Source organism: Aeromonas sp. CU5 (genome assembly GCF_002586745.1).
In the GTDB taxonomy this organism is placed as follows: Bacteria; Pseudomonadota; Gammaproteobacteria; order Enterobacterales; family Aeromonadaceae; genus Aeromonas; species Aeromonas sobria.
Genome location: NZ_CP023817.1, coordinates 1,553,448 through 1,611,118, shown reverse-complemented (window position 1 = coordinate 1,611,118; position 57,671 = coordinate 1,553,448). Strand labels below are relative to the sequence as shown.

General features: G+C 58.0%; 49 protein-coding genes and 1 pseudogene (1 of these 50 only partly in view). 22 read left to right on the top strand and 28 right to left on the bottom strand.

The genetic code is table 11. The features are described from left to right. From nrdB to ubiG, 4 genes are all read right to left on the bottom strand, one after another. Positions 1-672 carry the 5' portion of a class Ia ribonucleoside-diphosphate reductase subunit beta gene (gene nrdB, locus CK911_RS07150; RefSeq protein WP_042023182.1) on the bottom strand. 462 nt of this gene lie to the left of the window's left edge, so 672 of the gene's 1,134 nt are visible here — the first part of the coding sequence; its start codon is at positions 670-672; its stop codon lies off the left edge, out of view. 82 nt (positions 673-754) lie between these two features. Continuing rightward, positions 755-3,022, bottom strand: coding sequence for a class 1a ribonucleoside-diphosphate reductase subunit alpha (gene nrdA, locus CK911_RS07145; protein WP_068978913.1), 2,268 nt, complete (start codon positions 3,020-3,022; stop codon positions 755-757). Positions 3,023-3,651: 629 nt separating this feature from the next. Next, complete coding sequence (locus CK911_RS07140; RefSeq protein ID WP_098969463.1) at positions 3,652-4,347, bottom strand: HAD family hydrolase; 696 nt, start codon at positions 4,345-4,347, stop codon at positions 3,652-3,654. Continuing rightward, positions 4,347-5,063 carry a bifunctional 2-polyprenyl-6-hydroxyphenol methylase/3-demethylubiquinol 3-O-methyltransferase UbiG gene (gene ubiG / locus CK911_RS07135; protein ID WP_098969462.1) on the bottom strand — a complete coding sequence of 239 codons (717 nt, stop codon included), beginning with the start codon at positions 5,061-5,063 and terminating at the stop codon, positions 4,347-4,349. Before ubiG ends, CK911_RS07140 begins: the two co-directional genes overlap by 1 nt. Before the next feature lie 200 nt (positions 5,064-5,263). Between ubiG and gyrA the strand changes: the two genes are divergently transcribed. After that, positions 5,264-8,032 (top strand): DNA topoisomerase (ATP-hydrolyzing) subunit A, encoded by a 2,769-nt coding sequence (gene gyrA / locus CK911_RS07130; protein ID WP_098969461.1) that lies wholly within the window; start codon positions 5,264-5,266, stop codon positions 8,030-8,032. A 118-nt stretch (positions 8,033-8,150) separates the two neighbouring features. Here gyrA and CK911_RS07125 read toward each other — a convergent pair whose 3' ends face one another. Continuing rightward, positions 8,151-9,548 carry an alpha-amylase family protein gene (locus CK911_RS07125; protein WP_172953975.1) on the bottom strand — a complete coding sequence of 466 codons (1,398 nt, stop codon included), beginning with the start codon at positions 9,546-9,548 and terminating at the stop codon, positions 8,151-8,153. 561 nt (positions 9,549-10,109) lie between these two features. Continuing rightward, on the bottom strand, positions 10,110-11,174 hold the full coding sequence (locus CK911_RS07120; protein ID WP_098969459.1) for a PA0069 family radical SAM protein: 1,065 nt from the start codon (positions 11,172-11,174) through the stop codon (positions 10,110-10,112). Between the two features lie 174 nt (positions 11,175-11,348). Between CK911_RS07120 and CK911_RS07115 the strand changes: the two genes are divergently transcribed. Next, positions 11,349-11,888, top strand: coding sequence for a tetratricopeptide repeat protein (locus tag CK911_RS07115; RefSeq protein WP_172953974.1), 540 nt, complete (start codon positions 11,349-11,351; stop codon positions 11,886-11,888). Positions 11,889-12,042: 154 nt separating this feature from the next. On the opposite strand, the gene CK911_RS07110 is transcribed toward CK911_RS07115, so the two are convergent. The 3 genes from CK911_RS07110 to selD are packed head-to-tail and all read right to left on the bottom strand — an operon-like array spanning position 12,043 to position 14,885. Next, positions 12,043-12,687, bottom strand: coding sequence for an MBL fold metallo-hydrolase (locus CK911_RS07110; RefSeq protein WP_098969457.1), 645 nt, complete (start codon positions 12,685-12,687; stop codon positions 12,043-12,045). Between the two features lie 31 nt (positions 12,688-12,718). Beyond that, positions 12,719-13,834, bottom strand: coding sequence for a tRNA 2-selenouridine(34) synthase MnmH (gene mnmH, locus CK911_RS07105; protein ID WP_098969456.1), 1,116 nt, complete (start codon positions 13,832-13,834; stop codon positions 12,719-12,721). Between the two features lie 13 nt (positions 13,835-13,847). Beyond that, the gene (gene selD / locus CK911_RS07100; RefSeq protein ID WP_042023206.1) at positions 13,848-14,885 is read right to left on the bottom strand and encodes a selenide, water dikinase SelD; all 1,038 of its coding nucleotides are present in this window, start codon (positions 14,883-14,885) and stop codon (positions 13,848-13,850) included. Between the two features lie 395 nt (positions 14,886-15,280). Here selD and CK911_RS07095 point away from each other — a divergent pair, with 395 nt between their 5' ends. Further along, positions 15,281-15,709 (top strand): GNAT family N-acetyltransferase, encoded by a 429-nt coding sequence (locus tag CK911_RS07095; RefSeq protein ID WP_098969455.1) that lies wholly within the window; start codon positions 15,281-15,283, stop codon positions 15,707-15,709. 34 nt (positions 15,710-15,743) lie between these two features. Here CK911_RS07095 and CK911_RS07090 read toward each other — a convergent pair whose 3' ends face one another. The 3 genes from CK911_RS07090 to CK911_RS07075 all read right to left on the bottom strand — a co-directional run bounded on the left by CK911_RS07090 (position 15,744) and on the right by CK911_RS07075 (position 20,034). Then, a complete protein-coding gene (locus tag CK911_RS07090) occupies positions 15,744-16,928 on the bottom strand; it encodes an acyltransferase (RefSeq protein ID WP_098969454.1) in 1,185 nt (394 codons plus the stop codon). Between the two features lie 368 nt (positions 16,929-17,296). Beyond that, a complete protein-coding gene (locus CK911_RS07080) occupies positions 17,297-18,490 on the bottom strand; it encodes a class I SAM-dependent methyltransferase (RefSeq protein ID WP_098969452.1) in 1,194 nt (397 codons plus the stop codon). Positions 18,491-18,603: 113 nt separating this feature from the next. Further along, positions 18,604-20,034, bottom strand: a complete 1,431-nt coding sequence (locus tag CK911_RS07075; protein ID WP_098969451.1) for a methyl-accepting chemotaxis protein — start codon at positions 20,032-20,034, stop codon at positions 18,604-18,606. Between the two features lie 82 nt (positions 20,035-20,116). Between CK911_RS07075 and CK911_RS07070 the strand changes: the two genes are divergently transcribed. Then, positions 20,117-20,389 carry an acylphosphatase gene (locus CK911_RS07070; protein WP_098969450.1) on the top strand — a complete coding sequence of 91 codons (273 nt, stop codon included), beginning with the start codon at positions 20,117-20,119 and terminating at the stop codon, positions 20,387-20,389. Positions 20,390-20,505: 116 nt separating this feature from the next. On the opposite strand, the gene metG is transcribed toward CK911_RS07070, so the two are convergent. Continuing rightward, the gene (metG, locus tag CK911_RS07065; protein ID WP_098969449.1) at positions 20,506-22,536 is read right to left on the bottom strand and encodes a methionine--tRNA ligase; all 2,031 of its coding nucleotides are present in this window, start codon (positions 22,534-22,536) and stop codon (positions 20,506-20,508) included. Between the two features lie 187 nt (positions 22,537-22,723). Between metG and apbC the strand changes: the two genes are divergently transcribed. From apbC to cobB, 15 genes are all read left to right on the top strand, one after another. After that, positions 22,724-23,806, top strand: a complete 1,083-nt coding sequence (gene apbC, locus CK911_RS07060) for an iron-sulfur cluster carrier protein ApbC (RefSeq protein WP_098969448.1) — start codon at positions 22,724-22,726, stop codon at positions 23,804-23,806. A 110-nt stretch (positions 23,807-23,916) separates the two neighbouring features. Beyond that, positions 23,917-24,561, top strand: coding sequence for a uridine kinase (gene udk, locus CK911_RS07055; protein ID WP_005352133.1), 645 nt, complete (start codon positions 23,917-23,919; stop codon positions 24,559-24,561). A gap of 63 nt (positions 24,562-24,624) precedes the next feature. After that, positions 24,625-25,206 (top strand): dCTP deaminase, encoded by a 582-nt coding sequence (gene dcd / locus CK911_RS07050; RefSeq protein WP_042023221.1) that lies wholly within the window; start codon positions 24,625-24,627, stop codon positions 25,204-25,206. A gap of 377 nt (positions 25,207-25,583) precedes the next feature. Further along, entirely contained in the window at positions 25,584-27,053 is a 1,470-nt protein-coding gene (locus CK911_RS07045) for an inorganic phosphate transporter (RefSeq protein WP_042023222.1), read from the top strand. Between the two features lie 590 nt (positions 27,054-27,643). Further along, complete coding sequence (gene thrS / locus CK911_RS07040; RefSeq protein ID WP_042023223.1) at positions 27,644-29,572, top strand: threonine--tRNA ligase; 1,929 nt, start codon at positions 27,644-27,646, stop codon at positions 29,570-29,572. A gap of 21 nt (positions 29,573-29,593) precedes the next feature. After that, positions 29,594-30,124: a translation initiation factor IF-3 gene (gene infC, locus CK911_RS07035; protein ID WP_244830660.1), complete on the top strand. Its 531-nt coding sequence runs from the start codon at positions 29,594-29,596 to the stop codon at positions 30,122-30,124. A gap of 84 nt (positions 30,125-30,208) precedes the next feature. Beyond that, complete coding sequence (gene rpmI / locus CK911_RS07030) at positions 30,209-30,406, top strand: 50S ribosomal protein L35 (protein WP_005315535.1); 198 nt, start codon at positions 30,209-30,211, stop codon at positions 30,404-30,406. Between the two features lie 15 nt (positions 30,407-30,421). Then, positions 30,422-30,778: a 50S ribosomal protein L20 gene (rplT, locus tag CK911_RS07025; RefSeq protein WP_005300683.1), complete on the top strand. Its 357-nt coding sequence runs from the start codon at positions 30,422-30,424 to the stop codon at positions 30,776-30,778. 321 nt (positions 30,779-31,099) lie between these two features. Beyond that, positions 31,100-32,083, top strand: a complete 984-nt coding sequence (gene pheS / locus CK911_RS07020) for a phenylalanine--tRNA ligase subunit alpha (protein WP_098969447.1) — start codon at positions 31,100-31,102, stop codon at positions 32,081-32,083. Positions 32,084-32,095: 12 nt separating this feature from the next. Beyond that, a complete protein-coding gene (gene pheT / locus CK911_RS07015) occupies positions 32,096-34,495 on the top strand; it encodes a phenylalanine--tRNA ligase subunit beta (protein ID WP_098969446.1) in 2,400 nt (799 codons plus the stop codon). Between the two features lie 3 nt (positions 34,496-34,498). Further along, positions 34,499-34,795, top strand: coding sequence for an integration host factor subunit alpha (ihfA, locus tag CK911_RS07010; RefSeq protein WP_005300715.1), 297 nt, complete (start codon positions 34,499-34,501; stop codon positions 34,793-34,795). 15 nt (positions 34,796-34,810) lie between these two features. Next, on the top strand, positions 34,811-38,782 hold the full coding sequence (locus tag CK911_RS07005) for a transporter substrate-binding domain-containing protein (protein ID WP_098969445.1): 3,972 nt from the start codon (positions 34,811-34,813) through the stop codon (positions 38,780-38,782). Beyond that, positions 38,769-40,013 carry a response regulator gene (locus tag CK911_RS07000; protein ID WP_098969444.1) on the top strand — a complete coding sequence of 415 codons (1,245 nt, stop codon included), beginning with the start codon at positions 38,769-38,771 and terminating at the stop codon, positions 40,011-40,013. The genes CK911_RS07005 and CK911_RS07000 overlap by 14 nt, the downstream gene beginning before the upstream one ends. A gap of 3 nt (positions 40,014-40,016) precedes the next feature. Next, a complete protein-coding gene (locus CK911_RS06995; protein WP_042023329.1) occupies positions 40,017-40,658 on the top strand; it encodes a hypothetical protein in 642 nt (213 codons plus the stop codon). Positions 40,659-40,718: 60 nt separating this feature from the next. Next, a complete protein-coding gene (cobB, locus tag CK911_RS06990; RefSeq protein WP_098969443.1) occupies positions 40,719-41,492 on the top strand; it encodes a Sir2 family NAD+-dependent deacetylase in 774 nt (257 codons plus the stop codon). A gap of 65 nt (positions 41,493-41,557) precedes the next feature. Here the strand turns inward: cobB and CK911_RS06985 are convergent, their stop codons facing one another. From CK911_RS06985 to CK911_RS06955, 7 genes are all read right to left on the bottom strand, one after another. Beyond that, on the bottom strand, positions 41,558-42,583 hold the full coding sequence (locus CK911_RS06985) for a substrate-binding domain-containing protein (RefSeq protein ID WP_068978891.1): 1,026 nt from the start codon (positions 42,581-42,583) through the stop codon (positions 41,558-41,560). Then, positions 42,583-43,515 carry a ribokinase gene (gene rbsK, locus CK911_RS06980; RefSeq protein WP_098969442.1) on the bottom strand — a complete coding sequence of 311 codons (933 nt, stop codon included), beginning with the start codon at positions 43,513-43,515 and terminating at the stop codon, positions 42,583-42,585. The genes CK911_RS06985 and rbsK overlap by 1 nt, the downstream gene beginning before the upstream one ends. 108 nt (positions 43,516-43,623) lie before the next feature. After that, positions 43,624-44,499, bottom strand: a complete 876-nt coding sequence (rbsB, locus tag CK911_RS06975; protein WP_042023335.1) for a ribose ABC transporter substrate-binding protein RbsB — start codon at positions 44,497-44,499, stop codon at positions 43,624-43,626. A gap of 35 nt (positions 44,500-44,534) precedes the next feature. Then, a complete protein-coding gene (gene rbsC, locus CK911_RS06970) occupies positions 44,535-45,503 on the bottom strand; it encodes a ribose ABC transporter permease (protein WP_042023338.1) in 969 nt (322 codons plus the stop codon). Then, positions 45,500-47,035 (bottom strand): ribose ABC transporter ATP-binding protein RbsA, encoded by a 1,536-nt coding sequence (gene rbsA / locus CK911_RS06965; RefSeq protein ID WP_098969441.1) that lies wholly within the window; start codon positions 47,033-47,035, stop codon positions 45,500-45,502. Before rbsA ends, rbsC begins: the two co-directional genes overlap by 4 nt. Positions 47,036-47,056: 21 nt before the next feature. Then, positions 47,057-47,476 (bottom strand): D-ribose pyranase, encoded by a 420-nt coding sequence (gene rbsD / locus CK911_RS06960; protein WP_098969440.1) that lies wholly within the window; start codon positions 47,474-47,476, stop codon positions 47,057-47,059. Positions 47,477-47,697: 221 nt separating this feature from the next. Further along, positions 47,698-48,315, bottom strand: coding sequence for a glutathione S-transferase family protein (locus CK911_RS06955; RefSeq protein WP_098969439.1), 618 nt, complete (start codon positions 48,313-48,315; stop codon positions 47,698-47,700). A 151-nt stretch (positions 48,316-48,466) separates the two neighbouring features. Between CK911_RS06955 and CK911_RS21645 the strand changes: the two are divergent. After that, positions 48,467-48,604 (top strand): annotated as a pseudogene (locus CK911_RS21645) (transcriptional regulator); the annotation flags it as partial. Between the two features lie 80 nt (positions 48,605-48,684). On the opposite strand, the gene CK911_RS06945 reads toward CK911_RS21645, so the two are convergent. Beyond that, positions 48,685-48,849, bottom strand: a complete 165-nt coding sequence (locus tag CK911_RS06945) for an RES family NAD+ phosphorylase (RefSeq protein ID WP_253860390.1) — start codon at positions 48,847-48,849, stop codon at positions 48,685-48,687. Between the two features lie 341 nt (positions 48,850-49,190). Between CK911_RS06945 and CK911_RS06935 the strand changes: the two genes are divergently transcribed. Together CK911_RS06935 and CK911_RS06930 are read left to right on the top strand one after the other, a co-directional pair. Further along, positions 49,191-49,931 carry a hypothetical protein gene (locus CK911_RS06935; protein WP_042023344.1) on the top strand — a complete coding sequence of 247 codons (741 nt, stop codon included), beginning with the start codon at positions 49,191-49,193 and terminating at the stop codon, positions 49,929-49,931. Positions 49,932-49,947: 16 nt separating this feature from the next. Further along, the gene (locus tag CK911_RS06930) at positions 49,948-50,631 is read left to right on the top strand and encodes a DUF2987 domain-containing protein (RefSeq protein WP_042023346.1); all 684 of its coding nucleotides are present in this window, start codon (positions 49,948-49,950) and stop codon (positions 50,629-50,631) included. Positions 50,632-50,734: 103 nt separating this feature from the next. On the opposite strand, the gene ttcA is transcribed toward CK911_RS06930, so the two are convergent. The 7 genes from ttcA to CK911_RS06895 form a co-directional block, all read right to left on the bottom strand. Further along, entirely contained in the window at positions 50,735-51,643 is a 909-nt protein-coding gene (gene ttcA, locus CK911_RS06925; protein ID WP_042023349.1) for a tRNA 2-thiocytidine(32) synthetase TtcA, read from the bottom strand. Positions 51,644-51,725: 82 nt separating this feature from the next. Next, on the bottom strand, positions 51,726-52,673 hold the full coding sequence (uspE, locus tag CK911_RS06920; RefSeq protein WP_098969437.1) for a universal stress protein UspE: 948 nt from the start codon (positions 52,671-52,673) through the stop codon (positions 51,726-51,728). Between the two features lie 147 nt (positions 52,674-52,820). Then, on the bottom strand, positions 52,821-53,576 hold the full coding sequence (locus CK911_RS06915) for an FNR family transcription factor (RefSeq protein ID WP_042023353.1): 756 nt from the start codon (positions 53,574-53,576) through the stop codon (positions 52,821-52,823). 68 nt (positions 53,577-53,644) lie between these two features. Beyond that, positions 53,645-54,331 carry a sulfite exporter TauE/SafE family protein gene (locus CK911_RS06910; protein WP_098969436.1) on the bottom strand — a complete coding sequence of 229 codons (687 nt, stop codon included), beginning with the start codon at positions 54,329-54,331 and terminating at the stop codon, positions 53,645-53,647. Beyond that, a complete protein-coding gene (gene ccoS, locus CK911_RS06905; RefSeq protein ID WP_042023359.1) occupies positions 54,315-54,503 on the bottom strand; it encodes a cbb3-type cytochrome oxidase assembly protein CcoS in 189 nt (62 codons plus the stop codon). The genes CK911_RS06910 and ccoS overlap by 17 nt, the downstream gene beginning before the upstream one ends. A 139-nt stretch (positions 54,504-54,642) precedes the next feature. Beyond that, complete coding sequence (locus CK911_RS06900; protein ID WP_098969435.1) at positions 54,643-57,039, bottom strand: heavy metal translocating P-type ATPase; 2,397 nt, start codon at positions 57,037-57,039, stop codon at positions 54,643-54,645. An 86-nt stretch (positions 57,040-57,125) separates the two neighbouring features. Next, entirely contained in the window at positions 57,126-57,626 is a 501-nt protein-coding gene (locus tag CK911_RS06895) for a FixH family protein (RefSeq protein ID WP_172953973.1), read from the bottom strand. Positions 57,627-57,671: the final 45 nt, after the last annotated feature.

Below are 57,671 nucleotides of genomic sequence, written 5' to 3'. Positions count from 1 at the left end.
CAGTTCACGTTCGGCGAAGGCAAAGGAGCAGGCGAAGCTGACGTAGAAGCGGATCGCCTCCAGTGCGTTGACGCTCATCAGGCACAGGTAGAGCTTCTTCTTGAGCTCACGCAGGGTGATGGTCACCTCGCGGCCTGCGACTGTATGGGTGCCGGCACCGTGCAGGTTATAGAGGGCGGTCGACTCGATTAGATCGTCGTAGAAGCAGCTGATAGAGCCAGCGCGCTTCAAAATCTGCTCGTTGGCCACGATATCGTCAAACACCTGACCCGGGTTATTGACGATATTGCGGATGATGTGGGTATAGGAGCGGGAGTGAATGGTCTCCGAGAAGGCCCAGGTTTCAATCCAGGTTTCCAGCTCCGGGATGGAGACCAGCGGCAGCAGTGCCACGTTCGGGCTGCGGCCCTGAATAGAATCCAGCAGAGTCTGGTATTTCAGGTTGGAGATGAAAATGTGCTGCTCGTGGGGCGGCAACGCCTGATAGTCGATACGGTCGTGGGAGACATCGACCTCTTCCGGACGCCAGAAGAAGGAGAGCTGCTTTTCGATCAGCCGTTCAAAGATTTCATGTTTTTGTTGATCATAACGGGCCACATTGACCGATTGGCCAAAAAACATCGGCTCTTTGAGCTGGTCGTTTTGGGTTTGGCAGAAAGTTGAATAGGCCATGATTACCAGAATCTATTGAAGTGATGAAACGGGAGAGCGGGAGCTTCATGCTCCCGCCCGGTTAATCAGATCTTGCCGTGACTTAGATTTTGCAAGCCCCGCCAGCGCAACCGTCATCTTGTATGTCGGCTTGTGCATCATCCGCACCATCACGGGTGTTGTGATAGTAAAGGGTCTTGAGGCCGTATTTGTAGGCGGTCAGCAGATCTTTGAGCAACTGCTTCATCGGTACCTTGTTGCCTTCGAAACGGGCCGGGTCGTAGTTGGTGTTGGCGGAGATCGCCTGATCCACAAACTTCTGCATGATACCGACCAGCTGCAGGTAGCCGTCGACGCTCGGTTGCTTCCAGAGCAGTTCGTATTGATCTTTCAGGCGATCATACTCGGGCACCACCTGCTTGAGAATACCGTCTTTGGATGCCTTGACCGAGACCAGGCCGCGCGGCGGCTCGATGCCGTTGGTGGCGTTGGAGATCTGGCTGGAGGTCTCGCTCGGCATCAGGGCGGTCAGGGTGGAGTTGCGCAGACCCACGGTTTTAATCTCTTCACGCAGGGATTCCCAATCCAGATGCAGTGGCTCGTTGCACAGCACATCCAGATCCTTTTTATAGGTATCGATGGGCAAAATGCCCTGGGCGTAGGTGGTCTCGCCAAACAGCGGGCAGGGGCCGAACTCGCGGGCCAGCTGCACGGAGGCTTTCAGCAGGTAGTACTGAATGGCTTCGAAGGTGCGGTGGGTCAGGGCCAGACCGGAACCGTCAGAGTAACGGGCACCGTTTTTGGCCAGATAGTAGGCGTAGTTGATGACGCCAATGCCCAGGGTGCGGCGACCCATGCTGCCCTTTTTGGCGGCGGCAATCGGATAGTCCTGATAATCGAGCAGGGCATCAAGGGCACGGACCGCCAGCTCGGCCATCTCTTCCAGATCTTCCAGCTTCTCGATGGTACCCAGGTTGAAGGCGGAGAGGGTGCACAGGGCAATCTCGCCGCTCTCGTCGTCGATGTTATTCAGCGGCTTGGTCGGCAGCGCAATCTCGAGGCAGAGGTTGGACTGACGCACTGGCGCCACGCTCGGATCAAACGGGCTGTGGGTGTTGCAGTGATCGACGTTCTGGATGTAGATGCGACCGGTACCGGCGCGCTCCTGCATCATCAGGGAGAACAGATCCACCGCTTTCAGGGTCTTCTTGCGAATGGCCGGATCCTGCTCGTACTTGACGTAGAGCGCTTCGAACTTGTCCTGATCCGCGAAGAAGGCATCGTACAGACCCGGTGCATCGGACGGGGAGAACAGGGTGATATCGCCACCCTTGATCAGGCGCTGGTACATCAGCTTGTTGATCTGTACCCCGTAGTCCATGTGACGGACCCGGTTCTCTTCCACGCCGCGGTTGTTCTTCAACACCAGCAGGCTCTCTACTTCGGTGTGCCACAGCGGATAGAACAGGGTGGCCGCACCGCCGCGCACGCCGCCCTGGGAGCAGCATTTGACCGCAGTCTGGAAGTATTTGTAGAAGGGGATGCAACCGGTGTGGAAGGCTTCGCCACCACGAATGGGGCTGCCCAGACCACGGATGCGACCGGCGTTGATGCCGATACCGGCGCGCTGGGAAACATAACGCACGATGGAGCTGGCGGTGGCGTTGATGGAATCCAGGCTGTCATCACACTCGATCAGCACGCAGGAGCTGAACTGACGGGTCGGAGTACGCACGCCGCTCATGATCGGGGTCGGCAGGGAGATCTTGAAGGTCGAGACCGCATCATAGAAGCGCTTGATATAGTCCAGACGGGTATCTTTCGGATACTTGGAGAAGAGGCAGGCCGCTACCAGGATGTAGAGGAATTGCGGGCTCTCGTAGATCTCGCCGGTGACGCGGTTCTGCACCAGATACTTGCCTTCCAGCTGCTTGACCGCCGCATAGGAGAAGTCCATATCGCGCCAGTGATCCAGATGGGTGTTCAACTCATCGAACTCGGCCTGGCTGTAGTCTTCCAGCAGGTGCTTGTCATATTTGCCCATGTCTACCAGACGGGCGACGTGCTGGTAGAGGTGGGGCGGTTCGAACTGGCCATAGGCCTTCTTGCGCAGGTGGAAGATGGCCAGACGGGCTGCCATGTACTGGTAGTCCGGGGTCTGCTCGGAGATGAGGTCTGCCGTCGCCTTGATGATGGTTTCGTGAATGTCGGCGGTACGGATACCGTCATAGAACTGGATGTGGGATTTGAGCTCTACCTGAGAGACCGACACGTTGTCGAGCCCTTCGGCGGCCCAGTCCAGCACGCGGTGAATTTTATCCAGATCGATGGGTTCTTTGTGTCCGTTACGCTTCGTCACAAACAAATTCATTGGCTGATGACCTTCAGTTGATTCCCGAAAAACCATCGCACAATGCCGCTTCCCACGCCCCGGCAGTGTGCGGGGATTGGGTAGAGATTGTGCGATGAATCACAAGATGTAGTGTTATTTTGATTTCGAGCTACAAGATAGTGAGGTCGGCCGCTCATTGCAATGTGTGGATAACCTGCTTGCTGTGGATAAATTGTGAGTCTTGGGCTCTGTGTTAGTGACCGCTCACAGTGAGCGGGTTTTCATTCGTCCGCTCCGCTAAATGCAAGTCTCCCGAGCGAAGATGGAAAATTTAAATAAGTTTTTTTGCTTGCGAAAAGAGGGTCTTTTTACTAGCAAACCTGTGCTGATTATCCCTTGTGCAACAAGGGTCAAAAGCTGTCCAGTTGTGGCATTGACGTAGCGAAGTCGGCCACAAGATGTGTACTGTCTCTGCAATATTCATGATGGCTATGCAACAGTCGAAAATTCCTCGTATGAGTACCCATCATCGATAAAGCTGTATGCGCCATCCATCAATACGCTCACCGCGACCATGGCGTGACAAGATGATGACGTGACCAGATGACAGCCCATCGCACCGTGAGTAAAAAGGGTGGTTGGCGACATAACCACCCTTGGCCGGATCATCAGGCACTGGTCGTCAACTCATAGCGCAGCCAGTGGTGCAGGGCCTGCACGGTGTCGAATTGCAGATCCGCCCCCCACTCGGCGGGATCCTCGTCATCACCGAGATAACCCCAACCGGCCACGGCGGTGCGCATGCCAGCATTACGGCCCGCTTCGATGTCCCGCACATGATCCCCCACATAGAGGCAGTGTGCCGCCTCAATTCCCAGCTTGTCGCAGGCAAAGTACATGGGGGCGGGGTCGGGCTTGCGCACCGGCAGGGTATCGGCACTGACCGTCACCCCGCAGCTGGCAAGCGCCGGCAACGCTGCCAGCAGCGGCTCGGTGAGAAAGCCCGGCTTGTTGGTGACGATGCCCCAGGGCAGCTGTTTTTCATCGAGCCACTCGATAAGATCCACCATTCCCTCGTAGGGGCGGGTGCCGACGCAGAGGTTGGCAGCGTAGTAATCGAGCAGGGCGGTGCGAAGCCGTTGGCTGCCCAGCTCTTCGAGCAGCTCATTGCCGAGCCCTGCCTTGAGCAGCCCGAGCGCCCCGTTGGAGGTGGTCTGGCGGATGATGGCGTCAGAGAGTGGGGCAAAGCCTTCGCTTACCAGCACATGATTGACCGCAGCCCCCAGATCGGGGGCCGTGTCGAGCAGGGTGCCGTCGAGATCGAATAGTACGCAGCGAAGGGGCATGGGGTGAGGGGCGCTCATCAACCGTGCTCCGGGCGGACAAACTCCACCATATAGTTGACGTCGACGTTCTTGCCGAGCTTGAACTGGTTGCTGAGGGGGGCGAAGTGAACACCGCTCATATCCCGCACCAACAGCCCCGCCGCTTCTCCCATGCGACAGAGTTCGGCAGGTGTGATGAATTTTTTGTGATCGTGAGTCCCCTTGGGCACCATCTTCATCAGGTATTCGGCCCCGATGATCATCATCAGATAGGCTTTCGGGTTGCGGTTGATGGTCGAAACAAACACCCGGCCACCGGGACGAACCAGAGTAGCGATGGCGCGCAGCACGGAGGCCGGGTCCGGCACATGTTCCAGCATCTCCATGCAGGTCACCACGTCATACTGACCGGGAGCCTCGTCGGCGTGCTGTTCGGCGGTCATCTGCTGATACTCGAGCTCGACCCCCTGTTCAAGGGCATGCAGGCGGGCCACCCCGAGCGGCTCCTTGCCCATGTCGATGCCAGTTACCTTGGCGCCACGACGGGCCATGCTCTCTGAAAGAATGCCGCCACCACACCCGATGTCGAGGATGCGTTTGCCAAACAGGCCACCACTTTTGTCAGTGATCCAGTCAAGGCGCACCGGATTGAGTTGATGCAGGGGTTTGAATTCCCCTTCCATGTCCCACCAGCGGGAGGCGATGGCTTCAAATTTGGCGATTTCTGTCAGATCGACATTGGCATCACTGTTCATTTTTCATTGATCCTGTGGCAGGGCGCGCAGGTCGCAAAACGTGGGCGCAATCTATTGTCCTGGCGGGCATTATAACCAACGGACTTGGTCAAACCAGCCCGAGTTTCTGCCCGGATTTGTGGCTTAAGATATTTTGCTCGCTGTGTTACCATGTCGCGCTGTTTAAGCCAAAGAACAACTAATTAGGGATAAGGCTTTCTATGAGCGATCTGGCCAGAGAGATCACGCCGATCAACATCGAAGAAGAGCTCAAGAGTTCCTATCTTGATTACGCCATGAGCGTGATCGTAGGACGAGCTCTGCCGGATGTGCGTGATGGCTTGAAACCGGTTCACCGCCGCGTTCTGTTTGCTATGAACGAGTTGGGGAACGACTGGAACAAGCCCTATAAAAAATCGGCCCGTGTGGTCGGTGACGTAATTGGTAAATATCACCCGCACGGCGATAGCGCTGTGTATGACACCATTGTCCGGATGGCGCAGGATTTCTCCATGCGTTACATGCTGGTCGATGGTCAGGGCAACTTCGGTTCCGTCGACGGCGATAGCGCCGCGGCGATGCGTTATACCGAAGTGCGGATGGCTCGCATCTCCCACGAGTTGCTGGCTGATCTGGACAAAGAGACCGTGGATTGGGTGCCGAACTATGACGGCACCGAGATGATCCCGGCGGTCATGCCGACCAAGGTGCCCAACTTGCTGGTCAACGGCTCCTCCGGTATTGCGGTGGGCATGGCGACCAACATTCCGCCTCACAACCTCACCGAGATAGTCAATGGCTGTCTGGCGCTGATTGAGAATGGCAATCTCACCATCGATGAGTTGATGACCTACATCACCGGGCCTGATTTCCCCACCGGCGCTATCATCAACGGTCGTGCCGGCATAGTGCAGGCCTACCGTACCGGTCGTGGCTCTGTCTATGTGCGGGCCAAGGCTGAAGTGGAGGTGGACGACAAGACCCATCGCGAGACCATCATCGTTCACGAGCTGCCTTATCAGGTGAACAAAGCGCGGTTGATCGAGAAGATCGCCGAGCTGGTCAAAGAGAAGAAGGTTGAGGGCATCAGTGCCCTGCGTGATGAGTCCGACAAGGACGGCATGCGCATCGTTATCGAGATCAAACGCGGCGAGTCTGGCGAGATTGTGCTGAACAATCTCTACAAGCACACCCAGTTGCAGACCACCTTTGGTATCAACATGGTGGCGCTTGATAACAATCAGCCCAAGTTGATGAACCTTAAAGACATTCTGGATGCGTTCCTGCTGCACCGCCGTGAAGTGGTGACTCGCCGGACTGTGTTCGAACTGCGCAAAGCGCGGGATCGGGCGCACATCTTGGAAGGTCTGGCGGTCGCACTGGCCAACATTGACCCGATCATCGAGCTGATCCGTCACTCCGACACCGCTGCCGACGCCAAAGCCAAGCTTGTAGCTCGGGGATGGGATCTTGGCAACGTAGCCGCCATGCTGGAAAAAGCAGGCGACGACGCGGCCCGTCCGGAGTGGCTGGAGCCAGAGTTCGGCATTCGCGAAGGAAGTTACTTCCTGACCGAACAGCAAGCTCAGGCCATCCTTGACCTGCGTCTGCACAAGTTGACCGGTCTCGAGCACGGCAAGATCCTGGAAGAGTATCAATCTCTGCTGGATCTGATCGCCGAGCTGCTGTTCATTCTGGCAAGCCCGGAACGGCTGATGGAAGTGATCCGCGATGAACTGCTGGCGGTGCGCGAGCAGTATGGTGACGAGCGTCGCACAGAGATCAACTTCTCTAGCATCGAGCTCAATACCAAGGATCTGATCACCCCGGAAGACGTGGTGGTGACCCTGTCTCACCAGGGTTATGTGAAGTATCAGCCGATCACCGACTACGAGGCCCAGCGCCGCGGTGGTCGTGGCAAGTCGGCCACCCGGATCAAGGAAGAGGACTTTGTGGAGCGTCTGCTGGTGGCCAACACCCACGACACCATTTTGTGCTTCTCCACCCGTGGCAAGGTCTATTGGCTTGAGGTGTATCAGCTGCCGGAGGCGTCCCGTGGCGCCCGTGGCCGTCCGATCATCAACTTGCTGCCGCTGGAAGAGGGTGAGCGCATCACCGCCATTCTGCCGGTCAAAGAGTATGCTGACGACAAGTATGTGTTCTTCGCCACCGCTGACGGTACCGTGAAGAAGACCAGCCTGTCTGCGTTCAGCCGTCCGCTCTCCTCCGGGATCCGTGCCATCAACCTCAAAGAGGGCGATGAGCTGATCGGGGTCGATATCACCGATGGCAGCAACGAGATCATGTTGTTCTCCGATGCGGGCAAGGTGGTTCGCTTCGCGGAAGGCAGTGGTCGCGCAGATGCCGCCGATGCCGATGTCAGCGATGATGTTGAGGCCGATGACGATAGCGTCATTGAAGCTGGCAACGACGATGATGCCGGCGAAGGCAGCGACAACACCGAAAGCAAGGGCACCTTCAAGGGCGTACGCCCGATGGGTCGCACTGCCGGTGGTGTTCGTGGTATCCGTCTGCTCAACGGTGACAAGGTGGTTTCCCTCATCGTCCCCCGTGGCGAGGGTGCCATCCTGACCGCCACCGAGAACGGTTACGGCAAGCGTACCGCGCTGACCGAGTACCCGACCAAGAGCCGTGGTACCCAGGGCGTTCGCTCCATCAAGGTAGACGAGCGTAATGGCAAGGTGATCGATGCGATCCAGGTCGACGATACCGACCAGATCATGCTGATCACCAACGGCGGCACCCTGGTGCGTACCCGTGTTGCTGAAGTGAGCATCATCGGCCGTAACACCGGCGGTGTCCGTCTGATCCGTACCGGTGAAGACGAGACCGTGGTGGGCCTGCAGCGCATCGCCGAGAGCGATGAGGACGAGAACGACGTAGTGGCGGTTGACGGTGAGGTGTCTGAAGGCACTGATATCGCGCCAGAAGTCGGCTCTGCCGATGCTGAGGAAGCTGGGGACGAGTAATCACCCCTGATTTCCTGGTCAAACGACCTGAGCGAAAAGAGCGACCTTGGTGGTCGCTCTTTTTATTGGTCTGCTTTTTATGGCTGTCAGCTGATAGCACGGCAGGGTGCTAGCCTGATCACTCCTGCAGCCACATTCTGGCGCTGCGGGCGGGAATGGCGACCCGTACCCACTGGCTCTGCACCTTGACCACGCCGCCTTGGTCGAGCACATCCCGATAGTTGCGATACCAGTTCATCTCGAACTTGGCGGTATCGAGCCAGTACTCCTGCTCATAGTCGCACTTGTTGATACCGACCAGCCCCTGCTTGCCCCGTTTGAACAGCACGAAGCAGTCGCCACTGCCGACCAGCTGCATCGGCTGACCCTGCACTGCATTGTGGAAGCGGATCATCCCCTTGAGATCGGCGCGCTGGTAGTAATCCTGCCAGCGCAGTCCGTCCTTGGCCCGGGTCTCGCCGTGATCCGAGTAGACCAGCGGCGAACCGCCGTCGCGGCCGAGTAGATAGGCATAGGCCAGCTTCTCGTCAGTTTGGCTAAGGAGCTGATAGCGGAAACCATCGTTGGTGGGGATGTCGTGGGTCACGGTGAAGGTGACGGCGCGGCTGCCCGGCAGCGCCTGACCATAGGCCCCCGGATCCGCCAGCAGGTTCATGCTGCCGCCATACCCCAGCGCCCCGCGCAGGGAGGCAAACAGCGGAAAGTCATAGGCACCCTGACCGCTGCTGTCGAGATAGGGCTTGAGGAAGCGCTCGTAATCGGTGCTGCCAGCGCCGCCAGTGGTGATCACCTCGCCAAAGACATGCATCCCCTGTTTTATCTCGGGGGTGAACACGGCATTGATCTGGTAATCGCTCATGTGTTTGACCGCATCGACCCGAAAGCCCGTGATCCCCATCCCCTTGAGCGCCTTGAGATAGGCCTGCTGCTGGCTCACCACCCAGTTGTTGGGATCAAGATCCGGTAGTCCCTTGTCACCGGCACCGCCACAGAGTCGCCAGTACTGGACATGGCCCGGATCGCTCCAGTCGCTGATGCACCCTTCGGGATGAAAATCGGCGGCGGCCAGCAGGTTTTGCCCCAGATCGCCAAACAGCTTCTGGCGCTCGAAATAGGCCGGGTTGGCGGCGTATTGGCCGAGCAATTCGTTGCCGGGGTAGTTGAGGTCCTGGCGCTTCCAGCTTTCGTTGGCCATATGGTTGAGCACCACGTCGGCATAGACAGCGATGCCCCGCGCCTTCATGGCGGCGATCAGCTCTTCGAGATCCTGCTTGTTGCCAAGGGGGGAGTCGATAAGGCGCAGATCCTGCGGCTGGTAACGGGCCCACCACTCGTTGCCCGAGGATTTCAGTGGCGGTGAGATCAGCACCTGTTTATAACCGGCCGACTTGATAAGGTCGGCTTTGGCCGTCACTTCACTGTACTGCCAGTTGAAGGCGTGCAGTATGACGTCGGCGTGCGCCAAGGGAGCGATCAGCATGCCTGCGATCGCCCATATTCCCGCTGTGTGTTTCATTATTGTGTCCCTGTTTTTATAGATGCCTGAATGGGCAAGCCAGCTTTGGCGGGAACAGGGTGGGCTGCAATCCACAACCTGCGGATTTGTGACCGCTTTCAGGATGATTTCGCCGAATGTGTGAGCTGTTGCTGCTTTTCTCCGCCACGGCCAGGCACCGTTTCACCAGTGATTTTGTTGTCATTTCCCTGTCATCCCCAGCCGCTATCCTGCCGAGCGAGTGGTGCGCTGTTGCCATCACCGTCACCGTCAGGAGCTGCATATGACCAGTTGGATCACGTGGGAAATTTGGTGGAGCCGGGTATGGGGCGAGTCAGAGGTTCCGCAGTATGGGGAAGATGAGCACCAAGTGGCCCATGAACCCTCGCGGCTGCCGGTTGAAATGGTGCAACAGAGGCGGGAGGATCGAGTGGGTTAAGCTCTGACGTTGCTGTTCTCAGGAAACACCATCGTCTCGCGAATGCCTGTCTACTCGGGAAACACGGCTTTCCCGAGTGCTACTGCGCACTATGGCAAGGCTATTGACCGACAAGGGATACTGCTTGCCTCAAACAGGCGGGGTTAGAAGAGCGACAGCTGCTCCCCGGGGCGGATAAAACCATCCTGCCTGAGCTGAATATGGCGTTTGCCAAGGCCAAGGCGCTTGCTGATAAGGCGAAAGCGCTGGGCCAGCAGATCGGCAAAGTGCCCCTCACCACGCATCCGCGAACCAAAGGCCACACTGTTGAGCTCGCCGCCCCGGCTGGCTCGCAGCTGATTCAGGATCGCCTCCTTCTGACCGGGATAGTGGGTATCGAGCCAGTCACCAAATAGCGGCGCCAGCTCGTGGGGCAGGCGCAGCAGGATGTAATCGGCGCAACTGGCGCCTGCCTCGGCCGCCGATTTGATGATCTGCTCCAGCTCCGGCTCATTGAGCCGCGGGATCATGGGGGCGGCCAGCACCCCCACCTGCACGCCAGCGCTGGCGAGCTTCTCGATCACTTTCAAGCGGCCTGCGCCCGTGCTCGCGCGGGGTTCCAGCTGTCGCCGCAGGGTTTCGTTCAAGGTCGTCACCGACACCATCACCTGACACAGTCCCTCGCTGGCCAGCTCGCTCAACAGATCGAGGTCGCGCAAGATCATGGCGCTCTTGGTAATGAGGCCGACCGGGTGGCGGTGTGCCAGCATCACCTCCAGCAACTGGCGAGTGAGGCGATAGCGCTGCTCGATGGGTTGGTAGGGATCGGTATTGGCGCCAATGACGATGGTCTGTGGCTGATAGGCCGGTTTGGCAAACTCCCGGCGCAGCAGATTGGCCCCATTGCGTTTGGCAAACAACTTGGTTTCGAAGTCGAGGCCGGGGGAGAGCTCCAGATAGGTGTGGCTGGGCCTGGCATAGCAGTAAATGCAACCATGCTCGCACCCCTGATAGGGGTTGATGGAGCGACCAAAGGGCACATCCGGCGAGCTGTTGTAGCTGTTGTAGCTGATGATGCTGCGCGCGTCGATCTCCCGCACCTCGGTCTGGGGCGCCAAGGTATTGAAGGCTGACTCCCACTCCTCGGATGCCCAACCATCATCGACCGCCTCGACAAGGGGGCCGCTAAAACGGTGATCGATATTGTGAGGGCTGCCTCGTCCTGCCATGGTGCGCACCTGCACTGGTTATACATACAGTTATTTTGCAAGTGCGACGGAGAAATGACAACGATTGACTATCGGTGTGGCGTAAAAAGGGTATGTCACCGGGATCTGTTGCTTGATCGCAGAGCTACATTTCGTTTACATAGACGAAATGAGAACTGGATCACGGAAATCATCATGAGACCCACCACTTCCCGTTGGCTGTTTATCGGTCTGCTTGGCCTGGTTATCTGGCGCTTGATCCCGCTCTCCACCGAGCAGGAGCTGGCGTCTGCCAACCGTGCCTGGCGCACCGGTCACTTTGAGGAGGCGACCCGGATCTGGTCACCACTGGCGGCGCAGGGGCAACCACGGGCACAGGCACTCATGGGCTGGAGCCATGAGGTGGGGCAGGGGAGCGATCAGGATATTCATCAGGCCATCAGCCTCTATCGCCAGTCGGCGCAGGCGGGGGATGCTTTTGGTCAATATCGGCTGGCAGAGCTCTATCTGCGCGGCGTCGGGGTAAAGCGGGATCTGCGAGAAGCCTTTCACTGGATGGAGCAGGCCGCCCGCAACGGTGATGTACCTGCCATGCTGAAAGTCGGTGTGCTTCATCTGATGGGGGCGAGCGGCAGAGTCGATTTGCCTCAGGCGAAACAGTGGCTCTATCAGGCGGCGCAAAAGGGCAACAAGCTGGCGCTTCAGGTGCTGCAAGAGCTGGCGCTGGCCGAGTAGGGGATCAGTACCTTCGACTTCAACTGGCAGCCACTGCTCGGTGACATGACCTCTTAGCCACCTTTACCGCAGACGCGTGCAATGCTGAATTGAAGTGCGGAAGAAAAAGGAGTGGAAAATAAAGGCAGCGGCTGGTGACCGCTGCCTTTTTTGATCACCAGATAGGCTGGGTCAGGTAGGGGTTGCTTGCCTTCTCGCGGCCGAAAGTGGAGCTGGGGCCGTGGCCCGGGATAAAGACGATCTCGTCCCCCAGCGGCAGCAGGGTCTCGGTGATCGACTTGATCAACGTAGCTTGATCGCCACGGGGAAAGTCGGTGCGGCCGATACTGCCGGCAAACAGCACGTCGCCAACCCAGGCGAGTTTTTCAGCCTGGGAGAGCAGCACGATATGGCCCGGGGTGTGGCCGGGGCAGAAGTAGACCTCCAGCTCGCACTGGCCAAGCTGCACCTTGTCGCCCTGCACCAGCAACTGGTCGGGGCTAAAGGCAGGGGTATGGGCGAAGCCGAACATCTGGCTCTGCTGGGGCAGCATGTCGAGCCAGAAGGCATCTTCCTTGTGGGGGCCGGTGATGGTGACGCCGGTCTTTTCCCGCAGCTCAGCCGCCGCACCCACATGATCCAGATGACCGTGGGTCAGCAGGATGTGGGTCAGGGTCAGCCCGCGCTTGGCGATGGCGGCCAGCAGTTTTTCCGCTTCGCCACCTGGGTCGATCAGCGCCGCTTGGTGGGTCTCGTCACACCAGATGAGGGAGCAGTTCTGGGCGAACTGGGTGACCGGGATCACCTCGAATTTCAACATGTGGGGTCCTCTTGTTGGAAAGGCGACGGGGTCAGCCCTGTTGCGCGTTGGCGTGCTGCTCGGCGAAGTAGTCGAGACAGGCTTGCTTGTCACCCCGGAACACGATGCGTTCCTGCTTGTTGCCAAGCTGGTAGAGATACATGGGGTCGTAGTAGCGGGTCAGCAGCAGGGTGATCCAGGCCAGATGCAGCTCGGTAGAGCCGCTGTTGGCCTGCTCGGCGAGGGCTGTCTGCATCAGGGCATCCAGCTCGCGATGGGCCTGATCGCCGAGGCGGCGCTTGAGGCGAGCCAGCGCATCGGTGAGATAGGCGGCAAACAGCGGCCAACCGGCTTCCTGGCCATACATCTCTTGATAGCGCAGCCAGAGATCGTGCACGTAATCTTCGCGGATCTGCTCGGCACGATCACACTGCGGCACATCCACGACCACCAGCGGTGCCTGACTCATGGCCTCATGGAGGGAGATAGGCAGGCAGCAGCGACCGATCAGGCGGCTCTCATCCTCCACCACAAAGGCATGTTCGCCCTGATGGCGGCGCTTGAGCAGCTCGATGGCCATGTTGTTTTCAAAGTTGATGTTACTGGGCTGGCCACCGGGCAGTTGACCGAAGGAGGAGCCTCTGTGGTGGGCATGGCCCTCCAGATCGAGCGCCTGGGCCACATGGTCCAGCATATGGGTCTTGCCGGAGCCGGTCATGCCGGTCAGCACAGTCCAGTGGCACTCGGCGGAGGCCTTGTCCTGGGTCTCGATCAAAAAGCGACGCAGCTCCTTGTAGCCACCGGCGACGCGGGGGCGAGTGACCCCCGCTTCAGCCAGCCACTGCTGTACGGTTTGTGAGCGCAGGCCGCCGCGAAAGCAGTAGAGCACGGCATCGGGCTGCTGGCGCAACTGCGCCAGCCAGCCTTCGAGTCGCTCGGCGCGCACAGCTCCCCCCACCAGCTTGTGACCCAGCGCAATGGCGGCATCCTGCCCTTGCTTCTTGAAGCAGGTCCCCACCTGGGCGCGTTCATCGTCGGTCATCAGCGGCAGGCTGGTCGAGCAGGGGAAGGCCCCCTCCTTGAACTCGATGGGGGCGCGCACATCAATCAAGGGCACATCGCCTAAAAAAATCTGGGCGTAGTCGGTGGCCAGCGGCAATTCACTCATTGGGCTATCTCACTCATTGAACAATCTCGATAAAGCGGGTGCCCTCAAGGGGCTTGATCTGGCCGATGGGCGAGAGCGTCAGGCCCGCTTCCCGCGCGATGGCGAGCAGCTCGGCTTCGCTCTCCTTGCCCACGGCGACCAGCAGACCGCCGCTGGTTTGCGGATCGCACATGATGTTGCGGGTGCGATCATCCATGGCATCCAGCTTGTGGCCGTAGGAGTCGTGGTTACGCAGGGTACCGCCCGGTACGCAGCCCTCGGAGAGGTAGTAATCCACCTCGTCCAGCAGCGGCAGCGCTTTGAAGTCGAGGCGGGCGCTGACTTTGGAGCCTTCGCACATCTCCAGCAGGTGACCGGCCAGACCAAAACCAGTGACGTCGGTCATGGCGTGAACCCCCGGCAGCTCGGCAAAACGCTGGCCAATCTTGTTGAGGGTGCACATGGCATTGGGGGCCAACTGCTCGTGTTCCGGCTTGAGTTTGCTCTTTTTCTGGGCGGTTGTGAGGATGCCGATACCGATGGGCTTGGTCAGATAGAGGGTGTCACCCACCTTGGCGGTGTCGTTCTGCTTGATGGCATCCAGAGGCACGATACCGGTTACCGCGAGGCCGAAGATGGGCTCGGGAGCGTCGATGCTGTGGCCACCGGCCAGCGAAATCCCCGCTTCATGGCACACCTGACGGCCACCGTCGATCACCTGCTGGGCCACTTCGGCGGGCAGGGTATTGATGGGCCAACCGAGAATGGCGATGGCGACGATGGGCTTGCCACCCATGGCGTAGATGTCGCTGATGGCGTTGGTGGCGGCAATGCGGCCAAAGGTAAAGGGATCGTCGACGATGGGCATGAAGAAGTCGGTGGTGGAAACAATGCCCTGACCGTTGCCGATATCGACCACGGCTGCGTCATCCTTGCTGCTGTTGCCAACCACCAGGGTCGGGTCGTTGAAACCCGGGATCTGGCTCTTGAGGATGGTGTCGAGTACCTTGGGAGAGATTTTGCAGCCGCAGCCAGCGCCGTGGCTGTATTGGGTCAGACGAATGGAAGACATACTTACCCCTTATGCAGAGGCTCTGTGGAGCCGTCTTGGTCAATGGGCGGCCTTGTAGATTGGAAGACAAGAAGCCGCAAATATGGGTGGCCTCGGTGCCAACAGCGGCAGCGATGACTGGCAGTTATGGAAGGCCGCCAGGCCGGACGGGGAACAAGAGGGCGACAAGGTGCGCCAGCGCAGCCCCGCCAAGGGCCACAGGACGGCGCATTATGCCACATTTGCCCCTTGGGGTTCGAACAGGAATTCACATAAACAGCAGGGAATTGCCCGCACTTGCGCGTCATCGGTCTGGATCCGGCGCGCACTGATTGATTGCAGTACAGATGCAGCAAAGAGAACGTCAAAGAGAGCAGCCGCGCGCGTAACAGCCGATCTACCAACAGGAGAGCTTCGTGACCACCACGTTTTTGGTTAACCACCCCATTACCACGGCGCAGTTTGCGGCGCTGCTGGCGCAGACCTCGCTGGGGGCGAGACGGCCGCTGGAACATCCTGCCACCTTGCAGGGCATGCTGGATAACGCCAATCTGCTGATCACCGCCTGGCAGGACGAGACCCTGGTCGGGGTGGCCCGCTCGGTGACCGATTTTTGTTTTTGTTGCTACCTCTCGGATCTGGCGGTGGCCGAGTCAGTGCAGGGGCAGGGGATTGGCAAAGCGCTGGTTCGCGAGACGTTTTTGCAATTGCAGCCCGGCTGCAAGCTGATCCTGCTGGCCGCGCCCCAGGCGGTGGCGTACTACCCCAAGCTCGGATTTAGCCAACACCCGAGCGCCTGGGTGATGAGCAGTCTGGATGAGCTGGTACTGGATGAGTTGGCATAAGACCGTCAACTCATCCAGACAGGGCGGGGTTAACTTATCCGGCTTGCTCCAGCGCCGGTTGCCGTGACTTGCCCCAGCGGCGCAGGCGCCGTTGCAGGGGGCGCTCCAGCAGGTTGTAACTTAAAGAAGAGAGCCCGATCAGCACTGCCAGCATCAGCAAGGTGGCCACCACCCCCAACAGCGGGTTGGTCTGGGCATACCACCACTCGGTGAGCCCAGGCGCCAGATAGTGGATCAGTTCGCATCCGGTGAGCAATACCAGCGCATGCAGCAGGTAGATGGAGTAGGAGAGATCCCCCAGCCAGTTGGTGAAGCGGTTATCCAAAAGGCGCAGCAGCGGACTCTGGCGCTCCCGCTGGGCGGCGGCAATCCAGATCAGCAGCACGTAGGAGCTGATCAGCAGCAGGGTCAGCTGCGGCGTCATGGTGAACTGCATCAGCACGAAGGGCAGCACAAAAGCGATGAGCAGCGGCAGATCCCGTTGCATCATGAGCAAGGGTTGTGCGGCCTTGACCCTCGGCAGCAGCCAGAGGCCGAGCACAAATTCACTCACCCCGCGCCCCACCGCCAGTGCCCCGCTGGTGACATCCAGCGTGCCGCGACTGTGCACGATAAAGGCCAGCACCGTCAGCGCCAACAGGGGCGCTAGATGGCTCCAGCGACTGCGGGATACCGCGAGCGGAATAAGCAGCGGGAACAGCAGGTAGCTTATCCACTCCACGCTCAGGGACCAGGCGGCGAAGTTCCAGGTCAACCCGTGATCGGTCACCACCTGCAGCAGCAGGAAGGCGCTGGGCAGCGCGTCAGCCGGGGTGAAGGGTGAGCCGAAGGGGGGCATCCCTTCCCACTCCCACATCTTGAACAGCGGGCCTGCATAGAAACCCACCCCGTGCTGCGCCTTGTAAAGTTCCCAGCCCACCAGCAGCACCAGCGTCACAAGGTAGAGGGGGTAGACGCGGGTCAGCCGCAGCCAGAGGAAGCGGCCATAGCCGATGGTGCGGGGCCTGTGGCTGAAGGCCTCCCCGTAGACATGGGCCAGCACCACGCCGCTCAAAATAAAGAACAGATCGACCCAGAGGTAGCCGTTCTCGATGAGTTGGGTGTGGCCTGCGATCGGCTCCATCCACTGGGGAAAGAGCAATAATCGGGCATGGAACAGCACCACCATCAGGGCAGCGATGCCCCGCAGCGGCGTTAACAGCGGCAATGATTGATTCATATCGGGATCCCTTGTGATGTTCAGCTTGGCCTGACATCGATTTTTGTTGTTGTGCCCCCCATCAATCCTGACGGACGGCTACCCCGGCTTGGCTGCCGCAGGCGGGATCACACTACAAAAAAGAGAGCCATACGGGTGTGATTTAAATCATAAATGTGCAGTTATTGTGCAAAGAAATTTAAACAGAGAAAAAGTGCAGAACCGGCAGGGAAAGGGGACGACAAGGAAAGCGGAAAGCGGAAAGAGAAGAGAGCAGAGAGGGATAATAGGGATGGGGGTGAGAGTCAGGTTAAGGTCTATATACAGCGCCGCAAAACAATCAGGCCCGCAAGGGGCCTGATTGATCACAAGGTGAGAGTGGTTGCCGATCAGCGGGCGCGGACCACCAGACCCTTGAGGTAGAAGCCTTCCGGATAGGCGGTACCGATGGGGTGATCGGACGCTTGGGAGAGTAGCTCCAGGATCTGGGCATCGCGACCGGCATCGAGCGCCGCATCGGCAACGATCTTCTGGAACAGGCTCTGCTCCATCAGGCCGGAGCAGGAGTAGGTCAGCAGCACGCCACCCGGTGCCAACAGCTGGAACGCCAGCATGTTGATGTCCTTGTAGCCACGGCAGGCACCCAGCAGTTGGGCTTTACTCTCGGCAAACTTGGGCGGATCCAGCACGATGGCATCGAACTTCTCGCCCTTCTCGCGGTATTCACGCAGCAGCTTGAACACATCGTGACGGACGAACTGGGTGTTGCTGATATCGAGACCGTTCAGCTCGGCGTTCTGGCGGGCGATATCCAGCGCATTCTGGGAGAGATCAACGTTGACCACCTCTTTAGCGCCACCCTTGAGGGCATAAATGCCAAAACCACCGGTGTAGCTGAAGCAGTTAAGGACACGTTTGCCTTCGGTGTATTTGGAGACCGCCTGACGGTTGTCGCGCTGATCCAGATAGAAGCCGGTTTTATGGCCGTTGCGAATATCCACCAGGATCTTCACGCCGCCGTTCTCTTCGATGACTACCGGTTCGGTCGGGGCTTCGCCATAGATGACACCGGTGCGCTCTTTCAGCCCCTCTTTTTTACGTACTGCTACGTCGGAGCGCTCATAGATGTTGCACTCGGGGTAGAGGGTACGCAGCGCCTGGGTGATCAGCTCACGCTGGAACTCGGCACCGGCGGAGAGGATCTGGCACACCAGAAAATCGGCATAACGGTCGATGGTCAGACCCGGCAGGCCGTCAGATTCGGCGGCGCACAGGCGATAACCGGTGAGACCCTGACGCTTGATCAGCGGATCGCGAGATTCCTGCGCATATTTGAGGCGACGGATAAAGAAGTCGAGATCAACGGTCTCATTCTTGTCGAAGGTCCAGACCCGGGCACGGATCTGGGAGCTGCTTGACCAGGCACCACGGGCAAGCCACTTGCCATCGTTGGCGTAAATCTCGACGGTATCGCCGTCAACAGGATTACCTTCCACCCGCTCAATCCCCTTGGAGAAGATCCAGGGGTGACGGCGCAGCAGGGATTTTTCGCGACCTTTGACGAGATAGATGAATACGCTCATGGATGTTTGCCGATGGTAGAAAGAAAAGGGGCCACATTCTATGTGGCCCGCAGCTAAAACTCAAACAACCCGGTGTAATGGATGGTTCGGGCCTGTTCTTGTACCCGATATGGTCAGATCTTAATCCCATTTAGTGCCTGGGTCAGCTCGCTGGCGGTGGCTTTCAGTCCCTGAGTACCGGCTACCGAGGCGCTGGCAGACTCTTCCACCTGCGCCGCTTCATGGCGCACCTGATCGAGATTGTGGGTGATCTCGGCGGCGACCGAGCTCTGCTCCTCGCTGGAGGTGGCGATCTGGGTGCTCATCTCCAGTACCGCATCGCTGTGGTTGCTCAGTTTTTCGATATCCAGCCCCACCTCGCTGATGAGCTGCTGGCTACTGGCGGCACGGCCAACGGTCTTCTCCATGATCTCGTTGAGGGCGCCGGTACCGGCCTGCAGCTCTTCGATCATCTGCTGGATCTCCACCGTGGCCTGCTGGGTACGGCTGGCGAGGGTGCGCACCTCGTCTGCTACCACCGCAAAGCCGCGACCCTGCTCACCGGCACGGGCCGCTTCGATGGCGGCGTTGAGCGCCAACAGATTGGTCTGCTGGGAGATGGCGTTGATGACGTTGACCACTTCGTTGATCCGGTTGGCATTGTGGGTGAGCCGCTCGACCGCGCCGGAGGCGTTGCCAATCTCGTCGGCCAGGGTGCGGATCGCCTCGATGGTACGAGCTACCCGGTTGGCGCCATTGGCCGCCTCTTCACTCGATTGGCGGGTCTGCTGCAGGGTGTTGTTGGCATTGCGCGCCACTTCGCGGATCGCCGCCGACATCTGCTCCATGGCGGTGGCCAGTGAATCCATGTGCTGGCGCTGGGAGCGTGCCATGGTCTCGCCTTCGCGGGCATGGTCACGAAACTCGTCGGCGGCCATGGTCAGCGCTTCGGCAGACTCTTCCACCAGTTTGACGATCTGGTGCTGACGGTCGGTAAAGCGGTCGATGCTGCCCGCCAGGGTGGAGAACTCGTCGCGCACCGGGAAGAAGTTGAGACGGAAGGTGAGATCCCCGTCCGCTACGGTTTGCAGCGCCTTGTTGGTGGAGTAGAGCGCACCGGAGACAAAGGTCATCATGTAGTGGATCACCAGCGCCATCAGGGCGGCCAGTGCGCCGATCAGGAGCAGGGTCGAGCTTTGACCGTCCCACATGGAGAGGTTGCCCGTATCGAGAACGCCGGTGACGTAGCCTGCCTGACCCGCTGGCACGGTAAACAGGTAGTGATCCCCTTGTTGCTGCAACCCGCCGCTGCCTTGCCGGGTCAGACGCAGATCCGAAGGCAAGACCAGAGAGGGCTGCTGGCTGATCAGCTGCGCCGTGGTCTCGACCCGTTGCTGCAACTGCGCTACCCGCAGGGAGATCTCCTGCTGATGGCTGGCCGCCAGCATGTACCAGCTGAGAAAGGCGATGATGAAGAGAGGTAACCAGAACGCGATATGGAATTTTTCACTGATGGTGAGGTGAATGAGATAGCGGTCAACCCACCGGAATTTAACTTCTTTCATAATGGAGCTGCATCCTGCAGAGATAGAGTGTCGGGCACATTATCGTCGCGGGAAATTTTTTCTTCAGTGGAAGGTGCGAGAAATGGGAGAGCAATCGTTTGTTATTCGGGTGTGGGGGCAGGTTCAGGGGGTCGGATTTCGCTATTTCACTCGTGAGCGGGCACTGCAACTGGGTTTGCGGGGTCACGCCTACAACCTGGAGGATGGCTCGGTGGAGATCCTCATCAGCGGCCCCGCGCAGGGAGTGCAGATGATGCTGGGCTGGCTGGAGCATGGCCCGCGCACCGCCAGAGTGACCCGAATGGAGTATGACGAGGCGCAGCCACCCAGCGGTCAGGGCTTTCACACCAACTGAGCTGGCGAGATGAGGTGTCGGTAGGCTTGCGGGGGGCGGCAGTGTGCGAGGGGACTATGCAAAGAGAGGCCAACGGGCCTCTCTTTGGTTTATCGCGGTGAGCGTCGCCGGTGGCGTTACTTAACGCGCATCCCCGGTTGGGCGCCGTCCTGCGGCTCCAGGATCCAGAGATCCTTGCCACCCGGGCCTGCGGCCAGCACCATCCCTTCGGACATGCCAAAGCGCATCTTGCGCGGCGCCAGATTGGCCACCATCACGGTCAGCTTGCCTTCCAGATCTTCGGGGTTGTAGGCGGACTTGATGCCGGCAAACACCTGACGGGTCTCGCCACCGATATCCAGTTGCAGCTTGAGCAGCTTCTCAGCTTCCGGCACCGCTTCGGCCTTGACGATCAGCGCCACCCGCAGGTCAATTTTGGCGAAGTCGTCATAGGCGATGGTTTCGCTGATGGGATCGTCTGCCAGCGGGCCGGTCACTTTTGGTGCCTGCTCTTTGGCCAGATCTTCCTTGGAGGCTTCCACCATGGCTTCGACCTTGGCCGGCTCGATGCGGGAGAACAGCGCCTTGAACGGGGTCAGCTGATGGTTGAGTAGCGGCTGGGCCACGCCATCCCAGGAGAGAGTTTCACCCAGGAAGGCTTCGGCACGTTCAGCCAACAGTGGCATCACCGGCTTGAGGTAGGCCATCAGCACCCGGAACAGGTTGATACCAACGGAGCAGACTTCCTGCAGCTGGGCGTCTGCCCCTTCCTGCTTGGCCAGTACCCAGGGCGCCTTGTCATCCACATAGCGGTTAGCCTTGTCGGCCAGCGCCATGATTTCGCGGATGGCACGGCTGAACTCGCGCGCTTCATAAGCCTCGCTGATGGAGGCGCTGGCGTTGGCGAATTCGGCGTAGAGCTCGGGCTCTGCGCAGGTGGCGGCCAGCTTGCCGTCGAAACGCTTGGCGATGAAGCCGGCGTTGCGGGAGGCGAGGTTGACCAGCTTGTTGACCACGTCGGCGTTGACCCGTGCCACGAAGTCATCGAGGTTCAGGTCCAGATCGTCGATACGGCTGTTGAGCTTGGCGGCGTAGTAGTAACGCAGGCATTCCGGGTCCAGGTGGTTCAGGTAGGTGGATGCCTTGATAAAGGTGCCCTTGGATTTGGACATCTTGGCACCGTTGACGGTGACATAACCGTGCACACACACCTTGGTCGGCTTGCGGAAACCCGCGCCTTCCAGCATGGCTGGCCAGAACAGGGAGTGGAAGTAGACGATATCTTTACCGATGAAGTGGTAGAGCTCGGCACTGGAGTCCGCTTTCCAGTAGCTGTCAAAATCCAGATCGTCACGCTTGTTGCACAGATTCTTGAACGAACCCATGTAACCGATGGGGGCATCGAGCCAGACATAGAAGTATTTGCCCGGCGCATCCGGGATCTCGAAGCCGAAGTAGGGGGCGTCACGGGTGATGTCCCACTGTTGCAAACCGGTCTCGAACCACTCGCCCAGCTTGTTGGCCATCTCTTCTTGCAGGGCGCCGGAGTTGGTCCAGGCCTTGAGCATGTCTGCAAACTGCGGCAGATCGAAGAAGAAGTGCTCGGAGTCTTTCATCACCGGGGTAGCACCGGAAACGGCAGATTTCGGATCGATAAGCTCGGTCGGGCTGTAGGTGGCACCGCAGCTGTCACAGTTGTCGCCGTATTGCTCCGGGGACTTGCACTTGGGGCAGGTGCCTTTGACGAAACGGTCCGGCAGGAACATGGATTTTTCCGGATCGAACAGCTGGGTTATGGTGCGGTTTTTGATGAAACCACCGGCTTTCAGACGGCCGTAGATCAGCTCCGCCAGCTCGCGGTTCTCATCGCTGTGGGTGGAGTGGTAGTTGTCAAAGCTGATATTGAAACCGGCGAAATCGGTCTGGTGCTCTTTGGATACGGCCGCAATCATCTCTTCCGGGGTGATCCCCAGCTGTTGTGCTTTGAGCATGATCGGGGTGCCGTGGGCATCATCGGCACAGATGAAGTGCACCTGATGACCGCGCATTCGCTGATAACGAACCCAGATGTCGGCCTGGATGTGTTCCAGCATGTGGCCAAGGTGGATGGAGCCATTGGCATAGGGAAGGGCGCAGGTTACCAGCATTGTACGAGGATCAGTTGCCATATAGTCGTTCTTGATGTGCTTGTTGGGATGATACAGTGCCGTGCATGTTACCCGAATTGGGGGTAGCCTGCCTAGGGTTGTGGCGGTGCCAACCTTGCTAGCAGCTGTCATCGCTCTTGCAGGCAAGCCACTGATTTATGTGCGGTAACCGTTCACCTCAAGAGAAAGACAAAATAATGAGGAGTTAATGGTGATTGATTCAGTAAAACAGATCCTCGCCGAATTTAAGCCAGCAGGCTGGCACAAGGATCTGGTCGATGCCGGATTCGTTCGTGAGATCATCCGTCAGGATCAGGGGCTGACCATCCGGCTGGTATTGCCGTTTGCCGCTTTGTCGCTGCTCGATCAGCTCAAAGAGAACTTCGATGCCAGGCTGCGCAGCGCCACCGGTGTTTCCCGTATTGACTGGCAGCTTTCTATTGATGTCGCCAGCATGCCCAGAGCACAGGGGCTGGCGGCGGTGCAGGGCATTCGCAACATCATCGTAGTCGCCTCCGGCAAGGGGGGGGTGGGCAAATCCACTACGGCGGTCAATCTGGCGTTGGCGCTACAAAAAGAGGGGGCCCGTGTCGCCATCCTCGATGCTGATATCTATGGCCCCTCCATCCCTACCATGATGGGTACCCTCAAGGAGCAGCCGGTCAGTCGGGATGGCAAGCTGATGGAGCCGGTGATGGCCTGCGGCCTCAAGAGCAACAGCATCGGCTATCTGGTTTCCGAGCAGGATGCCACCATCTGGCGTGGCCCGATGGCGAGCAAGGCACTGGCGCAGATCTTGGGGGAAACCCGCTGGGGCGAGGTGGATTATCTGGTGGTGGATATGCCGCCGGGCACCGGTGATATCCAGCTCACCATGGCCCAGCAGGTGCCCACCTCGGCAGCGGTCATTGTTACCACCCCGCAAGATGTGGCACTGGCCGATGCCCGCAAGGGGATCGCCATGTTCAACAAGGTCAATGTGCCGGTGCTCGGCATCATCGAGAACATGAGTTACCACGTCTGCAGTGCCTGCGGTCACCATGAGCCGCTGTTCGGTACCGGTGGTGGTCAGAAGATGGCAGAGCAGTACCAAGTGGCGCTGCTTGGCCAGCTGCCGCTGCACATCGATATCCGCCAACACATGGATGATGGCTGCCCGACTGTGTTCGGCGCACCGGAAGGGAGCCTGGCTCAGGCCTATTTGAAGCTGGCTCGCAGGGTAGGAGCAGAACTCTTTTTCAGCGCAAAACCGATTGCGACCCCCCTCTATGCCATGGCGCTGGATGAATAATCGGCTATCGGTCACTTGAAAGGGAATTGAGGGTGGGCATTGCCCACCCTTTTTTATATAATGGATCGGTTTAAACCACCCCCACTGCTCTTCTCTTTTAGGTATTCGTCATGTCTGATACTCAACATTCGTGTGTGATCATCGGTATTGCGGGCGCATCTGCGTCAGGCAAAAGTCTTATCGCCCAGACCATTTATGAAGAGCTGGTGGCCGAACTGGGCGCAGGTCAGATTGGTGTGATCACCGAAGATTGCTACTACCGTGATCAGACCCACCTGACCATGGAAGAACGGGTCAAAACCAACTACGACCACCCCAATGCGCTTGATCACGATCTGCTGGTGCAGCACTTGAGCCAGCTGGTCAAAGGTGATGCGGTCGCCATTCCCCAGTACTCCTACACCGAACACACCCGCATGAACGAAGTCACTCCGTTTGCACCGCGCCGGGTGATCATTCTGGAAGGGATCCTGTTGCTGACCGACAGTCGTCTGCGGGATCTGATGGACGCCTCCATCTTTATGGATACCCCCCTCGACATCTGCCTGCTGCGCCGTCTGGTGCGTGACGTGCAAGAGCGAGGCCGTACCATGGACTCCGTACTCAAGCAGTATCAGAAGACGGTGCGTCCGATGTTCCTGCAGTTTATCGAGCCGTCCAAGCAGTATGCTGATGTGATCGTGCCCCGTGGTGGCAAGAATCGCATCGCTATCGACATGCTCAAGGCGCGCATTCGCCACATGTTGATTGGTTAAAACGAAACAAGCCGGGTGATGCCCGGCTTTTTTAAATGAACATTTTGTCAGGAGAGTCGCCCAATGCGTCTGTGTGATACCGATATTGAACGTCATCTTGATGAAGGCAAGATCGTCATTGAGCCAAGACCCGGCGTTGAGCGGATCAGTGGCGTCAGTGTCGATGTGCTGCTGGGTAACGAATTTCGGGTGTTTCGCGATCATACCGCTCCTTATATCGACCTGAGTGGCCCGAGCGGCGAAATGGCCGATGCCATCGAGCGGGTGATGAGTGATGAGATCCACATTCCCGACGGCGAAGCCTTCTATCTTCATCCGGGTCAGTTGGCGCTAGCCGTAACCTATGAGTCGGTTACCCTGCCTGCTGATATCGTCGGTTGGCTCGATGGTCGCTCTTCATTGGCCCGTCTTGGTCTGATGGTGCATGTGACCGCGCACCGGATCGATCCGGGCTGGTCTGGCCGCATCGTGCTGGAGTTTTACAATGGCGGCAGATTGCCGCTGGCGCTGCGCCCCAAGATGAAGATCGGTGCCCTGAACTTCGAAATGCTCTCTGGTGCGGCCGCTCGCCCTTATAACAAGCGGGAAAATGCCAAGTACAAGAGTCAGCAGGGCGCGGTTGCCAGCCGCATCAATCAGGACTGATAACCGGCCACACAGCAACGATTCAAGGGAGCACAAGGTGCTCCCTTTTTACATTTGGAATCAAACGGATATGGGATTTATGGAGCTGGTCGGATGAGATTGGCGGGGGCGGGTTGTTTTATCACCACTGTTTCCCATTTTTCTGTCATAAAAGTGTCATAAAAATGAAATTATTGGCTTAATTGTCAGCTATTTTTGCCCTTTCCCGCAATCATTGATGGCTTTAATTAATCGATGGCAAGCCGCATGAGGGCTGGAGGTAGGATATTTTTTTCCAAAAAGCTCTTTTTTTTTATGGCTGAAATATTTCAATGGTGGCTATGGTGTTGGCCGCCATCTGGCATAATCCGCCGCAACTCATAAACAGGCTTGTTTTTATGTTTGAAATGTTTAGTGGTTTGGGTTTGTGGTGGTCAATCGGTTTGGTATTGGCTGTTTTTTTTGTGCTTGCCTATGAATTTATCAACGGCTTTCACGATACCGCCAACGCGGTAGCAACGGTTATCTATACCAAGGCGATGCCGGCTCACCTGGCGGTAGTCGCATCGGGGATCTTTAACTTTTTGGGCGTCATGTTCGGCGGTCTGGGTGTGGCCTATGCCATTGTCCATCTGCTGCCCATCGACCTGCTGCTTGGGATGGACTCCACCCAAGGGTTGATCATGGTATTCTCCTTGCTGTTTTCCGCCATCGTGTGGAACTTGGGCACTTGGTTCTTCGGGATCCCGGCCTCCAGTTCACATACATTGATCGGTTCCATTCTGGGGGTAGGCGGTGCCTATGCCTGGATCACCCATCAACCGGTGACAGAAGGGATCAACGTGGGCAAAGCGATTGACATCATGCTTTCCCTCATCATCTCTCCCACCATCGGTTTCATCATCGCGGCGCTGCTACTGCTGGCGATGAAGCGCATCTGGACCAGCAACAAGATCCACAAAACGCCGGAAGAGCGTCAGCTGGTGGATGGCAAGAAACACCCGCCGTTCTGGGCACGTCTGACCCTGGTGGCCTCGGCCATGGGCGTCAGCTTCGTGCACGGCTCCAACGATGGCCAGAAGGGCATCGGTCTGGTGATGCTGGTGCTGATCTGCATGGCGCCAGCCTATTTCGCGCTGGACATGAACAGCCGCTCTTATGATCTGGACCGGACCCAGGATGCCAACCAACGGATCATGGAGATCTATCAGCGTAACCAGGCCTCTTTGGGGGAGGTGATCAACTTCTCTGCGCCAGCAACGGCCCAGGAAGAGCTGATGACCCACTGCTCTGCGGATGGTGTGCTACAGGCAATGGCGACACTGGATGCTCGCCTGGGTGCCGTTCGGACTTATCAGGAGCTCAATCTTACCGATCGTCGTGAAGTGCGCCGTTTGCTGCTCTGTATCGATGATACCGCGCGTAAGGTTGCCAAGTTGCCACTGCCAGCCAAAGAGCTGACCGACTTGGCCAAGTGGCGCAAAGACCTGACCGCAACAGCGGAATATGCACCAACTTGGGTTATCGTTTCCATCGCGCTGGCGCTGGGTTGCGGTACCATGGTGGGCTGGCGTCGTATCGTCCATACCGTGGGCGAGAAGATCGGTACCACTGGCATGACCTACAGCCAGGGCATCGCAGCCCAGATCACTGCGGCTACTTCCATCGGTGTGGCTAGTTTGACCGGCATGCCGGTATCCACCACCCATATCCTCTCCTCGGCGGTGGCTGGTACCATGATTGCCAACAAATCCGGCCTGCAGAGCCAAACAATCAAGACGATCCTGATGGCTTGGGTGCTGACTTTGCCGATGACCATGCTGCTATCTGGTGGCTTGTTTATCATCAGTCACCATCTGTTTAGCTGAGCTTGACCACTGATTTTGCTAAAGGGCCTACGGGCCCTTTTTTTATAACTATGCCTATTAGGTGTTGCAGTACGTACATCTGCGCTCTATGCCAACACGCTTGATATTCGTTTCCCTTCCGTAATACGGGATCGTCCTGTGCCAACCCGGACAGTTATTCAGTAGTGGGTCGCCGCGTCATGGGATGGCACCATCCATAGTTTCAACCTACAGTGATGTCCGTTTACCTGCTGGCGATGGTATGCAGCGCTCAACGTGATGATTGCCCACTTTCTTATGGCCACACCCTGCGCGTGACAGGATCTCCATCGCTACAACCCATGGTATCCGGTGGGGCAGGGGGGGCCAAGCCGAGCGAGTGGTTTTAAGATGTACGATGTTTAACAATTTGTTTGATATCGCATGTTTGATACAATCCACGCCGGATCCTGAAACTGACAGCATGACGCACAAACTGATGTGTGTACCGCTCTGTGTACCAACCGTTTGGTTTATGGTGAAACACTAGAGTGAAGAGCTTGATTTTAAAGGAATTATCGCGACTGCATGTGGCCTTTGGTACGGGTCACCACTGTATAAGGAAACCTATAATGCCAATCATTACTCTGCCTGACGGCAGCCAACGTCAATTTGCCCACTCTGTTTCCGTGATGGATGTGGCCGCGGACATCGGTCCCGGTCTCGCCAAGGCGTGCATTGCCGGTCGGGTAAACGGTGAACTGGTGGATGCGTGCGAGCTGATCGAAGCCGATGCTGCGCTGGCCATCATCACCGCCAAAGACGAAGAAGGTCTGGACATCCTGCGCCACTCCTGTGCCCACTTGCTGGGTCATGCTATCAAGCAACTCTGGCCCCAGACCAAGATGGCCATCGGTCCTGTCATTGACAACGGTTTTTACTACGACGTTGACCTTGACCGCACCCTGACCGATGAAGATCTGGCTGCCCTGGAAGAGCGCATGCTGGCGCTGGTAGCCAAGGATTACGACGTCATCAAGAAAAAAGTCTCCTGGCAGGAAGCACGTGATGTGTTTGATGCCCGTGGTGAGATTTATAAAGTCGAGATCCTGGATCAGAATATTGCCCGTGATGACCAGCCGGGTCTCTATCATCACGAAGAGTACGTGGATATGTGTCGTGGCCCGCACGTGCCTAACATGCGTCACTGCCACCACTTCAAGTTGCAAAAAATGTCTGGCGCCTATTGGCGTGGCGACTCCAACAACAAAATGTTGCAGCGTATTTACGGCACTGCCTGGGCCGACAAGAAGCAGCTCAAGGCTTATCTGCAACGATTGGAAGAAGCATCCAAGCGTGATCACCGCAAGATCGGCAAGCAACTCGACCTGTATCACATGCAGGAAGAGGCGCCCGGCATGGTGTTCTGGCACAACGATGGCTGGACCATCTTCCGTGAGCTGGAAACCTTTATCCGCGGCAAGCTTAAAGAGTATGACTATCAGGAAGTGAAGGGTCCCTTCATGATGGACCGCGTCCTGTGGGAGCGTTCAGGTCACTGGGAGAAGTATGCCCAGGCCATGTTCACCACCCAGTCCGAGAACCGCGAGTACGCCATCAAGCCGATGAACTGCCCGGGTCACGTCCAGATCTTCAACCAGGGTCTGAAGTCCTACCGCGATCTGCCGCTGCGGATGGCCGAGTTTGGCTCTTGCCACCGCAATGAACCGTCCGGTTCGCTGCACGGTCTGATGCGGGTACGCGGCTTCACTCAGGATGACGCTCACATCTTCTGTACCGAAGAGCAGATCATGGAAGAGGTCTCCGGCTGTATTCGTATGGTCTATGACGTCTACGGTACCTTTGGCTTCGAGAACATCGTGGTCAAGCTCTCCACCCGTCCCGAACAGCGTATCGGTTCAGATGAGGCTTGGGATCGTGCCGAGGCCGCACTGGCCGAAGCGCTGGATCTCAATGGTCTGAAATACGATCTGCAGCCGGGCGAGGGGGCCTTCTACGGTCCCAAGATTGAATTTACCCTGCATGATTGCCTTGATCGTGCGTGGCAATGTGGTACCGTACAGCTCGATTTTGCTCTCCCCGGTCGTCTGGGCGCCACTTATGTTGGCGAAAACAACGAGCGCCACGTACCTGTGATGATCCATCGGGCCATTTTGGGTTCTATCGAGCGTTTCATCGGTATTCTGACTGAAGAATATGCCGGTCTGTTTCCAACCTGGTTGGCGCCGACTCAGGCTGTGGTCATGAATATCACGGATAATCAGGCCGATTATGCGGTGAAAGTAGCCAAATCATTGAATGATGCGGGTATTCGCGCAAAAGCGGACTTGAGAAATGAGAAGATTGGCTTTAAAATCCGCGAGCATACTTTGAAGCGAGTACCTTTCATGCTGGTCTGCGGCGATAAAGAAGTTGAAGCCGGTAAGATTGCAGTACGGACTCGTAAAGGGGCTGACCTGGGCACTTATCCTGTTGAAGAGTTCATCGCTCTGTTGACCCAGGAAGTTCAGACCCGCGGACAAAAGAAAGTGGAGGAATAAGCTATAAAAGGCGGAAAAAAACTGGGCAAGCAACCGCAAGCCCGCGCTCACCGGATCAATGAAGAGATCCGTCTGAAAGAAGTTCGTCTGACTGGTTTGGATGGAGAAGCTATTGGCGTCACCACCATTCAGGAAGCACTGAACTTGGCCGCAGAGGCCGGAGTTGATCTGGTCGAGATCAGTCCAAATGCTGAGCCGCCCGTTTGCCGGATCATGGATTACGGTAAATTCCTCTACGAAAAGAGCAAAACAACCAAAGAACAGAAGAAAAAGCAGAAAGTCGTCCAGGTTAAGGAAATCAAATTCCGTCCTGGTACTGACGAAGGCGACTATCAGGTAAAACTACGCAACCTGGTTCGCTTTCTAGAAGACGGGGACAAGGCTAAGGTCACCCTGCGCTTCCGTGGTCGTGAAATGGCACACCAGGATCTTGGTATCAAGGTTCTGGAACGCGTCAAGAACGATCTGGAAGAGTTGGCCGTAGTCGAGTCGTTCCCGAAAGTCGAAGGCCGTCAAGCTGTGATGGTCCTCGCACCTAAGAAGAAATCTTAAGGCCCACAAGAAATTGACTCACGGGTTCGCCCGTGAGTCGGTTCGCCTTGCGATTTTGTTGTCACTCACAATGCGGAGTATAAAATGCCGAAGATGAAAACCAACCGGGGTGCTGCAAAGCGCTTCAAAAAGACCGGCTCGGGTCGCTTTAAGTGCAAGCATAACCACCTGCGTCACATCCTGACCAAGAAGAGCAGCAAGCGTAAGCGCAAGCTGGGACCTAAGTTCATGGTTTCTGCTGCCGACCACAAACGTGTTGTCGCTTGTCTGCCGTACGCATAAGGGGGGATGTAAAAAATGCCAAGAGTTAAACGTGGTGTGACTGCTCGAGCTCGTCACAAAAAAGTAATGAAAGCCGCCAAAGGTTACTACGGCGCCCGTTCCCGTGTTTACCGCGTAGCGGTACAAGCGGTAACTAAAGCTGGTCAGTATGCCTATCGTGACCGTCGCCAGAAAAAGCGTCAGTTCCGTCAGCTGTGGATTGCGCGTATCAACGCTGCTGCCCGTCAGAATGGTCTGTCTTACAGCCGTCTGATCAACGGTCTGAAGAAAGCGTCTATCGAGATCGATCGTAAGATCCTGTCCGATATCGCTGTTCACGACAAGCTGGCTTTCACCGCCCTGGTTGAAAAAGCTAAAGCAGCTCTGGTTTAATCCGGTTCTGTTATAAAAGTTAAAAGGAGGCTCAGGCCTCCTTTTTTGTTATTTCTGTTTTGCCGTCAACTTCTTCCCCCACATTTTCAATAAACCACAATAGCTGACTCGACACCCATCAATATGCCAACAAACAAAATCAGTTAACCACTATTTCAAGAGGATAGGGTAGGAGTTGAGACTCGCTTGATATAACAAAATGATTTATAGGGAGAAAAGCAGGCCATAACTATGGTCAGTGAAGGGCCTTTTTTTGTATTATTCCCCTCTTGACCTTATTTAGCCTAAAGGCTCCTGTTTCGGAGTGGTGACGAGGAAGACATGCAACAGCTTGAAGAAGTAGTAGGCCAAGCCAAGGCCGATATTGAGGGCGTGAGCGATATCGCTACCCTCGATGAGATCCGGGTCAAATATCTGGGCAAAAAAGGCTTTTTTACCGAGCAAATGAAGGGCCTGGGCGCCCTGTCTGCTGAAGAACGTCCCGCTGCGGGCGCCGTGATCAACCAGGCCAAACAACAGGTTCAAGATGCCTTGAACGAGTGTCGTGAAGCCCTCGAAATCGCCGTTCTGAACCAGAAACTGGCCGCCGAGACCATCGACGTCAGCCTGCCGGGCCGCCGCATCGAGAATGGCGGTCTGCATCCGGTGACCCGTACCATTGAACGCATCGAGCGCCTGTTTGGCGAGATGGGCTTCAAGGTTGCCCGTGGTCCCGAGATTGAAGATGGCTTCCACAACTTCGATGCGCTGAATATTCCGGCTCATCACCCGGCGCGTACCGATCACGATACCTTCTACTTCAATCCTGATCTGATGCTGCGAACCCACACCTCCGGTGTGCAGATCCGCACTATGCAGCAGCAACAGCCGCCGATCCGCATCATTGCGCCGGGCCGCGTCTATCGTAACGACTACGACATGACCCACACCCCGATGTTCCATCAGGTGGAAGGTCTGCTGGTTGACGAGCATGCCAGCTTTACCGAGCTGAAGGGCATTCTGCACGACTTCCTGCGCAACTACTTCGAGGAAGACTTGACCATTCGCTTCCGCCCTTCCTACTTCCCGTTCACCGAGCCGAGCGCCGAAGTAGACGTGATGGGCAAGAACGGCAAGTGGCTGGAAGTGCTGGGCTGCGGCATGGTGCACCCGAATGTACTGCGTTCGGTCGGTATCGATCCGGAAAAATACTCCGGCTTTGCCTTCGGCATGGGCGTTGAGCGCCTGACCATGCTGCGTTACGGGGTCAACGACCTGCGTGCCTTCTTCGAAAACGACCTGCGCTTCCTCAAGCAGTTCAAGTAAGGGCGAGAGAACATGAAATTCAGTAAATCCTGGGTGATGGAGTGGGTCCGCACCGAGTTGAGTGACAATGCACTGGCCGAGCAGATCACCATGGCTGGTCTGGAAGTGGACGCCGTAGAAGCGGTGGCTGACCAGTTCAACAATGTGGTCGTGGGTGAAGTGGTCGAGTGCGCCCAGCATCCGGACGCCGACAAGCTGCGTGTGACCAAGGTCAACGTGGGCGAAGCCGAGCTGCTGGATATCGTCTGCGGCGCGCCGAACTGCCGTCAGGGCTTGAAAGTGTGCGTGGCCAAAGTAGGGGCGACCCTGCCGGGTGATTTCACCATCAAGAAAGCCAAGCTGCGTGGCCAGCCGTCTCACGGCATGCTCTGCTCTTTCAGTGAGCTGGGTATCGAAGTTGAAGCCGATGGCATCATCGAATTGCCGGCCGATGCCCCCATCGGCACCGATATTCGCGACTATCTCAATCTGAACGACGTTTCCATCGACGTGGATCTGACCCCGAACCGTGCCGATTGCCTCGGTATCGCCGGTCTGGCCCGTGAGATCGGCGTGCTCAACAGCGTGGACGTGGTCGAGCCGACCTGGGCGCCAGCTGTTGCCACCATTGATGCGACCTTCCCGATCCGGGTGGAAGCACCGGCCGATTGCCCCCGTTATCTGGGGCGCGTCATCAAGGGGCTGAACCTGCAGGCCCAGAGCCCGCTCTGGATGCAAGAAAAGCTGCGCCGTGGCGGCATTCGCTCCATCGACGCCATCGTAGACATCACCAACTACCTGCTGCTGGAATACGGTCAGCCGATGCACGCCTTCGATCTGGCTACGCTTGACGGGGAACTGGTGGTACGTCGCGCCCACGCTGACGAGCCGATGACCCTGCTCGACGGCAACGAAGTGAAGCTCAAAGAGACCACCCTTGTGATTGCCGATGCCAAAGGCCCTGCCTGCATGGCTGGTATCTTCGGTGGCAATCGCACCGGCGTCAGCGAGACCACCACCGACATTCTGCTGGAGTGCGCCTTCTTTGCGCCGCTCTCCATCACCGGTCGTGCCCGTGTCTATGGTCTGCACACCGACTCCTCTCACCGCTTCGAGCGCGGGGTTGATCCCGAGCTGCAAGCCAAGGTGATGGATCGTGCCACTCGTCTGCTGCTGGACATTTGTGGCGGAGAGTGCGGCGGTGAAGCGGGTCCGGTCATCGAAGTCAAATCCGATGCCCATCTGCCGAAGGCTGCGCCCATCAAGTTGCGTCGCACCAAGCTCGACAAAGTGATCGGTATCAGTGTGGCTGATGCTCAGGTGGGCGAGATCCTGACCCGCCTTGGCATGCAGGTGACTGTGGATGCTGACGGTTGGACTGCGCTGGCGCCCTCCTGGCGTTTCGATATCGCCATCGAGGAAGACCTCATCGAGGAAGTGGCCCGCATCTACGGCTACAACAACATCCCGAACCTGAAACCGGCCGCTTCTCTGGCGATGGTTGAGCAGGCAGAAGGGCAGGTGACCCTCAAGCGGGTGCGTGATCTGCTGGTTGACCGCGGTTTCCAGGAAGCGATCACCTACAGCTTCGTCGATCCCAAGACCCAGCAAACCCTGTTCCCGCAGAGCGATGCCATCGTGCTGCCGAATCCGATTTCAGTCGAGATGTCCGCCATGCGCGTCTCTCTGTTCCCTGGTCTGGTACAGGCAGTGGTCTACAACCAGAACCGTCAGCAGCCGCGCGTGCGTCTGTTCGAGCAGGGTCTGCGTTTCATCAAGGATGAAAACGCCGAGAACGGCATCCGTCAGGAGCCGATGCTGGCAGGTATCATCATTGGCAACCAGAGCGACGAGCACTGGGACATCAAAACCCGCACAGCCGACTTCTTTGATTTGAAAGGGGATCTGGAAGCAGTGCTGGACTTGACCGCCGAAGGGGCCACCTTTACCTTCGAGCGTACCGAGCACAGCGCCCTGCACCCGGGCCAGAGCGCAGCCATCCTGCGTAATGGCGAGGTCATCGGCCACATCGGCGTGATCCACCCGAGCCTCGAGAAGAAGCTGGGCCTCAAGAGCCGTGCGGTGATGTTTGAACTGGAGCTGGACAAGCTGACTCCGGCCAAGGTGCCGATGGCTGCCGAAGTTTCCAAGTTCCCGGCGAACCGTCGTGACATCGCCGTGGTGGTCGACCGTCAGGTTCTGGCAGGTGATGTTCTTGCAGTAATTAAAAAAGTTGGCGGAAATCAGGTAGTTGGAATAAACTTGTTTGACGTATACCAGGGGGCTGGTATGGCAGAGGACAAGAAGAGCCTGGCCATCAGTCTTGTATTGCAAGATACCCAGCGCACCTTGGAGGAGAAAGAGATTGCCGAGACCGTAGACAATGTCGTGCGGGTCCTTGGTGAAGAGTTGAATGCATCCTTGAGGGATTGATCTATGGCGCTTACCAAAGCCGACATTGCAGAGCACCTGTTCACCCAACTCGGGATGAGCAAGCGTGAAGCCAAAGATATGGTGGAAGCCTTCTTTGAGGAAATCCGACAGGCGCTTGAGCGTGGTGAACAAGTCAAGATTTCAGGCTTCGGTAACTTTGACCTTCGTGAGAAGAATCAGCGTCCTGGACGAAATCCCAAGACGGGCGAAGATATTCCGATCAGCGCCCGTCGGGTGGTGACCTTCCGGCCTGGCCAGAAACTGAAGGCCAGGGTAGAAAATGTTGAACCCAACGAGTGATAAAAAGCCAGGCAGATGCCTGGCTTTTGTTTTCAGATGACAAAACTCCCCATTTTTTTCCTGGGCGCCGTGTTGGCCATGCCGCTGCATGCCATGGTGTTGCCCCTCCCGCCCGCTACCCAAGCCTATGTGGACTCCATCAAGAAGTTGGAAGTCTGTTATCCGGCGACACTTCCACCTCCTTACCTGTTAGCGGAGGGGGGCTTGTTCAAGGATCGCTTGGTCAGACTGGCCGACGTATTGCCGGTGCCGCTGACGATTCATGAATTACCTGACTGGCAAGCTGTGCGTGATGCCCTGTTACAGGGGCGTTGCGATATCGTGCCTCATGTCGGCCCCATCTCCGCCGTACTACCCAACATGCGGGTGAGTCGCGCTATGCTGGAGACCGACTCTGCCATTCTCTATCGTGGCGATCTGCATAACGCGACATTTTTAGCCTCACCCGCCATGGGCTCCACTCGAACGCTCAAGGATCTCTACCCTGATGCGGTGATCAAGCCATTGTCCAAACAGGAAAATCTTTACTCCGCGCTGGAAAGTGGCAAAGGCAACGCCTATCTCGGGGACTATTTGCAACTGCGCTATATGATGCGTGAGTTCCCCGCGGATGGCTTGCGCTTGCGGCGTTTGCTCGGGAATGAGCGGGTAGTCAGCTACCGGCTGATGATGCGTGGTGGACCTGAGTTGGTTCAATTGATTGATACAGCAATTCGCTATATGCCTGCCGGTAGCCTGTACGCTGATTTGGGTCGCTATCTCGACCAAGGGTCCCTTTATATCGACCAGCTGCGCTTGACGGATATTGAGCAAGCCTGGTTGTCCGGCAGACAACGCACGGTGCGTTTGGTGGTGAACCCCGAGTTAATGCCCTATAGCGGCATCAATGAGCAAGGGGAGACAAAAGGGTGGAGCGCGGATGTGTTGCGCTGGGTCACGCAGGAGACCGGCCTGACATTCAAACTGGTGCCCGCCGCCAGCAAGGCGGAGGCGATAGATAAGCTGCGTCGGGGTGAGGCGGATATGATGGCAGGGTTGCCCGAATCACCAGCCCTTGCGGATGAGTTTACCTTCAGCAGGATGATCTCCATCAACCGGTTTGCTCTGATCAGCAAACACACGGTGCCAACTGACCATATCAGTCAGCTTAAACGGCAACGTATTCTGGTCCCTGAGTCGCTCTATGATCCCTCCTTGTTGGCTCAGCTGGGCCAGCAGGAGTGGATCCGTACCGATAATGTGGCGCAAGGGCTGGCCGCTTTGCGTCAGGGCAAAGCAGATGCCATGTTGAGCGAGCTGTATCAGCTGCAATACCCACAGCGTACCAACCTGCTGGAAGGGCTCGATATCGAAGAGCTGGAAGACAAGTTTGGTCTTGGATTTGCGATGAACAAGCAGGAGACCGAGCTGGCCGGGGTGTTAGACCGCAATCTGATGATCCTGACGAGTACCCAAATGGATGAACTCAATCAGCGCTGGCGCCGCCTGCTGGTGGTACAACAGCCCGGGGTGAGTTATGCCGCCTGGTTTGGCTCCATCTTGATGGCGTTGTTGATCAGCATCAGTGTGATTTCGATGATCTGGCGTTCCCGTCAGCAATTGGCCCGGGAGATAGCCCAGCGCCAAGAAGTAGAGAAGGCGCTGGCCATCGAGAGTGAACTGCGTGAAACCATGTTCCAGGCGTTGCCTGTTCCGGTTTTTTTACGCAACAGTCAGGGCAAGGTGATCAAGTCCAACAAACAGGGTCGGCGCTTGGCCATCCGTTATGCGGAGCAGCTGATGCTGCCTCCGGTACAACATCAGAAGAGTGAAGGCGAGCTGGTGTTGGGCGAACAGGTTTTTGCTTATGCCCAGCACCCCTTGCGTTTGGATAAACAAGCGCCCGCGACCGACCTTATTGCGTTATCGGACATCAGTGTGTTGCGTGAGCAAGCTCGTTTCTTGCGCCAGGGTGAACGCCGTTTGCGCGCCTTGACCAATACGGTTCCCGGTGTTGTGCTGCAATTTATGTTTGAGCGGGGGCGGGTAGGGAACATCGAGTTTATCAGCCGGGGTTGCTATGAGTTGCTTGGGCTGGCCAGCCAGCAGATCCGCCGTGAACCGAAACGGGTGCTCACAATGCTGGAGCGTGAAGATCGCCGCCAGGTCCGCCGCGAGATGTTTGCCATGCTGCAGGCCGGTACGCCTTTCTCGTTCACCCTGCGTTACCACCATCCCACCAAAGGCGAACGCTGGTTGCAGCTCTATGGTCGTGGTCGTACCCAGTCACAAGGCTGGCGGATCTATGCGGTGATGCAGGATGTGACGACACGTATCGAGCAGGATCAGGCATTGCAGCACTCCCATGAGCAGGCGCAGCAAGCGGTGCTGGCCAAGGGGCGCTTCATGGCTGCCATCAGCCATGAGATCCGCACCCCGATGAACGCAATACTCGGGTTGCTGGAGTGGTTGGCCAGCACACCATTGTCGCAGGAACAAGGGTCTGCGCTGGCACGGGTACGTCAGGCGGGAGATGAACTGCTTGGCCTGCTCAACGATGTGCTCGATTTCAGCCGCAACGAAAACAGCAAGTTTGCGCTCTCGCCCCAGCCCACCGATTTCACCGAGCTGTGCGAGCACGTGGCGGCGGTACACTGGACCAAGGCGCGGGCCAAGGGATTGCAACTGCGCCTGCAGCTGGACCCGGCTCTGCCAGCCCTGCAGACCCTCGATCCCCATCGGGTGCGGCAGGTGCTGCACAATCTGCTCTCCAATGCCATCAAGTTCAGCCAGCGTGGGGAAGTGGTGCTGTGGGCCGAGCAGGCCGCGTCGACCTTGCGCTTCGGGGTCGATGATGAGGGGCCGGGGATCACCGCCAAGATGCGCCCTACGCTCTTTATGCCCTTCGAACAGTTTGCCGTTGAAGGCCAGCTGCGGGCGCCGGGCACCGGTCTTGGCTTGGCGATCTGCAAACAACTGGTCGAGCACATGGGAGGGCATATCGATGTTGAGGCGCGAGTCGGCGGCGGTAGCCGCTTCTTCTGCGAGTTGCCCCTGAAGCGGGTGCAGCAGAAACCGGACTGGCAGCCCAAGGTACGACAATTGGCGCTCTCCTTACCTCATGATGAAGCGCTGAATATAGCAGCCTGGCTCACCCGATTCGGGATCGTCACCGCCAGCAACGCCCACCATAAATTGCAGGCTGAGGTTGATGAACAGGGTCTCTACTATTGGGCATGGCAAGGGGAGTCCTGGGTCCCCGGCACCATCATCACCCTGCTGCAGCCACGCTTGATCCCTGGCCAACCGGTTGCTGGCACCCAGCCTGGGCTTGGCATGCGGGTACTGCTGGTTGAAGATCACGATGTCAATCGCGAGCTGATCAGCCTGCAGCTGGGGCAACTCGGTGCCACTGTGGTGACCGCCGCCAACGGGCAACTGGCGCTGGAAGTGCTGGCACAGCATGAGGTGGACGTGGTGCTGACCGATCTGCAGATGCCGGTGATGAACGGCGCCGATCTTTGCAGACAACTGCGTCAATCGATCCGCTTATCCCATCTTCCCGTCTATGTGATCACCGCAGATCTCAGTGAGCAGGCGGCGAGTGAGCTGCAATCCTGTGGTTGCGATGGTCATCTCGACAAGCCGGTCGCCCTCAAGGAGCTGGCGACTCTGCTGCGCCATATTGCCAAAGAAGGAGGCAATGCCGTCGCCTCAACACCGGTTGCCTCGCTGCTGACCGATGAACTGGCGGCCCTTTATCTCAAGGCTACCCGGGATGATCTGGCTGAACTTGATCGCTCTTTTTTAGCTAAAGATGATGTTGGCGTGAAAGCTGCTTTACATAAATTGAAGGGGGCCGCCAGAATGGTCGGAGCGACCGGGTTGGTGGCGGTCATTGAAGAGTGGCAACAAGCGCCCCATCCGGCGCTGCAAGCCAGATTGAACCGGGCATTGGAGCAGTTCAGCCAGCAGTTTTCAAAGAGGGCTCAAGATGATCATCACTGATGAAGAATTACTGGCGTTGCTCGATTCGGAAGAGCATGAGTCGGCAGGATTTTGCCCCATTGTGCTCTATGCCCTCGATCGCACCTCCTATGAGCTGGCCAGCACCATGACATTGCCCTCCTATGTCACGCTGATCCGCACCCAACCGGATGCCTGCTGGCAGTGGCAAGGGCTGTTTGCGGCTGGTGCCATCGCGCTTTACGATCCTGGTGCGCATCAGCAGGCTGACTACCTTCCTCAACTGCAACAGCATGAGGGGATCTATGCCATTGGTGAAGATTGGCAGGGAGGCCTCGTGGCCAGTTACCGTGACTGGTGTAACTGGCTGGCGGCGCGCAAGATTTTGCTGCTCGAAGATCATCCGTTCCAAGGAGTGCAAATGCAGCAAACCATCGCCGCATTGGGTCTTTCTTGCCAATGGGTGCAGGACGAAACGACTTGTCTTGCGGCACTGGAGGCGGGCGATATCAGCCTGCTGGTATGCGATCTCAGTCTGGTGGAGCAAGATGCCATCAGCCTGCTGATGAGCCAGCCCCAGTTGCAGGAGGCTGGGCTGCCCATCGTGCTGCTCTCTGCCCACGAGCAGACCCTGATCGACGGTGCCCGCCGATTGCTCCACGATGCCGGTTTCAATATTCTGGCCGCACTGGCCAAGCCGCTTGATTGCGATGCACTGCTCAGGTTACTGCGCGGACTCTATCTGGGCCCGTTGCGTCAGCAGCGCTTAAGTGGTCAGCGCCGAACTATCCGCCTGTGGCAGGGGGCTGTGCTGGGGCAGCTTGGTCTGCTCTCCAGCCCTGGCTTCCAGCATCCGGTCTGGCTGGCGGTGACTGGCTTGCCGAGCCGCTGGGAAGCGCTCAAGGAGTGGTTGGCGGAGCAGTCGCGCACCCCGTCCGAACTGACCCTGCTGATCCACCGTCGCGATCACCTGCTGAGCAATGCGGATCGCTTCGCGCTGGTGCTGCAAGCCAGTCTGGCGGGCAGCAAGCTGGCTCTGCTGCTCGATAGCAGCCAGCATCTGCCCTTCGACCTGCTGGAGCGGCTGCCGTTGCAAGCCGTATTACTGGGGCAGGGGATCCTGCCCGAGCTCGATGCTTTGCCGCCAGACTCCTTATTGGGACGTTTTATGACCCGGATCGGAGAGCTGGGGATTACCATCTATCTTGATGATCCTTACAATTTGCTCGATGTCGAAGTGTGGCGAGATCGCGGTATTGCGGGGCGCTGGTAACTCATGCCGCGCTACCTCTGCTGGCCGATACACAGGGAGCGCCTGGCCAAGGGGCTCGATGGTTGGCCCCATCCGGTTTCGCGCACCGCGCTGCCGCTGGCGATGAGCGTCACAGGCGTACCTTGTCTGCTACGGGAGCTGCATGGTGTAGAGCCTGCTCGCATGCTGGCAGCCTATGATGCACTCAGTGAAGAGAGCATCTATCTGCGTTTTATGCGCGCCAAACGAACGCCAGCTCCGGAACAGGTCGCACAGTTTCTTGATTACAATCCCGATCATCAAATCTCATTATTGCTAACGGATCTGGCGGGTCAGCCGTTGGCTCAGGCTCAATCTATCCGCCGCCGTTTGCATCCCGATCGAGCAGAATTTGCCTGTATCGTGGCGGACCATTTCCAGCATAAGGGGGCAGGCAGACGCATTTTATTGTCGCTGGCACTGCTGGCACGGGCGGACGGGATCCTGGATTGGACGGCGGAAGTGCTGGCCCAGAATCGGCCTATGCTCACCCTATTAAAGCGGTTGGGCTTGCCGCTAACCTTGGTCACTGGTCGAGAGATGGTATTTGTCAGGCTTGATTTGTCGGCGCTGGATCCCTGGTTGCCAGTGCCGCCAGCCGGACCCTTTAAGACCAAGGGCGAATAGAGCCATTTTTTACCCTGTGCTAAGGTCACATTCATTATGCGGGGATAGACGGAGCAGCTTATGGCGCAGTCATATAAACATATCGTGATCCTGACCGGAGCGGGCATCTCTGCCGAATCTGGCATCAAGACCTTCCGAGCCTGTGATGGATTGTGGGAAGAGCACAAGGTCGAGGATGTGGCGACCCCCGAGGGGTATGCCAGGGATCCCGAGCTGGTGCTCGGGTTTTACAACTCTCGCCGCAAACAGCTGCAACAGCCCCAGGTTCATCCTAATCCCGCGCACTATGCGCTGGCCCGCCTTGAGCGTCTCCTGCCCGGTTCGGTTACGCTGGTGACCCAGAATATCGACAATCTGCACGAGAGTGCTGGCAGCAAGAACCTTATCCATATGCATGGTGAGCTGCTCAGGGCCCGCTGCCCCGAGTCCGGGCAGGTGATCGAGTGGCGCGGCGATCTCCATCAGGACGAGCTCTGCTCCTGCTGCCAGTTCCCCCAGCCGATGCGTCCCCATGTGGTGTGGTTTGGCGAGATGCCGCTGGGGCTGGATCGTATTTACAGCGCGCTGGCCCAGTGTGATCTCTTTATCTCTATCGGCACCTCCGGGGCAGTCTATCCGGCCGCCGGTTTTGTCCATGAGGCTGGCCTCAACGGTGCCCATACCATTGAGCTCAATCTCGAACCGAGCGAGGTGGGCAGCCAGTTTGACGAGAAGCGTTATGGCCCAGCCTCCCTGCTGGTGCCCGCCTATGTTGATGAGTTGCTGGAGGCATGCGGCATCCATCAGCCCAAACAGGTGGAGGGGCACAACTGGATGGAGATGCGTGAACGCTAAGCAGCAGCGATAGCGGAAAAGCAAAAGGCGACTCGGGGAGTCGCCTTTTTGTTGGTCAGTGCCCGTTACGATTGAGCGGGCAGAGGGGAGCAGAGAGGGGCGCAAGATTGCCTGATCACCAGATCCGGATCAACGGTGATCAGGTGGTTCTCTACCTCCTCGCCGTTGATCCGCGCCAGCAGCCGGGTGACGGCCAGGCGTCCCAGCTCCTCTTTGGGCTGGTTGATGGTGGTGAGCGGTGGCGAGAGGTATTGGGCCAGCGCCACATTGTCATAGCCGACGATGGAGATATCCCGCGGTATCACAATGCCAGCCTGATGGGCGGCACTGATGGCCCCCATCGCCATCATGTCGTTACAGACAAAGAGTGCGGTCGGGCGTGCGGGGAGTGCCAGCAGCCGCTCCATGGCGGCAAAGCCGCTGGCGCAATCAAAGTCACCCTCCTGGATCCAGTCGTGATTGACGGTGAGACCCGACTCCAACAGTGCCTTTTCAAAGCCTGCCTGCCGCTGGTTGGCGGGAGCGCGACTCTGGGGGCCGGTGATGCAGCCGATGGCTGTATGGCCCAGCTCAATCAGATGACGGGTCGCGAGATAACCGCCGTGAAAAGAGTTGTCGGCGATCAGGTCCACATCCGCGCTGACCAGCCCCCAATCCATCACCACTACCGGCAGGCTCTTGAGCCAGTCAAGCTGGTTGAACACCTCTTGTTGCCCCTCGCTGCACATGATCAGCAGGCCATCTACCCGTTTGCGCAGCATCATCTTGAGGTAGGAAAGCGCCGTCTCGGCCTGCCCTTCGGTATTGCCTAGCATCAGGTTGTAGCCCTGCTCGAAGCAGTAGCGCTCCACCCCGCGCACCACCTCGGCAAAAAAGGGGTTGCTGGAGGTGGTGACCAGCATACCGATACTGTTGGTCTCCTTTACCTTGAGGCTGCGCGCCACCAGGCTCGGGGCGTAGTTGAGCTCGCGCATGGCGGTAAAGACCCGTTCGCGGGTTGCCTCACTGACGAAGCGGGTCTCGTTGATGACGTGGGAGATGGTGGTGGTAGAGACCTGGGCCCTCGCCGCTACCTCCTTGATATTGGCCATCAGCGCTCAGGAGCCGCTTGCGTCAGCAAGAAGGCATCCACCTCAGCTTTGCTGGGGATTGAGCTCTGGGCGCCGAATTTGGTGACCGAGAGCGCCGCCGCCCCGTGGGCAAAACGCACCGCGTCGCTGAACTCGGCACCGGCCAGTTCCGCCGCCAGCAGGGCGCCGTTGAAGGTATCGCCCGCAGCTGTGGTGTCTACTGCTTCGACCCGAAAACCCGGAATGAGCTGTTGCTGTTGCTCGTTGCTGCAATAGACCCCTTGGGAGCCCAGCGTGATCATTACGTCCGCAATCCCCATCTGGTGGAAGCGGGCCGCCGCCTCGCGGGCACTGGCTTCGTCGGTGACTTTTACGCCGGTCAGCAGCTCCGCTTCGGTCTGGTTGGGGGTGATGAGATCCACCAGCGCCAACAGGTCGCTCGAGAGCGGACGAGCGGGGGCGGGGTTGAGCACCACCCGGGTGCCGTGGGCACGGGCCAAACGTGCAGCTTCGAATACGCTTTCGAGCGGCACCTCCAGCTGCAGTAGCAGGGTATGGGCGTTGGCGATCATGGTTTCGTGGCGCTGTACAACGGCAGGGGAGAGCGCCCCGTTGGCTTCGGCAGAGATGCCGATGCTGTTCTCCCCCTCATCGCTGACATAGATGATGGCGATACCGGTGGGCAGGGTGTCGTCGAGTTCGACGGCGCTCACGTCGATGCCATCTTTGGCAAAGCCGGTTTTCATCTGGTGGCCGATGGCGTCATCACCGATACGGGCGATAAAGGAGACGGGGGCGCCGAGCCGCGCGGCGGCAACCGCCTGATTGGCCCCCTTGCCACCTGGGACCACCTGATAGCTGTGACCGGTCAGGGTTTCACCCGGACGGGGAAAGTGGGGTACGCGCAGCACATGGTCTGCATTGACACTGCCCAGAACGACGAGACGATTCATGTTGACTACTCCTGATGCATCTTGGCTTGAACACTTGCTAGGGTGAATCCAAGCCGGGAGGCACCGCGATTGAAAGGAAAAAGGGGAGGCGAGCCTCCCCAATGTTAATTACTTGCTGACCACTTGCAGCGGCACCGGAATGGATTTCTCTACCGGTTGACCCTTGAGCACCTTGTCGGCAGTTTCAACGCCAATGGCACCGATCAGTGCCGGTTGCTGGGCCACGGTGGCGGCCAGTTTACCTCTGGCTACCGCAGCTTTGCCATCATCAGTGCCGTCGAAGCCGACGATCATCACCTCTTTACCGGCAGCCTGTACCGCGCGGATGGCACCCAGCGCCATTTCGTCGTTCTGGGCAAACACGGCCTGTACGGTCGGGTGGGCCGCCAGCAGGTTTTCCATGACGTTCAGACCCTTGGTGCGGTCAAAGTCGGCCGGCTGGGAAGCGAGTACCTGCAGCTTGTTGGCGGCCACCGCCAGCGCAAAGCCTTCGCCACGGTCGCGGGCGGCGGAGGTACCGGCGATCCCTTCCAGCTGGATCACCTTGGCACCGGTACCCAGTTTCTCGGTGATGAAGTCACCGGCCAGCTTGCCACCGGCCACGTTGTCGGAGGCGATGTGGGCCTTGACCTCACCCTGCGCCGCGCCACGGTCCAAGGTCAGCACCGGGATGTTGGCCTTGTTGGCCAGACGGATGGCGTTGCCGACCGCTTCGGAGTCGGTGGGGTTGATCAGAATGGCACCGACCTTGCGTACGGTGAGATCTTCCATGTTGGAGAGCTCTTTGGCTGGGTCATTCTGGGAATCCAGCACCACCAGCTCGTAACCAAGCTCCTTGGCTTTGGCTTCGGCCCCCTCTTTCATGGTGACGAAGAAGGGGTTGTTGAGGGTGGAGACCACCATGGCCAGGGTTTGATCGGCGGCCTGGGCAGTGCCCAGCACGGACATGATGGCGGCAGCGAGCAGGGTATTGAGCTTTTTCATCATTTCATTCCTTGTGTGTGGCTGGTGTTACGTTGTTATCGATTGCTTTTGTTATCGACCATCACGGCGAGCAAAATCACACTGGCCTTGGCGATCATCTGGTAATAAGAGGATACGTCGAGCAGGTTGAGGGCGTTGTTGAGGAAGCCGATGATCAGTGCCCCAATCAGGGTCCCCATGATGCGGCCCTTGCCCCCCATCAGGCTGGTGCCACCCAGCACCACGGCGGCGATGGCATCCAGCTCGTAACCCATACCTGCCGTTGGTTGGGCAGAGGAGAGACGGGAGGTGACGATAAGACCCGCCAGCGCCGAGAGCGCGCCGCACAGACCATACACCGCCAGCTTCACCCGATCCACATTGATGCCTGAGAGGCGGGTAGCAGATTCGTTGCCGCCGAGGGCGTAGATGTAGCGACCGAGACGGGTGTGGTTGAGCATGAACCAGACCAGCAGGAAGACAATGGCCATCAACCAGATTGGGACCGGCAGGCCGAGCAGGTAACCGGTACCGAGCCAGGCAAAGTGATCGGCCCCCTCGCTAAAACCGGTGGAGATGGGGCGCCCCTCGGTATAGACCATGGTCACGCCGCGCAGGGCAGTCATGGTGACCAAGGTGGCGATGAACGCCTGCACCTTACCCTTGGCAATGATGAGGCCGCTGACGCCGCCAAGCAGGGCACCGGCACCCAGGGTGAGGGGCACCACCAGCCAGATCGGCAGCTCCATGGCCACCATGGTGGCCGCCAGCGCGCCGCACAGGGCCAGCACAGATCCGACTGACAGGTCGATACCGGCAGTAAGGATAACCAGCGTCATGCCGACCGCCATGATGGCGTTGACCGAGGTCTGGCGCAGAATGTTCAGCAGGTTATCGGCGGTGAAGAAGTTGGGACTCAGGAAGGAGACCACACCAATCAGCACCAGCAGGGCGACCAGGGATTTGTTCTCGATCCACCAGGCCTTGCTCATGACGCCACGGCGGGAAAGGGTTTGGGTTGTCATTGGGATGCCTCTTGCTCTGCTTGCCACTGTTTACCGACTGCCGCCGCCATCAGCTTCTCCTGATTGGCATCGCGGGTGTTGAACTCTGCGCTGATGCGCCCTTCGTGCATCACCATGATGCGATCACTCATGCCGAGCACTTCCGGCATCTCGGAGGAGACCAGAATGATGCTCATCCCCTCCTTCTTGAACTGGTTGATCAGCTGATAGATCTCCTTTTTCGCCCCCACGTCGACGCCGCGGGTCGGCTCGTCGAGGATCAGTACCTTGGGCCGGGTCAGCAGCCCCTTGGCGATGGCTACCTTCTGCTGGTTGCCGCCGGAGAGCAGCTTGATCAGCTGATCCTGACTCGGGGTCTTGATGTTGAACAGGCGCACATAGTCGCTCACCGCCTGTCGTTCGGCCTTGCCGTCGATCTTGCCGTGGCTGATGAACTCGTCGAGGGCGCAGAGGCTCATGTTTTCGCGCACCGACAGCTCCAGCACCAGTCCATCTCCTTTTCGATCTTCGGAGATATAGGCGATGCCTGCGGCCAGCCCATCCGCCGGGCTGCGCGGTACCAGCCCATGGCCGTCCACTTCCACTTCACCGGCGCTGATGGGGCTGGCGCCGTAGATAAGCTTCATCAGCTCGGTGCGGCCAGAGCCCATCAGGCCGCTGAAGCCCAAAATCTCCCCCTGACGCAGGGAGAAGTTCACCCCGCGCACGCCGGGGCCGGCCAGATTTTTCACCTGCAGGCTGACGGGGCCAAGCTCGCGCGCAAGACGCGGGTACTGCTCTTCCAACCGCCGACCCACCATCATCTCGATGATCTTGTCTTCGTCCAGATCGCTCACCGCCTTCTCGCCAATCCATTTGCCATCGCGCAGCACGGTGACCCGATCGCAGATCTGGAAGATCTCCTTGAGGCGATGGGAGATATAAACGATGCCGCAGCCCTGCTGGCGCAGCTCGCGGATAACCACAAACAGCTGCTCGGTCTCGGTGTCGGTCAGCGCATCGGTCGGTTCATCCATGATGATGACGCTGGCATCAAACGACAGCGCCTTGGCGATCTCCACCATCTGCTGTTCGCCAATGGAGAGATCCCCAAGCCGGGTATCCGGCCCATGTTTGACGCCGAGTCGGCCCAGCAGGCCGCTGGCCCGCTCGCGCAATTGTTTGTGGTCGATGCTGCCAAAACGGGTACGCGGTTCGCGACCCAGGAAGATGTTGGCGGCAATCGACAACTCCGGCAGCAGGTTCAGCTCTTGGTGGATGATGCTGATCCCCTGATCCTGAGAGTCGCGGGGGCCCTTGAAGTGGACCGGCTGACCGCGGTAGCTGACACTGCCCGCATCGGCCTGATAGATGCCGGTCAGCACCTTCATCAGGGTAGATTTACCAGCGCCATTTTCGCCAAGCAGGGCCATCACCTGACCGGGATAGACCCGCAGACCCGCTTCGTCGAGGGCGCGGACACCGGGAAAGGTCTTGACGATCCCGGTGAGCTCCAGAATGGGAGAAAGGGGCGAGGAGGAGGTTGTGCTCATTTGCAGCTTCCTTGAAGAGGCTTAAAACGCCACACCGGCGCAGAGGATCAGGTTGGCGTAGGGAGTCACCTCGCCGCTGCGCACGATCGCCTTGCTCTGACGGGAGCGGGTTTTGAACGCCTCGTGCAGGCAGTATTCGATGGTGATGGGCTTGCCCTGGGCGGCGGCGTGGGCCTCAAGCTGATCGACCAGCGCCTGATGGGCGGCGGGGCTGATCTGCTTGATCTCGCTCGCCATGATCACCTTCTCCACCACCAGATCGGTGAGCAGGGCGGTCAGTACGGTGCCAAGGTTGGGGGTGCCTGCCATCAGCGCCAGATCGATCCGCTCCGGACCTGCCGGAATGGGCAAGCCGGCATCGCAGACGGTGATCTCGTCGGTGTGGCCCATCTGTGCCACCAGAGCACTCAGGGGAGCATTGAGCAGTACGCCTCGTTTCATACAACACCTCATCAGGCCTTGGCCCGTCAATCTGTGAATCGCGGGGCAACCGGTTACGCAACCGGTTGCTTTGTGCTGCAAAGGTAGGCCATTTCGCGAAAAACGGCCACGGCAAAACAGCGGAAATGTGAAAACGATCGCAAAGGCGGGAGAAGAAGTGCAGGGGAGGAAGCAGGAAGGGTGTCAGCAGAGCCTGACACCTCTCTTTATTGATTTTATGGTTAGTTAGCCAGCGCCTTGGCGACCGCCAGGCGGGTCAGCATGCGCTGATAATGATCGGCAACCTTGGGGAATTCACTGATCTCGACCCCATCGCTTTTTAGCCAGCCAGCGACCACGAACAGGTAGATATCCGCCACGCTGAACTGTTCGCCGAGTACCCAGGGGCCTGCCAAATAGTGCCGCTCAATCTGATCAAAGCCATCGCGCATATTGCTGGCGACCTTCTGCTGCATGGCGGCAATGGCCTGCTCGTCATCGGCCCAGCGGCTGCCACGGCGACCGTGGGCGTGGGAGACATGAACGGTAGAGGCGAGGAAGCTGTTGACCTCCTGCATGCGGGCCAGCAGGAACGGATTGTCCAGCGGCGCCAGCTTGGCTGCGGGGAAGCGCTGCGCCACATAGAGCAGCAGAGCGGGGGTCTCGGTCAGGGTGCCCTGCTCGGTGATGAGGGCCGGTACGCGCCCTTTGGGGTTGATGGCAAGATAAGCGGGATCACGTTGCTCGCCGGCGGCGAGGTTGACGAGACGGGGTTGGAACGGGGCATTCGCTTCCAGCAGGGCAATCTGCACGGCCATGGCACAGGTGCCGGGAGCGAAAAAGAGGGTCAGATCGGACATGAATACTCCTGATTGGCTCAGGGCCACCCGCGATATCGGCGAAAGATTGCTCGCGCGGAACTACGGGTGGTCATGAAAAAAGAGAGAGGGCAACGTTTGCCCCCTAAACCAATCTACACCCCTGAGGGGTGATGAAAAAGCGCAGAATTAATCGGCCTTGGCCATCTTGTCGTTTGCACACACCCTAAGCCCCTCGGCCAAGAGCACGAGCCAACTGGTGCTGAGTTTGATGGGATCGCTAACGCTAAAGGGGCTGCAGTTGGTATTAAAAGGACTGGAGGCGCAATAGTGCTCCAGCCTCTTCACTTTCCGTCAGATTCTTTCAGGCTCGAAGAGGATCACCGAAATTATTACCAATAAGACAGAGTCTTATTCCCCATATAGCTTAATGTCCAACACATTGGCGATGGCACTGCCATTCCAATGGTATTCCAGATGCTGGGCTTGGTGGATCTTGGTGACGAGGCGGGGGCGATAGAGCACATGGCAGTTATGACCGCTGTGGCGCACAGAGCGGTAGTGGATACCGTCCATCCCCTTGGTTTTTTTCTGCTCTCAGGGTAAGACACTCACCGTCATAGGTCTCAAGGTCAAGGTTGGTGAGGATCCGCTTGCCATCGGATATTTTGCTGATATTGTTCAGCGCAACAATGACTTGTGGGTTGTTCATCATCCGCCAGTCTCGCTACTAACCAGTGGCCATCGGGTTGAAAAAGGGCCGAGTTCTATGCCGTGAGCACCTGAAATCGAAGGCTTTTTCGTCGAGTTTAACCCTGCGTGGTCAGGAAAAACGGCTACGAATAGCGGGCCAAACCGTTATAATGCGCCACCTGATTTGATCGTTTTCGATATTGGATAGTCAATTGAGTAATAAAATGCGTATTGGCGGCTCCCTTGAGCAGTCTCTGAACCAGGGTTATCGCCTTGATGTAAAAGCAGTCATCCAGGAGGGTTGGAAACAGACCCGCAGCAATGGACTCGGTCTGCTGCTGGCCACTGTCGGGGTGACGGCAATCTGGATCCTGTTCAGCAATACGTTGCTGGTGCCCTATCTTGGCGGCGACGATGAGCAGATGAATGTGGCCATGTTACTAAGCCTCCTTATCACCGTGGTCATGGCCCCCATGACCAGCTCCCTCGATATGTTGGGATTGCAGCAAGCGGTCGGGGTTCGGGCCCGGGCGAATCAGGTGTTCGACTTTTTCCGCCACTTTGTGCGCCTTGGCATGTTGAGCCTGCTGGGCAGCGCCTTGACCAGCCTGTTCGGGCCCTTGTTCGATCTGGTGGGATTGCCAGCGGTGCTGGCCTTTATTCCCTCGGCCCTGATCGGCATGGGGCTGGTGTTCACCGTACCGCTGGTGCTGGAACGTGGCCTGACGCCACCTCAGGCCATTTTGGTCTCTCTCAAGCTCTTTGTACGCGGTTGGCCCAGCATAGTGCTGTTTCACAGCGTGATGGCTGTACTGCTGTTGGTGGCGCTGATCCCCATGGGGTTGGGTCTTATCTGGGTGGCACCGCTCTACTTTAACTGTAAGGGGATCCTCTATCGCGATCTCTGCGGAGTGGGGGTAGAGGTCAATGAGGTGACAGAAGGCCCCAACCATTTCAATGCATGATGCAAAAGGATCTTGAATGACTCGTTATGGAGTGACCTCGGCCGTGCGCCATACCCTGCTGGCCAGTCTGTTGTTGCCAGCCGTGGCGATGGCCGCGCCGACGCTGGATCTGCAATACAGCACCTTCTACAGCCAGATGAAGACTTTTGCCAAGGGCGAGTTTGGCCACGCTAGGCTGGGCTTTTATCTGACCGATCCGCAAAATGGTCAGCTTTGTGGTCTGGTCTCCGCTCGGGTGTCCACCCAGGACAAGCAGGTGCCCGCCGAAGTGACGGTAGACAGCGAGCTGCGGTTGCCATTTGATAATGACTTGAACCTCGACAAAGGCACAGTGGTGGTCACCCTCAAGGAGCCTCATAAGAGCTGCGATCTGGCGGTGCAGGTGATGGCCGATGCACCGAACGGGCCCGAACTGCCGCTGGCGGAGCTGGCGGCCCGTCAGCAACAGATGCAGTCACTGCTCGACAAGATGGCGGGGATGGTCGGCAAGCACTTCTTGCCGAAGATGGAGGGGGTGCGGATTGCACTGGTTGAACCAAGTGGCACTGCGTACCTCAAGGATGGCGATCGTCAAGAGGCGCTTCCCTGGCAGCATGGGCAGTTGCTACTGAGCAACGAGCAGCTGACAGACTTCGCCGCCGGGCAGCTGATGGTGCAGGGCGAGGTGTTGCGACTGACCCCCTGGCTGCACAAGGGCTGATGCCGGTGGCGCTGTCACGCCAGTGACAGGTACATCAAGAAAGCAAAAAAGGAGCGATAATCGCTCCTTTTTTATTGGGTGGCGTTTGCCATGTGATAGCGGCTTAGCGCACTTCAATCACATCCAGCATGTCCATCTCGTCGATGTCCAGCAGCGGGGCCTTTGGCAGCTCGGGCGGATCAAACGCCTTGTCACCACCATCGATGATGCCGGAGTCGCGGTTGATGCTCTTGAAGTCAAACAGCTTGTGATCGAGCAGGTGGCTCGGGATCACGTCCTGAATGGCGGTGAACATGGTTTCGATACGGCCGGGGAAGCGGCGATCCCAATCCTGCATCATCTGCTTGATGGCTTGACGCTGCAGATTCTCCTGGGAGCCGCACAGGTTGCACGGGATGATGGGGAAGGATTTCACCTCGGCATAGCGAATGAGATCTTTCTCTTTGCAGTAGGCCAGCGGTCGGATCACCACGTTCTTGCCATCGTCGCTCACCAGCTTGGGCGGCATGGACTTGAGCTTGCCACCGTAGAACATGTTGAGAAACAGGGTCTCGAGGATGTCGTCACGGTGGTGACCGAGGGCAATCTTGGTGCAGCCCAGCTCCAGGGCGGTGCGGTACAGAATACCGCGGCGCAGCCGTGAGCAGAGTGCGCAGGTGGTTTTGCCTTCCGGTACCTTATCCTTGACGATGGAGTAGGTATCTTCCTCGACAATCTTGTACTCGATGCCGAGTGAGGCGAGGTATTCAGGCAGCACATGCTCGGGAAAACCGGGCTGTTTCTGATCAAGATTGACCGCTATCAGATCAAAATGAATAGGGGCGCTGGCTTTGAGGCTCATCAGTATGTCGAGCATACCGAAGCTGTCCTTGCCGCCGGAGAGGCAGACCATGACCTTGTCGCCCTCTTCAATCATGTTGAAGTCGGCAATGGCCTGACCCACGTTGCGCCGCAGGCGCTTTTGCAGTTTGTTAAAACTGTATTTATCTTTGGCGTTCAGCTCTTCTAGCATGCTCGTAAAACCCGGGACACAAATAAGCGCGTTATTATAGCCATGTCCCGGGGGAGGGCAAGATACCTCGCGCAAAGGCGCGTTACGATTGCGTGCTACGGCTGTCGATCGGGCAGCTGTAATCGGCCGGTTTGAGGATCAAAATGTCGCACGATAGCCGGTCAATCACATGTTCGGCGGTATTGCCGAGCAAGGCGGCAGAGAGACCGGTTCGACCGACACACCCCATGATCATCAAGGTCGCCTTGAGATCTTCGGCCATGTCCGGCAGCACCTCTTCAGGTAGCCCCTCTGCTACCCGGGTCCAGAGAGGACCGATCCCGAACTTGTCGGCATGGGCGAGCATCAGGCTTTCATGGTGCTTGCGGATTGCCTCGTTGTAGGCGTTGGGGTCAAACTCGGGTAGCTCGATGGCTACATTGACCGGCGTTCCCGGGTAGGTATTGACCAGATAGAGGTTGGATCCGAGCAGTTCGGCGATATCGCTGCCCTCTTGGGTGATCCGTTCGTTGAGCAGTTTCTGATCGAGGTCGTCGCTTGAGCAGTTGATGGCGGCGATGATATTGCCATCCCGCCGCCAGAGCCCTTCTTTGACCAGCAGCACAGGGCAGGGACATTTGCGCAGCAGATGCCAGTCGGTCGGGGTAAAAATGAAGGTTTGCAGGAAGCTGTGATGATGGGTCGCTTTGACCACCAGATCGTGGCGCTGTTCCAGCACTTCCTGAATGATGCATTCGAAGGGGCGATTGTGCCAGATCACTTTCACTTCACAGTTGATCCCCTTTGCCCGATAGGGGGTGAGGATCTCGTCCAGCCATTCACGTCGTTGTGAAATGACGCCATGACGCATCTCTTGCCGTTCGTCCACTGACAGCATGGCAGTCATTTCATACGAGAAGTCATAGATGGTGAGCAGCAGGGTCAGATGGGCATTTTCGTCCAGCTCGGCGACCTTCACTGCCCGTTCGAGGGCGATTTGACGCTCCTCCTCCGGGTTGATAACCACCAGAATATTTTGATATTTGACCATCTTCTCCTCCTTGGAAAAGTCCAATGACAGCAGAATCTTAGCTTCTATAGCTTAGCGCAGGAGGAGGGGGGCTGGAATGTACCGGATCACATTCAGGGGAAAGGATCCGGCAGATAAAGAGAAGAAAAGAGGGGAAATGTGGCGAAATCAGCCGCAGGCAGGACGTGTCGCGCCTGCCATCACGCCGAGCGCAACCTGATCGAGTACTGTGATGTATTTGCCTTTGACGCCGATAAGCCCCGATTTTTGGAAACGACCTAGCAGTCGACTGATGGTCTCGACGGTAAGACCCAGATAGTTACCGATATCGCCTCGGGTCATGGCCAGTCGAAACTCTTTGGCAGAGAAGCCGCGCTCGGAAAAGCGTACCGACAGGTTGTGCAAGAAGGCGGCCAGCCGCTCTTCGGCATTTTTCTTGGAGAGCAGCAGGATCATCTCCTGATCGCCCATTATTTCGTTGCTCATCAGCCGCATTATCTGCTGACGCAGCTTGGGCATTTTGCCAGACAGATCATCGAGTATTTCAAACGGGATTTCGCACACCATGGCCGTTTCCAGCGCCTGGGCGAAGGAGGGATGTGCTTGTCGGTGAATGGCATCGAACCCCACCAGATCCCCTGCCAGATGAAACGCGGTTATCTGCTCATCCCCTTGCTCGGTGATGGTATAAGACTTGATGGTCCCGGAACGAATGGCATAGAGCGATTTGAACTCATCACCGGCCTTGAACAGTTCTTCACCCTTCTGGATCGGCTTTTTACGCTCGATGATGCTATCCAGCTGATCAAGCTCATTCTCGTTCAGGGTAAAGGGGATGCAGAGCTGACTTATGCTGCAATCCTGGCAATGAATTGCACAGCCACCGCTCTGGATACGTCTGCCTGGTTTCTTTTCCGGGATCATAGGCTCATACGAATAATTGATTTATATCAAACAAGTTTACCATCAACTCATCCGTTTTGGATAGGGTTTCAAAAGGAAGCAATGCCAATCCACAGGGTATGCACTCCGAACAAAATGAGCAGCAGGGCACCGCCAAGGCGCAAACTGCGCAGGGTAAGCCAGTATCTCAGGCGATCGGCAAGCCCCCCCAGCGCAAACAAGGTGGGTAGGGTACCGAGACCAAAAAAGAGCATGATCAGCGCTCCGCCACTGGCCGAACCAGCCGCCGCGCTCCAGGTCAGCATGGAGTAGACCAGCCCGCAGGGCAGCCAGCCCCACACCATACCAAAGGGCAGCGCCTGCAGCGGTGAGGTGAAGGGGAGAAACTTGCCCGCCAGCGGTTTGATATGGGGCCACAGCCTGGCGCCGAGCCGTTCCAGCAGCAAGACTCCCTGCCACCAGCCCGCCAGATAGAGGCCAAGTGCAATCATCAACAATGCTGCCACGAGGCGTAATCCGGCGATGGCGTGTTTGCCCGCGCCAAGTTCGCTGGTGGTCGCCAGCAGTCCACCCACCAGCGCACCAGCCATCACATAACTCAGGATCCGGCCGAGGTTGTAGTTGAGCAGATAAGCGAGCCGCCCCCAGAAGTGCTGCTTGTTGGCAGGGATGGCCATGGATAGCGCGGCAGAAACGCCACCGCACATGCCGATACAGTGCGCGGAGCCTGCCAGTCCTACCAGCAGGGCGCCGGCCAGATCAAGGCTGTGAGTCATGGTCAGCAGGCTTTGCGGGTTTGCGGGCGGGTTGATCTTCGTCAAACAGGATGTTGGAACCTTGCCGGTCGAGATCTTCAAACTGCTCGGAGCGAATGGCCCAGAAGAACACCACCCCGGCGATGATCACAAACAGGATGGCGATGGGGATAAGGACAAAAATTATGTTCATGAGAGGTACCCAAGTATTCATCTTTGGCAAGCGTCCCCTATGGTAACCCTGTTCGGGCAGGGGGCCAGCCGCTATCAGTTAGAAATGTGGCCTGCATCGGAGGCAGGCCACATTTGCACCTATTTATCTGACGGTTTGCTTATCGGTTGAGACGCATGGAGTTGGTCACCACGATGAGTGAACTGAGTGACATGCCCGCCGCCGCCAGATAGGGGGGCAGCCAGCCGCAGGCCGCCAACGGTAACACCAGCAGGTTGTAGCCGATGGACCAGCTGAAGTTCTCGATGATGATCTTGCGGGTACGCATTGCCAGCACTCTGGCGCCGAGCAGTCGGCTCAAGTCATCGGCCAGCAGGATGGCATCGGCGCTGTTCTTCGCCAGATCGGTGCCGCCCGCCATGGCAAACGAGGCGTGTGCCCCGGCCAGCACGGGGGCGTCGTTGATGCCATCGCCCACCATGATGCTGATATCCCCTTGGGCTTCACGGGCCTTGAGGTAGGCCAACTTGCCATCGGGTGAAACCCCCTTGACCAGCTCGTCGACACCCAGCTCGCGGGCAATCTCGTCTGCTTGCAGAGAGCTGTCCCCCGTGAGTACGGTGGTTTGCAGACCGGCCGCCTTGAATGCCGTGATCAGCGCCTTGGCATCGGGGCGCAGGGTATCTTCCAGATTGAAACGGGCCAATACCTGCTGCTCGTCGGCCAGATAGATAGCCAGACTGCGGCCGCGCTCTTGCGCCGGATCCAGCCCGAGCCAGCGCGCGCTGCCGATGCGGTAGCGTGCGCCGTCCACCAGCGCCGTGATGCCATGACCGATGACAGGGCTGATGTCTGTGGTATGGGGCAGCACAGTAACGCTATCGGCGGGCAGCAGGAAGGCGCGGGCAATCGGGTGTTCGGATTGCGCTTCCAGTGCTCTGGCGATGGCGAGGCAATGCGTCTCGTCAACCTCTGCCAATGTGGTGATACCCGTCAGGCTTATTTCGCCGGTCGTTAACGTGCCGGTCTTGTCCATCACGATCCGGTTGGCTTTGGTCAGAATATCCAGGACATGGCCCCGGCGCAGCAAAACACCATTACGAGTCAGATTGGCGGTGGCGGAGGTCAGTGCCGTCGGGGTGGCCAGTGACAGGGCGCAGGGGCAGGTGGCGACCAGCACGGCGAGGGTTATCCAGAACGCCTGCTCCGGTTGGTGAAAGTGCCAGAAGGTCCAGACCGCCGCGGCAATGATCAGCAGTACCAGAATAAAGTGGCGTGACAGCTTATCCGCCATCTGGGCGATGGCAGGTTTATCGTCAAGGGCATGATCTTGCAGTCGCATGATCTGGGCGATCCGCGACTCTTCGATACGGTGGCTGACCCGGATCTGCAGCGGTGCATCGGTGTTGATGGTGCCGGCATAGACCTGATCATCACGCTGTTTGAGCAGAGGCAGCTGCTCGCCAGTCAGCATGGATTCGTTGAGGCTGGCTTGCCCTTCAATAATGATGCCGTCGGCCGGCAAGGTCGCACCGGCCAGCACCCGTACCCGATCGCCGACCTGCAAGGTCTTGGCCGCCACCTCATGTTCCCCTTCATCATCGATGCGGGTCGCCATGATGGGTACCAGCCGCGCCAGGTTGGAGCTCGATTCCGACGCCTTGCGCCGGGCCCGCAACTCGAGAAAACGGCCCAGCAACAGGAAGAAGACGAACATGGTGATGGAGTCGTAATAGACCTCACCGGTATTGAACACGGTGGCCCACATGGAGGCGACAAAAGCACCGATCAGCGCCAGCGACACCGACACATCCATCGACAGATGACCCTGTTTCAAACTACGCCAGGCATTGATGTAAAAGGGCTGGGCCGAGTAGATCATGATGGGGGTGGAGAGCAACAGGCTGATCCACTTGAAGTAGACCATGAACTCCTCTTCGACGCTGATGAAAAGATCCATGTAGAGGGCCACAGCGCACATCATCACCTGCATCGAGCCCAGGCCTGCCAGTGCCAGCCGGAACATGTAGCTGCGCACCTCTTTGGCGTAGAGCGCTTCCTGTTGATGGGCCTGAAACGGGTAGGCACGATAGCCAATCTGGGCGAAGCCCTTGAGGATGTCGCTGAGAGATAGCTGGGCGGGATCCCATTTGATGCGAGCGCGATGGGTGGTGGTGTTGACGTTGATATAGCGCAGGCCGCTTAACGTCATCAGGTGGCGCTCGATAAGCCAGGCACAGGCGGCGCAGGTGAGCCCCTCAACCGTCAGCTGGATTTCGCGGATTGTCTGGCTACCAGTGCCGCTGTCGGTGACAAACTCCTGCTGTATCTCGGCCAGATCGTAGTGGCTGAGGGCGGCCAGCTCCTCGGGCACCAGATCTCCCCTGGTGCCGGGGGCGGTGCGGTGATCGTAGTAACTGGCGAGACCGCACTCCATGATGGTTTCCGCCACCGCCTGACAGCCGGGGCAGCACATGGGGCGGACTATCCCCTTGATCTCCAGCGCATAGTGACTATTGGCGGGTACTGGCTCACTACAATGGAAGCAAGAGGTCATGGTTTATGGCCCCCTGAATGAAGAATGCGAGCAGCAGGGTCGATGGCAAGCACCGGCTCGCCACAGTGAGAACAGCCGGTCATGGCTTAGCGTCCTTTCGGATCGAGTTCGACAGGTGACTGGGTTGGCAGTTGTACCGTCTCTTGCAAGCGCCACTGGTGATCGAAGGCATCGACCCGGATATGCCATTTTCCGACCAGCGGCTTGTCGAAATGGAAGCGATAGGTGCCACTGGCATCGGCGGTGATCAGGTGTTCGCTATCCTGTCCGGCCAAAGTCGGGTGGAACAATGAGAGATAAAGAGCTTGCCCGGCGGGAATATCGCCGCTGATGGGTTTGAGAGTCAGCTCGTGACCGTCAACCTGCAGCCCAAAGCGGATATTGAGGGCTTCGGAGCGGTCAAACTTGCTCAAGTCCTGATTGATCTCTTTCCCTTGTTTGTAATAGTCCTCGGCCACCAGATTGACGCCATCTTTACTGGCAATAATGGCGGTGGCGATGCCTGCGATCACCGCTGTGCTTGGCAGGGCGATGATAAACCAGGGCCAGAATTGGCGATACCATGGCGTGATGATGGGCTGGGTCATGATTGCTACTACCGTGAAACGAATGATTAACGTGGAAGATGGTGT

Coding starts and splice junctions, on each gene's coding strand:
- ttcA (WP_042023349.1), bottom strand. CDS start 51,643: ATGCTAGAAGAGCTGAACGCCAAAGATAAATACAGTTTTAACAAACTG.
- rbsD (WP_098969440.1), bottom strand. CDS start 47,476: ATGAAACGAGGCGTACTGCTCAATGCTCCCCTGAGTGCTCTGGTGGCA.
- udk (WP_005352133.1), top strand. CDS start 23,917: ATGTCTGATACTCAACATTCGTGTGTGATCATCGGTATTGCGGGCGCA.
- rbsK (WP_098969442.1), bottom strand. CDS start 43,515: ATGAATCGTCTCGTCGTTCTGGGCAGTGTCAATGCAGACCATGTGCTG.
- CK911_RS06915 (WP_042023353.1), bottom strand. CDS start 53,576: ATGATCCCGGAAAAGAAACCAGGCAGACGTATCCAGAGCGGTGGCTGT.
- CK911_RS07070 (WP_098969450.1), top strand. CDS start 20,117: ATGGGAGAGCAATCGTTTGTTATTCGGGTGTGGGGGCAGGTTCAGGGG.
- metG (WP_098969449.1), bottom strand. CDS start 22,536: ATGGCAACTGATCCTCGTACAATGCTGGTAACCTGCGCCCTTCCCTAT.
- apbC (WP_098969448.1), top strand. CDS start 22,724: ATGGTGATTGATTCAGTAAAACAGATCCTCGCCGAATTTAAGCCAGCA.
- CK911_RS07140 (WP_098969463.1), bottom strand. CDS start 4,347: ATGAGCGCCCCTCACCCCATGCCCCTTCGCTGCGTACTATTCGATCTC.
- CK911_RS06910 (WP_098969436.1), bottom strand. CDS start 54,331: ATGACTCACAGCCTTGATCTGGCCGGCGCCCTGCTGGTAGGACTGGCA.
- CK911_RS07080 (WP_098969452.1), bottom strand. CDS start 18,490: ATGAGCGTATTCATCTATCTCGTCAAAGGTCGCGAAAAATCCCTGCTG.
- pheT (WP_098969446.1), top strand. CDS start 32,096: ATGAAATTCAGTAAATCCTGGGTGATGGAGTGGGTCCGCACCGAGTTG.
- rbsC (WP_042023338.1), bottom strand. CDS start 45,503: ATGACAACCCAAACCCTTTCCCGCCGTGGCGTCATGAGCAAGGCCTGG.
- CK911_RS07090 (WP_098969454.1), bottom strand. CDS start 16,928: ATGAATCAATCATTGCCGCTGTTAACGCCGCTGCGGGGCATCGCTGCC.
- thrS (WP_042023223.1), top strand. CDS start 27,644: ATGCCAATCATTACTCTGCCTGACGGCAGCCAACGTCAATTTGCCCAC.
- CK911_RS07110 (WP_098969457.1), bottom strand. CDS start 12,687: ATGTTGAAATTCGAGGTGATCCCGGTCACCCAGTTCGCCCAGAACTGC.
- CK911_RS07075 (WP_098969451.1), bottom strand. CDS start 20,034: ATGAAAGAAGTTAAATTCCGGTGGGTTGACCGCTATCTCATTCACCTC.
- rplT (WP_005300683.1), top strand. CDS start 30,422: ATGCCAAGAGTTAAACGTGGTGTGACTGCTCGAGCTCGTCACAAAAAA.
- dcd (WP_042023221.1), top strand. CDS start 24,625: ATGCGTCTGTGTGATACCGATATTGAACGTCATCTTGATGAAGGCAAG.
- rbsB (WP_042023335.1), bottom strand. CDS start 44,499: ATGAAAAAGCTCAATACCCTGCTCGCTGCCGCCATCATGTCCGTGCTG.
- CK911_RS06895 (WP_172953973.1), bottom strand. CDS start 57,626: ATGACCCAGCCCATCATCACGCCATGGTATCGCCAATTCTGGCCCTGG.
- CK911_RS06995 (WP_042023329.1), top strand. CDS start 40,017: ATGCCGCGCTACCTCTGCTGGCCGATACACAGGGAGCGCCTGGCCAAG.
- CK911_RS07115 (WP_172953974.1), top strand. CDS start 11,349: ATGAGACCCACCACTTCCCGTTGGCTGTTTATCGGTCTGCTTGGCCTG.
- cobB (WP_098969443.1), top strand. CDS start 40,719: ATGGCGCAGTCATATAAACATATCGTGATCCTGACCGGAGCGGGCATC.
- ihfA (WP_005300715.1), top strand. CDS start 34,499: ATGGCGCTTACCAAAGCCGACATTGCAGAGCACCTGTTCACCCAACTC.
- gyrA (WP_098969461.1), top strand. CDS start 5,264: ATGAGCGATCTGGCCAGAGAGATCACGCCGATCAACATCGAAGAAGAG.
- rbsA (WP_098969441.1), bottom strand. CDS start 47,035: ATGAGCACAACCTCCTCCTCGCCCCTTTCTCCCATTCTGGAGCTCACC.
- CK911_RS07045 (WP_042023222.1), top strand. CDS start 25,584: ATGTTTGAAATGTTTAGTGGTTTGGGTTTGTGGTGGTCAATCGGTTTG.
- CK911_RS07000 (WP_098969444.1), top strand. CDS start 38,769: ATGATCATCACTGATGAAGAATTACTGGCGTTGCTCGATTCGGAAGAG.
- pheS (WP_098969447.1), top strand. CDS start 31,100: ATGCAACAGCTTGAAGAAGTAGTAGGCCAAGCCAAGGCCGATATTGAG.
- ubiG (WP_098969462.1), bottom strand. CDS start 5,063: ATGAACAGTGATGCCAATGTCGATCTGACAGAAATCGCCAAATTTGAA.
- mnmH (WP_098969456.1), bottom strand. CDS start 13,834: ATGAGTGAATTGCCGCTGGCCACCGACTACGCCCAGATTTTTTTAGGC.
- uspE (WP_098969437.1), bottom strand. CDS start 52,673: ATGGTCAAATATCAAAATATTCTGGTGGTTATCAACCCGGAGGAGGAG.
- rpmI (WP_005315535.1), top strand. CDS start 30,209: ATGCCGAAGATGAAAACCAACCGGGGTGCTGCAAAGCGCTTCAAAAAG.
- CK911_RS06985 (WP_068978891.1), bottom strand. CDS start 42,583: ATGGCCAATATCAAGGAGGTAGCGGCGAGGGCCCAGGTCTCTACCACC.
- selD (WP_042023206.1), bottom strand. CDS start 14,885: ATGTCTTCCATTCGTCTGACCCAATACAGCCACGGCGCTGGCTGCGGC.
- CK911_RS06955 (WP_098969439.1), bottom strand. CDS start 48,315: ATGTCCGATCTGACCCTCTTTTTCGCTCCCGGCACCTGTGCCATGGCC.
- ccoS (WP_042023359.1), bottom strand. CDS start 54,503: ATGAACATAATTTTTGTCCTTATCCCCATCGCCATCCTGTTTGTGATC.
- CK911_RS06900 (WP_098969435.1), bottom strand. CDS start 57,039: ATGACCTCTTGCTTCCATTGTAGTGAGCCAGTACCCGCCAATAGTCAC.
- CK911_RS06935 (WP_042023344.1), top strand. CDS start 49,191: ATGCGTATTGGCGGCTCCCTTGAGCAGTCTCTGAACCAGGGTTATCGC.
- CK911_RS06930 (WP_042023346.1), top strand. CDS start 49,948: ATGACTCGTTATGGAGTGACCTCGGCCGTGCGCCATACCCTGCTGGCC.
- CK911_RS07005 (WP_098969445.1), top strand. CDS start 34,811: ATGCCTGGCTTTTGTTTTCAGATGACAAAACTCCCCATTTTTTTCCTG.
- nrdA (WP_068978913.1), bottom strand. CDS start 3,022: ATGAATTTGTTTGTGACGAAGCGTAACGGACACAAAGAACCCATCGAT.
- CK911_RS06945 (WP_253860390.1), bottom strand. CDS start 48,849: ATGGACGGTATCCACTACCGCTCTGTGCGCCACAGCGGTCATAACTGC.
- CK911_RS07125 (WP_172953975.1), bottom strand. CDS start 9,548: ATGAAACACACAGCGGGAATATGGGCGATCGCAGGCATGCTGATCGCT.
- CK911_RS07120 (WP_098969459.1), bottom strand. CDS start 11,174: ATGGCAGGACGAGGCAGCCCTCACAATATCGATCACCGTTTTAGCGGC.